The sequence below is a fragment of the Iamia sp. SCSIO 61187 genome (genome assembly GCF_019443745.1).
Classification (GTDB): Bacteria; Actinomycetota; Acidimicrobiia; order Acidimicrobiales; family Iamiaceae; genus Iamia.
On record NZ_CP050948.1, the window covers coordinates 1,699,325 to 1,756,995 of the forward strand.

47 protein-coding genes, 2 tRNA genes and 1 pseudogene (2 of these 50 running past the window's edge) are annotated in these 57,671 nt (G+C 74.4%); 30 read left to right on the top strand and 20 right to left on the bottom strand.

What is annotated here, in order from left to right:
* From ahcY to HC251_RS08255, 7 genes are all read left to right on the top strand, one after another.
* Nucleotides 1-971, top strand: the 3' portion of a protein-coding gene (gene ahcY, locus HC251_RS08225; protein WP_219944819.1) for an adenosylhomocysteinase. 475 nt of this gene lie to the left of the window's left edge; only the last 971 of its 1,446 coding nucleotides appear in the window; the start codon falls outside the window, past its left edge; the stop codon is at nt 969-971.
* A gap of 341 nt (nt 972-1,312) precedes the next feature.
* The gene (locus HC251_RS08230; RefSeq protein WP_219944820.1) at nt 1,313-2,314 is read left to right on the top strand and encodes an aldo/keto reductase family protein; all 1,002 of its coding nucleotides are present in this window, start codon (nt 1,313-1,315) and stop codon (nt 2,312-2,314) included.
* Nucleotides 2,315-2,417: 103 nt separating this feature from the next.
* Complete coding sequence (locus tag HC251_RS25960) at nt 2,418-3,014, top strand: ComF family protein (protein ID WP_219944821.1); 597 nt, start codon at nt 2,418-2,420, stop codon at nt 3,012-3,014.
* A gap of 86 nt (nt 3,015-3,100) precedes the next feature.
* Complete coding sequence (gene hpf / locus HC251_RS08240; RefSeq protein WP_219944822.1) at nt 3,101-3,700, top strand: ribosome hibernation-promoting factor, HPF/YfiA family; 600 nt, start codon at nt 3,101-3,103, stop codon at nt 3,698-3,700.
* 235 nt (nt 3,701-3,935) lie between these two features.
* A complete protein-coding gene (locus tag HC251_RS08245; protein ID WP_219944823.1) occupies nt 3,936-4,622 on the top strand; it encodes a response regulator transcription factor in 687 nt (228 codons plus the stop codon).
* A gap of 46 nt (nt 4,623-4,668) precedes the next feature.
* Entirely contained in the window at nt 4,669-7,404 is a 2,736-nt protein-coding gene (gene secA / locus HC251_RS08250) for a preprotein translocase subunit SecA (protein WP_219944824.1), read from the top strand.
* A gap of 39 nt (nt 7,405-7,443) precedes the next feature.
* Nucleotides 7,444-8,499, top strand: coding sequence for a DNA polymerase IV (locus HC251_RS08255; RefSeq protein ID WP_219944825.1), 1,056 nt, complete (start codon nt 7,444-7,446; stop codon nt 8,497-8,499).
* Between the two features lie 60 nt (nt 8,500-8,559).
* On the opposite strand, the gene HC251_RS08260 is transcribed toward HC251_RS08255, so the two are convergent.
* The 3 genes from HC251_RS08260 to HC251_RS08270 form a co-directional block, all read right to left on the bottom strand.
* A complete protein-coding gene (locus HC251_RS08260; RefSeq protein WP_219944826.1) occupies nt 8,560-10,350 on the bottom strand; it encodes an ABC transporter ATP-binding protein in 1,791 nt (596 codons plus the stop codon).
* A complete protein-coding gene (locus HC251_RS08265) occupies nt 10,347-12,197 on the bottom strand; it encodes an ABC transporter ATP-binding protein (RefSeq protein WP_219944827.1) in 1,851 nt (616 codons plus the stop codon). The genes HC251_RS08260 and HC251_RS08265 overlap by 4 nt, the downstream gene beginning before the upstream one ends.
* A 426-nt stretch (nt 12,198-12,623) precedes the next feature.
* Entirely contained in the window at nt 12,624-14,396 is a 1,773-nt protein-coding gene (locus HC251_RS08270; RefSeq protein WP_219944828.1) for an acetyl-CoA carboxylase biotin carboxylase subunit, read from the bottom strand.
* Between the two features lie 137 nt (nt 14,397-14,533).
* On the opposite strand from HC251_RS08270, the gene HC251_RS08275 reads away from it, so the two are divergent.
* Nucleotides 14,534-15,358, top strand: a complete 825-nt coding sequence (locus tag HC251_RS08275; RefSeq protein WP_219944829.1) for a biotin--[acetyl-CoA-carboxylase] ligase — start codon at nt 14,534-14,536, stop codon at nt 15,356-15,358.
* A 35-nt stretch (nt 15,359-15,393) separates the two neighbouring features.
* Here HC251_RS08275 and HC251_RS08280 read toward each other — a convergent pair whose 3' ends face one another.
* Nucleotides 15,394-16,131 (bottom strand): aminotransferase class IV, encoded by a 738-nt coding sequence (locus HC251_RS08280; RefSeq protein WP_219944830.1) that lies wholly within the window; start codon nt 16,129-16,131, stop codon nt 15,394-15,396.
* On the opposite strand from HC251_RS08280, the gene HC251_RS08285 reads away from it, so the two are divergent.
* Nucleotides 16,112-16,585: a hypothetical protein gene (locus HC251_RS08285; protein ID WP_219944831.1), complete on the top strand. Its 474-nt coding sequence runs from the start codon at nt 16,112-16,114 to the stop codon at nt 16,583-16,585. The genes HC251_RS08280 and HC251_RS08285 overlap by 20 nt on opposite strands.
* Here the strand turns inward: HC251_RS08285 and HC251_RS08290 are convergent.
* A complete protein-coding gene (locus HC251_RS08290; RefSeq protein ID WP_219944832.1) occupies nt 16,524-17,561 on the bottom strand; it encodes a chorismate-binding protein in 1,038 nt (345 codons plus the stop codon). The two genes, HC251_RS08285 and HC251_RS08290, sit on opposite strands and share 62 nt — an antisense overlap.
* Before the next feature lie 22 nt (nt 17,562-17,583).
* Between HC251_RS08290 and HC251_RS08295 the strand changes: the two genes are divergently transcribed.
* The 6 genes from HC251_RS08295 to HC251_RS08320 all read left to right on the top strand — a co-directional run bounded on the left by HC251_RS08295 (nt 17,584) and on the right by HC251_RS08320 (nt 25,404).
* Complete coding sequence (locus HC251_RS08295; RefSeq protein ID WP_219944833.1) at nt 17,584-18,753, top strand: acyl-CoA dehydrogenase family protein; 1,170 nt, start codon at nt 17,584-17,586, stop codon at nt 18,751-18,753.
* A gap of 66 nt (nt 18,754-18,819) precedes the next feature.
* Nucleotides 18,820-20,379 carry an LCP family protein gene (locus HC251_RS08300; RefSeq protein WP_219944834.1) on the top strand — a complete coding sequence of 520 codons (1,560 nt, stop codon included), beginning with the start codon at nt 18,820-18,822 and terminating at the stop codon, nt 20,377-20,379.
* Between the two features lie 38 nt (nt 20,380-20,417).
* A complete protein-coding gene (locus HC251_RS08305; RefSeq protein WP_219944835.1) occupies nt 20,418-21,989 on the top strand; it encodes an LCP family protein in 1,572 nt (523 codons plus the stop codon).
* Nucleotides 21,990-22,085: 96 nt separating this feature from the next.
* Nucleotides 22,086-23,372, top strand: coding sequence for a UDP-glucose/GDP-mannose dehydrogenase family protein (locus HC251_RS08310; protein WP_219944836.1), 1,287 nt, complete (start codon nt 22,086-22,088; stop codon nt 23,370-23,372).
* The gene (locus tag HC251_RS08315; RefSeq protein WP_255566639.1) at nt 23,373-24,314 is read left to right on the top strand and encodes a UDP-glucuronic acid decarboxylase family protein; all 942 of its coding nucleotides are present in this window, start codon (nt 23,373-23,375) and stop codon (nt 24,312-24,314) included.
* Between the two features lie 178 nt (nt 24,315-24,492).
* Nucleotides 24,493-25,404: a type IV toxin-antitoxin system AbiEi family antitoxin domain-containing protein gene (locus HC251_RS08320; protein ID WP_219944837.1), complete on the top strand. Its 912-nt coding sequence runs from the start codon at nt 24,493-24,495 to the stop codon at nt 25,402-25,404.
* 79 nt (nt 25,405-25,483) lie between these two features.
* Here the strand turns inward: HC251_RS08320 and acnA are convergent, their stop codons facing one another.
* Nucleotides 25,484-28,264, bottom strand: coding sequence for an aconitate hydratase AcnA (gene acnA, locus HC251_RS08325; RefSeq protein WP_304608307.1), 2,781 nt, complete (start codon nt 28,262-28,264; stop codon nt 25,484-25,486).
* Nucleotides 28,265-28,404: 140 nt separating this feature from the next.
* Nucleotides 28,405-29,037, bottom strand: coding sequence for a TetR family transcriptional regulator (locus HC251_RS08330; protein ID WP_219944838.1), 633 nt, complete (start codon nt 29,035-29,037; stop codon nt 28,405-28,407).
* A 97-nt stretch (nt 29,038-29,134) separates the two neighbouring features.
* Between HC251_RS08330 and HC251_RS08335 the strand changes: the two genes are divergently transcribed.
* The 3 genes from HC251_RS08335 to HC251_RS08345 all read left to right on the top strand — a co-directional run bounded on the left by HC251_RS08335 (nt 29,135) and on the right by HC251_RS08345 (nt 32,747).
* Nucleotides 29,135-30,226, top strand: coding sequence for a ferredoxin reductase (locus HC251_RS08335; RefSeq protein WP_219944839.1), 1,092 nt, complete (start codon nt 29,135-29,137; stop codon nt 30,224-30,226).
* A gap of 222 nt (nt 30,227-30,448) precedes the next feature.
* Complete coding sequence (locus HC251_RS08340; protein WP_219944840.1) at nt 30,449-31,447, top strand: acyl-CoA desaturase; 999 nt, start codon at nt 30,449-30,451, stop codon at nt 31,445-31,447.
* A 67-nt stretch (nt 31,448-31,514) separates the two neighbouring features.
* Complete coding sequence (locus tag HC251_RS08345; RefSeq protein ID WP_219944841.1) at nt 31,515-32,747, top strand: amidohydrolase family protein; 1,233 nt, start codon at nt 31,515-31,517, stop codon at nt 32,745-32,747.
* Nucleotides 32,748-32,791: 44 nt separating this feature from the next.
* On the opposite strand, the gene HC251_RS08350 is transcribed toward HC251_RS08345, so the two are convergent.
* Nucleotides 32,792-34,018 carry a glycosyltransferase family 4 protein gene (locus HC251_RS08350; RefSeq protein ID WP_219944842.1) on the bottom strand — a complete coding sequence of 409 codons (1,227 nt, stop codon included), beginning with the start codon at nt 34,016-34,018 and terminating at the stop codon, nt 32,792-32,794.
* Between the two features lie 9 nt (nt 34,019-34,027).
* On the opposite strand from HC251_RS08350, the gene HC251_RS08355 reads away from it, so the two are divergent.
* A complete protein-coding gene (locus tag HC251_RS08355; RefSeq protein ID WP_219944843.1) occupies nt 34,028-34,486 on the top strand; it encodes a hypothetical protein in 459 nt (152 codons plus the stop codon).
* On the opposite strand, the gene HC251_RS08360 is transcribed toward HC251_RS08355, so the two are convergent.
* A complete protein-coding gene (locus HC251_RS08360; RefSeq protein ID WP_219944844.1) occupies nt 34,402-35,454 on the bottom strand; it encodes an NAD-dependent epimerase/dehydratase family protein in 1,053 nt (350 codons plus the stop codon). The two genes, HC251_RS08355 and HC251_RS08360, sit on opposite strands and share 85 nt — an antisense overlap.
* Nucleotides 35,455-35,511: 57 nt before the next feature.
* Here HC251_RS08360 and HC251_RS08365 point away from each other — a divergent pair, with 57 nt between their 5' ends.
* The 5 genes from HC251_RS08365 to HC251_RS08385 all read left to right on the top strand — a co-directional run bounded on the left by HC251_RS08365 (nt 35,512) and on the right by HC251_RS08385 (nt 39,792).
* Entirely contained in the window at nt 35,512-36,630 is a 1,119-nt protein-coding gene (locus HC251_RS08365; protein WP_219944845.1) for a glycosyltransferase family 1 protein, read from the top strand.
* Nucleotides 36,627-37,796 (top strand): glycosyltransferase family 1 protein, encoded by a 1,170-nt coding sequence (locus HC251_RS25965; RefSeq protein ID WP_219944846.1) that lies wholly within the window; start codon nt 36,627-36,629, stop codon nt 37,794-37,796. Before HC251_RS08365 ends, HC251_RS25965 begins: the two co-directional genes overlap by 4 nt.
* Before the next feature lie 12 nt (nt 37,797-37,808).
* Nucleotides 37,809-38,672: a hypothetical protein gene (locus tag HC251_RS08375; protein WP_219944847.1), complete on the top strand. Its 864-nt coding sequence runs from the start codon at nt 37,809-37,811 to the stop codon at nt 38,670-38,672.
* Nucleotides 38,669-39,670 (top strand): sugar phosphate nucleotidyltransferase, encoded by a 1,002-nt coding sequence (locus HC251_RS08380; RefSeq protein WP_219944848.1) that lies wholly within the window; start codon nt 38,669-38,671, stop codon nt 39,668-39,670. The genes HC251_RS08375 and HC251_RS08380 overlap by 4 nt, the downstream gene beginning before the upstream one ends.
* Nucleotides 39,671-39,718: 48 nt before the next feature.
* Nucleotides 39,719-39,792: transfer RNA gene (locus tag HC251_RS08385), tRNA-Val, on the top strand.
* Between the two features lie 52 nt (nt 39,793-39,844).
* On the opposite strand, the pseudogene HC251_RS08390 reads toward HC251_RS08385, so the two are convergent.
* Nucleotides 39,845-41,040, bottom strand: a pseudogene (locus HC251_RS08390) (acyl-CoA dehydrogenase family protein).
* Nucleotides 41,041-41,105: 65 nt separating this feature from the next.
* On the opposite strand from HC251_RS08390, the gene corA reads away from it, so the two are divergent.
* Nucleotides 41,106-42,062, top strand: a complete 957-nt coding sequence (gene corA / locus HC251_RS08395) for a magnesium/cobalt transporter CorA (protein ID WP_219944849.1) — start codon at nt 41,106-41,108, stop codon at nt 42,060-42,062.
* Between the two features lie 102 nt (nt 42,063-42,164).
* A complete protein-coding gene (locus HC251_RS08400) occupies nt 42,165-43,136 on the top strand; it encodes a DUF5666 domain-containing protein (protein WP_219944850.1) in 972 nt (323 codons plus the stop codon).
* 166 nt (nt 43,137-43,302) lie between these two features.
* Here the strand turns inward: HC251_RS08400 and HC251_RS08405 are convergent, their stop codons facing one another.
* The 7 genes from HC251_RS08405 to HC251_RS08435 form a co-directional block, all read right to left on the bottom strand.
* Nucleotides 43,303-44,382 (bottom strand): ABC transporter ATP-binding protein, encoded by a 1,080-nt coding sequence (locus HC251_RS08405; RefSeq protein WP_219944851.1) that lies wholly within the window; start codon nt 44,380-44,382, stop codon nt 43,303-43,305.
* Nucleotides 44,379-45,185, bottom strand: a complete 807-nt coding sequence (locus HC251_RS08410; protein WP_219944852.1) for an ABC transporter permease — start codon at nt 45,183-45,185, stop codon at nt 44,379-44,381. The genes HC251_RS08405 and HC251_RS08410 overlap by 4 nt, the downstream gene beginning before the upstream one ends.
* Nucleotides 45,182-45,967: a molybdate ABC transporter substrate-binding protein gene (modA, locus tag HC251_RS08415; RefSeq protein ID WP_219944853.1), complete on the bottom strand. Its 786-nt coding sequence runs from the start codon at nt 45,965-45,967 to the stop codon at nt 45,182-45,184. The genes HC251_RS08410 and modA overlap by 4 nt, the downstream gene beginning before the upstream one ends.
* Nucleotides 45,964-46,353: a molybdopterin-binding protein gene (locus tag HC251_RS08420; protein WP_219944854.1), complete on the bottom strand. Its 390-nt coding sequence runs from the start codon at nt 46,351-46,353 to the stop codon at nt 45,964-45,966. Before HC251_RS08420 ends, modA begins: the two co-directional genes overlap by 4 nt.
* Before the next feature lie 36 nt (nt 46,354-46,389).
* Nucleotides 46,390-47,412, bottom strand: coding sequence for an LCP family protein (locus tag HC251_RS08425; protein ID WP_219944855.1), 1,023 nt, complete (start codon nt 47,410-47,412; stop codon nt 46,390-46,392).
* Nucleotides 47,409-48,071, bottom strand: coding sequence for an FHA domain-containing protein (locus HC251_RS08430; RefSeq protein WP_219944856.1), 663 nt, complete (start codon nt 48,069-48,071; stop codon nt 47,409-47,411). The genes HC251_RS08425 and HC251_RS08430 overlap by 4 nt, the downstream gene beginning before the upstream one ends.
* A 134-nt stretch (nt 48,072-48,205) precedes the next feature.
* Entirely contained in the window at nt 48,206-49,633 is a 1,428-nt protein-coding gene (locus HC251_RS08435) for an RNB domain-containing ribonuclease (protein ID WP_219944857.1), read from the bottom strand.
* Nucleotides 49,634-49,666: 33 nt separating this feature from the next.
* Here HC251_RS08435 and HC251_RS08440 point away from each other — a divergent pair, with 33 nt between their 5' ends.
* Entirely contained in the window at nt 49,667-52,366 is a 2,700-nt protein-coding gene (locus HC251_RS08440; protein ID WP_219944858.1) for a GNAT family N-acetyltransferase, read from the top strand.
* A gap of 152 nt (nt 52,367-52,518) precedes the next feature.
* Here HC251_RS08440 and HC251_RS08445 read toward each other — a convergent pair whose 3' ends face one another.
* The 3 genes from HC251_RS08445 to HC251_RS08455 form a co-directional block, all read right to left on the bottom strand.
* On the bottom strand, nt 52,519-53,832 hold the full coding sequence (locus HC251_RS08445) for a D-alanyl-D-alanine carboxypeptidase family protein (protein WP_219944859.1): 1,314 nt from the start codon (nt 53,830-53,832) through the stop codon (nt 52,519-52,521).
* A gap of 188 nt (nt 53,833-54,020) precedes the next feature.
* Nucleotides 54,021-54,827, bottom strand: a complete 807-nt coding sequence (locus HC251_RS08450; protein WP_219944860.1) for a class I SAM-dependent methyltransferase — start codon at nt 54,825-54,827, stop codon at nt 54,021-54,023.
* Nucleotides 54,824-55,630 (bottom strand): metal ABC transporter ATP-binding protein, encoded by an 807-nt coding sequence (locus HC251_RS08455; RefSeq protein ID WP_219944861.1) that lies wholly within the window; start codon nt 55,628-55,630, stop codon nt 54,824-54,826. Before HC251_RS08455 ends, HC251_RS08450 begins: the two co-directional genes overlap by 4 nt.
* A gap of 92 nt (nt 55,631-55,722) precedes the next feature.
* Here HC251_RS08455 and HC251_RS08460 point away from each other — a divergent pair, with 92 nt between their 5' ends.
* From HC251_RS08460 to HC251_RS08470, 3 genes are all read left to right on the top strand, one after another.
* Nucleotides 55,723-56,721: a metal ABC transporter substrate-binding protein gene (locus HC251_RS08460; RefSeq protein WP_219944862.1), complete on the top strand. Its 999-nt coding sequence runs from the start codon at nt 55,723-55,725 to the stop codon at nt 56,719-56,721.
* Nucleotides 56,718-57,581 (top strand): zinc ABC transporter permease AztB, encoded by an 864-nt coding sequence (aztB, locus tag HC251_RS08465; RefSeq protein WP_255566643.1) that lies wholly within the window; start codon nt 56,718-56,720, stop codon nt 57,579-57,581. The genes HC251_RS08460 and aztB overlap by 4 nt, the downstream gene beginning before the upstream one ends.
* Nucleotides 57,582-57,626: 45 nt before the next feature.
* Nucleotides 57,627-57,671: transfer RNA gene (locus HC251_RS08470), tRNA-Arg, on the top strand (it continues 32 nt past the right edge of the window).

Consider the following 57,671-nt stretch of genomic DNA (forward strand, 5'->3'; position numbering starts at 1 on the left):
CCGGCGAGGTGCCCGAGCCGACCGACGAGGACTCCGAGGAGTGGACGGTCGTGCTCGGCCTGCTCAAGGAGAGCGTGGCCAAGGAGCCCAACCGCTGGACCGAGGTCGCCGCCGGCATCAAGGGCGTCACCGAGGAGACCACGACCGGCGTCCACCGCCTCTACCAGATGTTCGAGAAGGGCGAGCTCGCCTTCCCGGCCATCAACGTCAACGACTCGGTCACCAAGTCGAAGTTCGACAACCTCTACGGCTGCCGCCACAGCCTCATCGACGGCCTCAACCGGGCCACCGACGTGATGATCGGCGGCAAGGTCGCCTTCGTCGCCGGCTACGGCGACGTCGGCAAGGGCTGCGCCCAGAGCCTCCGGGGCCAGGGCGCCCGCGTGATCGTGGCCGAGGTCGACCCGATCTGCGCCCTCCAGGCCGCCATGGAGGGCTTCCAGGTGGCGCGGCTCGAGGACGTCCTCGACACCGCCGACATCTTCATCACCACCACCGGCAACAAGGGCATCATCTCGGCCGAGCACATGGCCCGGATGAAGCACCAGGCCATCGTGGCCAACATCGGCCACTTCGACAACGAGATCGACATGGCCGGCCTGGCCCGCATGAGCGACGTCCAGCGCACGACGATCAAGCCCCAGGTCGACGAGTTCACGTTCCCCGACGGGCACTCGATCATCATGCTGGCCGAGGGTCGCCTCATGAACCTGGGCTGCGCCACCGGCCACCCCAGCTTCGTGATGAGCAACTCGTTCACCAACCAGACGATCGCCCAGATCGAGCTGTTCACCAAGAACGACGAGTACCCGATCGGCGTCTACACGCTGCCCAAGGTCCTCGACGAGAAGGTGGCCCGGCTGCACCTCGACGCCCTCGGCGTCCGGCTGACCGAGCTCACCCCCGAGCAGGCCGACTACATCGGCGTGCCGGTGGAGGGCCCGTTCAAGCCCGACCACTACCGCTACTGACCTGAACGGGCGGGCCTCGCGGCCCGCTGACGCCTCGCCCGGCCCCGCCGGGCACCGCACCGGACGACGGCCGGTCCCCTCGGGGACCGGCCGTCGCCGCGCCCGGCTACGGCCCACCCCCCGGGTACGGACCCCCGCCCGGGTACGGGCAGCCCGGGTACGGCCCGCCACCGGGCTACGGCCCGCCGCCCGGGTACGGCCCGCCGCCGGGTCCGCCCCCGGGGTTCGGCACCGGCCCCGGCTTCGGGGCGCCGCCGCCCCCGCCCGGCGACGGTCCGGACCTGGGCAAGCGCTGACGCTCCCGGGGGCGGTGCCGGCCCGGCACCGATAGGTTCGGCCGGATGCAGCATCGCTTCCTCGGCCGCAGCGGCCTCAAGGTCTCGGCCGTCAGCTACGGCAACTGGATCACCCACGGCTCCCAGGTGGAGGACGACGCCGCCACCGCCTGCGTCCACCGGGCCCTCGACCTCGGGGTCACGACCTTCGACACCGCCGACGTCTACGCCGGCACCAAGGCCGAGGTCGTGCTGGGCAAGGCCCTCGCCGGCCAGCGCCGCGAGGGCCTCGAGATCGCCACCAAGGTGTTCTGGCCGACCGGCCCGGGCGTCAACGACCGGGGCCTGTCGCGCAAGCACATCATGGAGTCGATCGACGGCTCGCTCCGCCGTCTCCAGACCGACCACGTCGACCTGTACCAGGCCCACCGCTTCGACCACCAGACCCCGCTGGAGGAGACGATGGTCGCCTTCGCCGACGTGGTCCGGGCGGGCAAGGCCCACTACATCGGGGTGTCGGAGTGGACCGCCGACCAGATCCGGCGGGGGGCGGCCCTCGCCCGCGAGCTCCGGGTCCCGTTCGTGTCCAACCAGCCCCAGTACTCGATGCTGTGGCGGGTCATCGAGCGCGACGTCGTCCCCGCCTGCGAGGACGAGGGCCTCTCGCAGATCGTGTGGTCGCCCATGGCCCAGGGGATCCTCACCGGCAAGTACCTGCCGGGCGAGCCGCCGCCCGAGGGCAGCCGGGCCACCGACGAGGCCAGCGGCAAGGGCTTCATCGAGGGCTTCCTGTCCGACGACGACCTGCTCCAGCGGGTCCAGGACCTCAAGCCGCTGGCCGAGGGGGCGGGGATCTCGATGCCGCAGATGGCCGTGGCCTGGGTCCTCCGCAACCCCAACGTGGCCTCGGCCATCGTCGGCGCCTCCCGCCCCGACCAGCTCGACGCCACCGTCGCCGCCGCCGACATCACCCTCGACGACGACCTGGTGGCCGCCATCGACGACGTCCTCGGCGACAAGGTCGAGCGCAGCGCCCGCCTGACCACCTCCCCCCGCACCCGCCCCTAGACCCCACCCCCCGAACTCGGTGGCAGATCTGAAACGTCCATCCCACCTCTGCCACCGAGTTCGGCGCCGTCGGACTGTCACACCCTTGGCGGATGATGGGGGCATGCTGCTCGCCGCCCGGTGCGCGTCGTGCGGCCGGTCCGGGGCCTCCCCGTGCCGGGCCTGCCACGCCGAGCTGCGCCCGCCCGCGCCCGAGCCCGCCCCGCCCGGCCTCGCGGGCCTCGTCACCCTCCTGCGCTACGAGGGCCCGGCCCGGCCGCTCGTGGCCCGGCTGAAGTACCGCAACCACCGCCAGGGGCTCGGCTGGCTGGCCGCCGGCCTGGCCCGCCGGGTGACCGAGGCGGGCGTCACCGTCGACCTGGTCACCTGGGCCCCGACCACCGCCCGGCACCGGCGCGAGCGCGGCTTCGACCACGCCGAGCTGCTGGCCCGGGCCGTCGCCCGCGAGCTGGGCGTCGGGTGCCGGCCCCTCCTGCACCGCCGACCGGGCCCGCCCCAGACGGGGCGGCCGGCCGCGGCCCGGAGGACGGTCGGGCCCCGCTTCGCCCTGCGGGAGGGCCTCGCCGCCGGGACCCGGGTGCTCGTCGTCGACGACGTGGTCACCACCGGTGCCACCCTGCGGGCCGCCGTCGCCGCCGTGGCCCGGGGCGGCGGGAGACCCACGCCGGCCGCCGTCGCCCGCACCCCGGCCCCCCACTGAGCCCCGCCCCGGGCCGGTGCCGCCACCTGCGGCCGGCGCGAGGATCACGTCTACAGTCGGAGGACCCCAGCACGAGGAGCACCTGGATGGAAGTGACCGTCAGCGCCCGGCACACGGAGATCCCCGAGCGGCTCCGGCTCTCGGCCGAGGAGAAGATCGGCAAGCTGGGCCGGTTCGTCGAGGGCATGGACCGGGCTGAGGTCCACTTCACCACCCACCGCAACCCGCGCATCTCCGAGCCGGAGCTGTGCGAGGTCACCCTCGAGGGCCACGGCCACTTCGTCCGGGCCAAGACGGCCGGCGCCGACGGCTACGTCGCCGTCGACAAGGCCGTGGCCAAGCTCGAGCAGCAGCTGCAGAAGCTCAAGACCAAGCTGCAGCGCCAGAAGCGGGGCGCGGGCCGCAGCGTGCGGACGGCGCCGGTCACCGAGGGCCTGCTCGGCGACTCGGCCGTGCTCGACGCCTCCGGCGATGCCCCGTCGGACGCACCGGCGCCACCGGCGCTCCCGAAGATCGTCAAGGTCAAGCGGTTCGCGCCGATGGGGATGACGGCCGACGAGGCCGCCCAGCGCATGGACCTCCTCGGCCACGGTTTCTTCTTCTTCACCAACCTCGACACCGGCCGGGCCGCGGTGGTCTACCGGCGAGAGGACGGCGACATCGGACTCATCGACGAGGATGGCTAGGGCCGGGGAGGCGCAGCGGAGTGGCCAGATGACAGGGCCGGCGAGGCGCAGCCGAGTGGCCAGATGACAGGGGCGGCGAGGGCAGCCGAGTGGCCAGATGACAGGGCCGGCGAGGCGCAGCCGAGTGGCCAGATGACAGGGGCGGCGAGGCGCAGCCGAGTGGCCAGATGACACGGCCGGCACAGGTCGGCACCGAGATCCGGGCGGGGGCCCGACACCGAATGGGAGTGCACGGGTGAGCCAACCACCAGGGGGGCACCAGATCAGGGTCCTGGTCTGCGACGACCACGCCGTCTTCCGGCGCGGCCTGTCACTGGTCCTCGAGCCCGAGGACGACATCGAGGTGGTCGCCGAGGCCAGCACCGGCGAGGAGGCCGTCGAGCTGGCCCGGGACACGGCGCCCGACGTGGTGCTGCTCGACGTGCGGATGCCCGGCGTCGGGGGGATCGAGGCGGCCCGCCGGCTGGCCCTCGAGGTGCCCGCCGCGCGGGTCGTGATGCTGACCGTGAGCGACACCGAGAGCGACCTCTACGACGCCATCAAGGCCGGGGCCGTGGGCTACCTCCTCAAGGAGGCCTCGATCGAGGAGGTCGCCGACGCCGTGCGGGCGGTGGCGGCCGGCCAGAGCCTGGTGACGCCGTCGATGGCCACCAAGCTGCTCAACGAGTTCACCGCCCTGGCCAACCGGGTCGACGGTGGCCGGGTCGCCCCCGCCGGGCCCCGGCTGACCGGCCGGGAGGTCGAGGTGCTGGGGTTCATCGCCCGGGGGCGGAGCAACCGGGAGATCGCCGAGGAGCTCTTCATCTCCGAGAACACGGTGAAGAACCACGTGCGCAACATCCTGGAGAAGCTCCAGCTCCACTCCCGGACCGAGGCCGCCCTCTACGCGGTCCGCGAGCACATCATCGACTTGGGTCCCTAGGGCCGCCGGGGGGCCGTCGGGGGTGGGTCGGTAGAGTGATCCCTCCATGGGTGTCCTCGACAAGATCCTGCGAGCCGGCGAGGGGCGCAAGCTCCGCGCCCTGGCCGGCCTCGCACCTGACATCGCCGCCTTCGAGCCCGAGCTGCAGAAGCTGAGCGACGAGGCCCTCCAGCACAAGACGGTCGAGTTCCGCGAGCAGCTCGACCGCGGCGCCGACCTCGACGACCTGCTGCTCGAGGCCTACGCCGTGGTCCGGGAGGCCGCCGTCCGGTCCCTGGGCCAGCGCCACTACGACGTCCAGATGATGGGCGGCGCCGCCCTCCACTTCGGGTGGGTCGCGGAGATGAAGACGGGCGAGGGCAAGACCCTCGTCTCGACCCTGCCGCTCTACCTCAACGCCCTGAGCGGCAAGGGCTGCCACCTGATCACGGTCAACGACTTCCTGGCCAGCTTCCACTCGGAGTGGATGGGCCGGCTCCACCGGTTCATGGGCCTCAGCGTCGGCCTGATCGTGCCCGGCCGGGTCGACTCGGCCCAGAAGCGGGCCCAGTACGCCTGCGACATCACCTACGGCACCAACAACGAGTTCGGCTTCGACTACCTCCGCGACAACATGGCCATGTCCCAGGCGGCCAAGACCCAGCGGGGCCAGCACTACGCCATCGTCGACGAGGTCGACTCGATCCTCATCGACGAGGCCCGCACCCCGCTGATCATCTCGGGCCGGCTGGCCGACGCGGCCAAGCTCTACCACCGCTTCGCCTCCATCGTCCGGGGCCTCCAGCGCGAGGAGGACTACGAGGTCGACGAGGAGAAGCGCATCGTCGCCCCCACCGAGTCGGGCGTGGAGAAGGTCGAGGCCGCCCTCGGCGTCGAGAACCTCTACGACGCCGTGTCGCAGAACCTGGTCCACCAGTTCCAGGCCGCCCTGAAGGCCAAGGAGCTGTTCAAGCGGGACAAGGACTACGTCATCCAGGGCGGCGAGGTGAAGATCGTCGACGAGTTCACCGGGCGCATCCTCGACGGCCGGCGCTGGTCCGAGGGCCTCCACCAGGCGGTCGAGGCCAAGGAGGGGGTGCGGATCAAGGAGGAGAACCAGACCCTGGCCACCATCACCCTCCAGAACTACTTCCGCCTCTACGACAAGCTGGCCGGGATGACCGGCACCGCGCTCACCGAGGCGGCCGAGCTGGGCAGCACCTACGACCTCCAGGTCGTGCCCATCCCGACGAACAAGCCCCTGGCCCGCCGGGACGAGGCGGACCTGATCTACAAGACCGAGGACGGCAAGTTCGGGGCCGTCGTCGAGGACCTCCTCGAGCGCTACGAGATCGGTCAGCCGGTCCTGGTCGGCACCATCTCGGTCGAGAAGTCTGAGAAGCTCTCCCGGCTGCTCGACAAGCGGGGCGTGCCCCACGAGGTGCTCAACGCCAAGCAGCACTTCCGCGAGGCCGACATCGTCGCCCAGGCCGGCCGGCTCCACTCGATCACCGTCGCCACCAACATGGCCGGCCGCGGCGTCGACATCCTGCTCGGCGGCCAGCCCGAGGGCCTGGCCCGCCAGGACGTCGTGGGCGAGGGCCTCGACCCCGAGGACGGGGCCGAGGGCCAGGCTCGCTTCGAGGAGCTGCTCGCCCGGTACAAGGACGAGTGCGCGGCCGAGGGCGACAAGGTCCGCGAGCTCGGCGGCCTCTACGTGCTCGGCACCGAGCGCCACGACTCGCGCCGCATCGACAACCAGCTCCGGGGCCGCTCCGGTCGCCAGGGCGATCCCGGCGAGAGCCGGTTCTACCTGTCGCTCGAGGACGACCTCATGCGCCTGTTCGCCACCGGCGCCATGAACTGGGTGATGTCGAAGGCCCTGCCCGACGACGTGCCCATCGAGGCCAAGATGGTCACCAAGGCCATCGAGCGGGCGCAGAACACCGTCGAGCAGCGCAACGCCGAGATCCGCAAGAACGTCCTCAAGTACGACGAGGTCATGAACCAGCAGCGCAAGGTGATCTACGCGCGCCGCGACGAGATCCTCGGCGAGTCCGACCTGCGCGACGAGATCCTCGAGAGCCTGGCCGAGGTCGTCGACGAGCTGATCAGCACCCACTGCAGCGACGACCACCCCGAGAGCTGGGACGTCGAGACCCTGCTGGTGGAGGCGGCCACCTACTGGCCCACCGAGCTCACCGAGGACCAGGTCGGCGAGGCCCTCACGACCGACGAGCTCTACGACCTGCTCATCGGTGAGGCCACGGCCTACTACGAGGACCGCGAGGCCGAGCTGGGCGACGCGTCGATGCGGGAGATGGAGCGCCAGGTCGCCCTGCGGCTCATCGACCAGCACTGGCGCGAGCACCTCCACGAGATGGACTACCTGCAGGAGGGCATCAACCTCCGGGCCCTGGGCCAGAAGGACCCGCTGGTGGAGTGGCAGCGCGAGGGCTTCGACATGTTCGGCACCATGATGCGCTCGATCGCCCGCGACCAGGTCAAGTACGTGATGCACGTGCAGGTCGTGAAGGAGGAGGAGAAGACGGCGGCGGCGGCGCCCGAGAAGCTGACCACCTCCGGTCCCGAGGACTCGGCCAGCTCGAGCGACGACCGCATGAAGGCGGCGGCGCGGGCGCAGGCCGCGGCGGTGGGCGTGGAGGACGCACCGGCCCCCGTGCAGGAGAAGAGCACGGCGCCGGTCGTGAAGTCCGAGTGGGACAAGACGCCCCGCAACGCCCCCTGCCCGTGCGGGTCGGGCAAGAAGTTCAAGCTCTGCCACGGCCGCAGCCAGATCTGAAGGGACCGTGCTGTCAATCCTGGTGGGCCGTGGAGGCGCATGGTGATTGACAGAACGGGGCGGGACTGGGTGCTGCACGTCGACCTGGACCAGTTCCTGGCCGCGGTCGAGGTGCGGCGGCGGCCCGAGCTGGCCGGTCGGCCCGTGGTGGTGGGCGGCGACGGTGACCCGCACCGGCCCCGGCAGGTCGTGGCCACCGCGTCCTACGAGGCCCGGGCCCACGGGGTGCGGTCGGGGATGCCGCTGCGCACCGCCCTGCGCCGCTGTCCCGACGCCGTCTTCCTGCCGTCGGACCGGGCGGCCTACGACGCCGCCTCCGAGGAGGTGATGGCGACGCTCCGGTCGTTCCCGGTCGTCGTCGAGGTGTGGGGGTGGGACGAGGCCTTCGTCGGCACCCGCACCGACGACCCCGAGGGCCTGGCCCGGCAGATCAGGGCCCGGGTGGCCGAACGCACCGGCCTGTCGTGCGCGGTGGGGATCGGCGAGAGCCGCCTCCTGGCCAAGACGGCGACGGGCACGGCCAAGCCCGGCGGCATCGCCACCCTCACCCGGCGGGAGTGGGCCCGGACGATGGCCGACGAGCCCGTCGCGGTGGTGTGGGGCATCGGGCCGCGCATCGCCGCCCGGCTGCGCGCCTGTGGGGTGCGCACCGTCGGCGACCTGGCCCGGGCCGACGAGGCCGTCCTGGCCGCCGAGTTCGGGCCCCGCATCGGTCCCGGACTCAAGGTGCTGGGGCTCGGGGGCGGGACCGACCCGATCGACGGTGCGCCCCGCGTGGCCAAGGGCCGGAGCCGGGAGGTGACCTTCACCGAGGACCTGACCGACCCGGCCCGCGTCGCCGAGGAGGTCGACGGCCTGGCCCGCGCCGTGACCGAGGAGGTCGTGGCCGACGGGCGCACCGTCACCCACGTGGCGGTCAAGGTCCGCACGGCCACGTTCTGGACCCGCACCAAGATCAGCAAGCTGCCCGAGGCGACGACGGACCCGGCGACGGCGGCGGCCCAGGCCGCCGTCGTCCTGGGCCGCTTCGGCGCCGAGCTCCACCGCCCCATCCGCCTCCTCGGCGTCCGCGTCGTCCTCGAGGATCCGACCTGATCGCAGCCGCCACCGCACCCGCGAACAGGGCGGGTCCGACCGGACCTGTGCAGGGCGACGTCAGACGCGCCGGCCGGCCTCCATCCGGACGACGTCGTCGGCCCGGGCCAGCACCGCCGGCCGGTGGGTGACCACGAGGACCGAGGTGCCGTCCTCGGCCGCGGCGGCCAGGAGGCCCTCCCACAGCTCGGCCTCGGTGGTGGCATCGAGGGCGCTGGAGAGGTCGTCGACGACGAGCAGGGCGGGCCGGCGGGCGAGGGCCCGGGCGGCGGCGACCCGTTGGACCTGACCGCCCGACAGGCGGACGCCCCGGGACCCGACGACGGTGGCCAGCCCCTCGGGCATGGCGGCCACGTCCCGCTCCAGGCGGGAGAGGCGCAGGGCGTGGGGGAGGCGGGCGCGGGGCAGGCCGAGCAGCACGGCGTCGGCCAGCGGCTCGCTGAAGAGCCGGGGCACCTGGGGCACGTAGGCGACGCGAGGTGGCACCAGGACCCGCGACGGCTCGGACACGTCCTGGCCGTCCCAGCGGAGCGTGCCCTCGAACGGGACCAGGCCGAGCACGGCCCGCAAGAGGCTGGACTTGCCCGCCCCGACCGGGCCGGTCACGGCCACCAGCTCGCCGGGGCGCACGGTGAGGTCGACGTCGTCCACGGCGAGGACCCCGTGGCGCCGCACGGTCAGGCGTCGGACCTCGAGCCCGCCGGCGGGGTGGTCCCCGGTGGACGGGTGGCGGGACCGGCGGTCGGCCTCGGTCCGGAACGGCAGGTCGGGGTCCTCGACGCCGGGCACGGGGCCGACGGCGGCGTCGGCCGGGCCGCGGCGGGGCGCGCGGAGGCGCAGCTCGTGGGTCCCGGCCACAGCGGCGAGGGACCGGCGCTCGGGGGGCAGGAGCCGGGCCAGGCGGTCGGCGGAGACGTCGGCCTGGCGGTGGTAGGCGCCGAGCCGGCCCACGAAGCGGGGGAGGCTGGCCACGACCGTCGAGAAGGCGGCGATGACGCCGAGGTCGCCGACCGTCAGGTCCCCGCGGGCGACCGCCGGCGCCGCCGCCACCAGGCTGGCGGCGAGGGCCAGGTCGGCGGTGGTGCCCGACAGGGTGTAGAGGAGCTGGGTCCCGACCTCGTCGCGGGCCGCGTGCCGGGCCCGGTCCTCGCCCAGGGCGGCGAAGCGCTGCACGGCGGCGCCCTCGGCGCCGGCCGCCTTGAGCGAGGCGATGGCGCCGAAGGTGTCGCCCACGAACCCGGTCACGCGCGCCGTGGCCTGGCGGGCGGCCCGGCGCCAGACGCGCAGCCGCGGACCGAAGCCGTGGGCCAGGACCATCACGACCACGGCGGGCAGGGCCACGGTGAGCGCCAGGCGCACGTCGATGGTGAGCAGGACGCCGACGGCCAGCACGGCGGCGAGCGACGTCCCCACCACGTCCAGCCAGACGTCGAGGACGAGGGCGGCGTCCTCGGTGTCGTCGCGGAAGCGGCTGACGGCCTCGCCCGACGAGCCCGGGAGGCGGTCGTCGACCGGGCCCGGGTCCGTCACCAGCGAGTCGAGCAGGGCCAGGCGGATGACGGTGTGCCAGCCGACCCAGGCGCCGTGCCACTGCACCACGGCCACCAGGAACAGCGACCAGCGGGACACCTCGATGCCGGCGAGCACGGCCAGCGCGGCCCACGGCACCGTGACCCGGCCGGCACCGGAGATGGCGTCGAGGACGGCGCCCAGGGCCAGGCCGGTGGCGACGGGGAGCGAGTGGAACAGCGTCCACCAGCCGCACGCCAGGCTCCACGCGACCGGGTCCCGGCGGAGGACCTGGGCGGCGAGGCGGGCGCCGGTGCGGACGTCGCCGGCGCGGGTGCTCACGGCGCCACCTCCCGGGCCGGCGCGTCGGCCTCGGCCGCGGCGCCGGGCGCCGGGGCACGGCCGGGTCCGCCGGCCGCGGTGGTGGCCTGGCGGGCCCGCAGCCCGGCGTAGCGGCTGCCGGGGTCGGCGGCCAGGGCGGCGCGGGGCCCGTGCTCGACGATGCGGCCGTCGTCGACGACGCACACCTCGTCGAGGTCGTCGAGGGTGGCCAGCCGGTGGGCGACGACCACCAGGGTCCGCCCGTGGCGGAGCCGGCGGGTGGCGGCCGCGACCCGGGCCTCGGTCTCGGGGTCGAGCCGGCTGGTGGCCTCGTCCAGCACCACCAGGCCGGGATCGGCGAGCAGCACCCGGGCGAAGGCGAGCAGCTGGGCCTCGCCGCCCGACAGGCGCGCCGTCCCGTCCAGCTCGGTGTCCAGGCCGTCGGCGAGCCCGGCGCACCAGCGGTCGAGGCCCACGTCGGCCAGGGCGGCGCCCAGCTCCTCGTCGGTGGCCTCGACGGTGCCGAACAGCGTGAGGTTGTCCCGCACCGACGCCCGCAGGACCTCGACCTCCTGGGTCACGACCGCGACCCGGCGCCGCAGCGAGCGCTCGTCGGCGGCGCGCAGGTCGACCCCGCCGACGCGGACGGCGCCGGCGGTCGGGTCCCAGAAGCGGGCGAGGACCCGTCCCAGCGTCGTCTTGCCGCTGCCGGTCCGCCCGACGACGCCGAGGCTGGTCCCGGGCTCGAGGTGGACGTCGACGTCGCGCAGGGCCAGGTGGCCGGTGACGTCGACGTCGCCGGAGGCCGAGGTGGCGTACCGGAGCTCGACCCCGTCGAGGTCGACGGCCAGCGGGCCCGGCGGGAGCGGCTCGGAGCCGGACACCAGGGTGATCGGCGTGGCGAGGAGGCGGGCGGCGCGCCGGAGGCCGGCCACGGCCTTCTGGAACTCGTTGAGCTGCTCGCCGATCCGCTCGAGGGGGGCCTGGACCATCTGCACGAACCGGAAGAGCACGAGCACGGCGCCGAGGGTCAGCCGGCCCTGCGAGGTGAGGTAGGCGGCCACCCCGAGGGTGACGGCCGTGCCGACGGCGAAGGTGATGCCGGTCGAGGCGTAGGCGCCCTCGGCCCGCAGCGAGGCCCGCCGGGCCGCCCGCCACCACCGGGCCGAGTGGCGGTGCATGCGGTCGACGGCCCAGCGACCGGCGCCGTTGGCCCGCAGGTCCTCCAGCCCGCCGAGGCGGTCCTCGAGGTCGCCGTAGAGCTGGGCCAGAACCTCCCGCTCGTGGTCGTGGTGGGGGACGGCGACGGCCCGCAGGCGGAGCAGGACGGCGACGGCGACGCCGACGGTCGCCAGCAGGACGAGACCGGCCCGCCACTCGACGACGAGCGCGGTGGCGGCGACGGCGACGAGCACGGCGGCGTTGCCCACCACCTGGAGGACGGCGGTGGAGGTGAACCGGGTGACGGCGTCGATGTCGCCGTCGACCCGCTCGATCACCTCCCCGGCCGAGTGGTCACCGTGCCAGGCCAGGTCGAGGGCGAGGGCGTGGCGGCACAGGTCGACCCGCAGCCGGTTGCCGATTCGCCAGGCCAGCCGGACCGCCAGCCAGGTGACGACCAGCTGCAGGACGTTGGCGACCAGGAGCATGGCGCCGAAGAGGAGGGCGATCCGGGTCAGGGCGGCGGCGTCGGCTCCGTCGGCGGCCCGGTCGACGAACCGGCCCAGCTGGAGCTGGGCCACCACCGGCAGCCCGACCGCCACGACGAGGAGCACGGTGAGCCCGGCCAGCCCCCGCCGCTCGGGCCGCAGCTCCCCCAGCAGCAACCGCCCCCCGGACCGGGGTACCTCAGCGCGATCACCCGTCACGCGAAGACGGTACGGCCGACGACACCACCCGCCCCAGCAGGTTTGTCGAGCACCGGGGTCAGATACCTTCCGACCCTGCGACGACGGCCGATCGTCGGACGAGGCGGTCGGAATGTGTCTGACCCCCCGCCCAGCGCGCGACCAGGCCCGGCGGCGGCCCGGCGCGGCGTGTGGACGAGGGATCCCCGCAGGCCGTCGTCCGGGTGTCAGGGGGTCAGACTCACTCCGACCGTCGGGGAGATCGTTCGCCTCGCGTCGCAGGGTCGGAGAGAATCTGACCCCGGCGCGTCGGCGACCGCCGGGCCGGGTTGGCTGCTCGGCACAGGGGGTCAGACTCACTCCGACCGTCGGGGAGATCGTTCGCCTCGCGTCGCAGGGTCGGAGAGAATCTGACCCCGGCGATGGCGACCGCCGACCGGGTTGGCCCTACTCGATGACGAGGACCACGTCGCCGGCGGAGACGGCCTGGCCGGCCTCGACGCGGATCTCGCCGACCGTGCCGTCCTTGTCGGCGGTGATGGCGTTCTCCATCTTCATGGCCTCCAGGAGGCACACGGTCTGGCCGGTGGTGACCTCGTCCCCGACGGCGACGGTGACCTTGACGATGGTGCCCTGCATGGGGACCACGACCGACCCCGACCCGGCGGCGACCGATGCGGCCGCGCCCTTGCGTCGGGGGCGGGGGGTGGCGGCGCCGCCGCCGGCGACGGCGACCGGGGCGGCGGCCGAGGCCGGGACCCACATGGCGACCGAGAAGCGCTTGCCGTTGACCTCGACGTCGACGTCGCGCCGCACCTTCTCCTCGGGCTCCTCGCCGTCGACGCTCGGGCCGGGGGCGGGGCCGCCACCGACGCCGGTGAGGTCGAGGACCTCCTCGACCCACTTGGTCGAGTGCTCGGCGTCGTGGAAGTCGGGGTGGGCGAGGATGGCCAGGTCGGCCGGCAGCGTGGTGCGGATGCCCTCGATGCGGAACTCGCGGATGGCCCGCTCCATGCGGGCGATGGCGGTCTCGCGGTCGGAGCCCCAGACGATCAGCTTGCCGACGAGGTTGTCGTAGAACTGGCTGACCTCGTCGCCGGCGGTGTAGCCGCCGTCCCAGCGGATGCCGAAGCCCTGGGGGACGAACAGCTCGGTGATCCGGCCGGGGGAGGGGAGGAACTTGCCCTCGGCGGGGTCCTCGGCGTTGACCCGCACCTCGATGGAGTGGCCCCGCAGCTCGATGTCGTCCTGGCTGAAGCTGAGCCGCTCGCCCGAGGCGACCCGGATCTGCTCGCGCACGAGGTCGAGACCCGAGACCAGCTCGGTGACGGGGTGCTCGACCTGGAGGCGGGTGTTCATCTCCAGGAACCAGAACTCGCCGTCCTGGTAGAGGAACTCGACGGTGCCGGCGTTGTAGTAGCCGCACGCCTTGGCGACCTTCACCGCGGCCTCGCCCATGGCCTGGCGGGTCTCGGCCGGGAACTTGGGGGCCGGGGATTCCTCGATGAGCTTCTGGTGGCGGCGCTGGGCCGAGCAGTCGCGCTCGGCGATCCAGACCACGTCGCCGAAGGTGTCACCGATGATCTGCATCTCGATGTGGCGGGGCTTGGTCAGGTAGCGCTCGACGTAGCACTCGTCGCGGCCGAAGCCCTTGAGGGCCTCGGACTGGGCCGACTCCAGGGCGGCGTGAGCCTCGTCCTTGCTGTTGACGACGCGCATGCCGCGCCCGCCGCCGCCGTAGGCGGCCTTGATGGCGACCGGCCAGCCGAACTCCTCGCCGAAGGCGACGACCTCGTCGCCGGACGACAGGAACTCGGTGGTGCCGGGGACGCCCGGCACGCCGGCCGACTGGGCGGCGATGCGGCTGGACACCTTGTCGCCCATGACCTCGATGGCCTCGGGCGGCGGGCCGATGAAGGCGACGCCGCGCTCGGTGATGGCCCGGGCGAAGTCGGTGTTCTCGGAGAAGAAGCCGTAGCCGGGGTGGACGCCGTCGGCCCCGGACTGCTCGATGACCTCGAGGATCTTCTCGGTGTTCAGGTAGCTGTCAGCCGCCGTCTCGCCGCCCAGGGCGTAGGCCTCGTCGGCGATGCGGACGTGCAGGGCCTCGCGGTCGAGCTCCGAGTACACGGCGACCGTCTGGATGCCCAGCTCCTGGCAGGCACGGATGACCCGGACGGCGATCTCGCCCCGGTTGGCGATGAGGATCTTCGACAGCACGGGTGCATTGCTATCCGCTGGGAGCAGGCCGAGGCCAGCACGCACGTGAGCCGAGCCGCCAGGCCAGGGGGACCAGCGCATGGCCACCGAGCTTCCAGGCGAGGCGACCAGACGGCGCGACGTGCCACTGTGACGGCGTGACGACGTTCGCTGTCCCGACCGTGCGCGAGGCGGTGGCGGGCACCCGCTTCACCGACGTCCGGTGGGTGGCGGAGACGGGGTCGACCAACGCCGACCTGCTGGCCCTGGCGGCCGATGGCGGGGGAGAGGGCGTCGTCCTCGGCGCCGACCACCAGACCGCCGGTCGGGGGCGTCGGGGGCGCACGTGGGAGGCGCCCCCCGACGCCGCCGTGCTCGTCTCGGTGCTGCTGCGCCCGCCGGCCCCCGCCGTCGACCTGGTCACGCCGGCGGTCGCGGTCGCGGCGGCGGCGGCGGTCGAGGCGGTCGTGGGCGTGGCCCCGGGCGTGAAGTGGCCGAACGACCTCGTCGTCGGGGGTCGCAAGCTGGCTGGGGTGCTGGCCGAGGCGTCCTGGCCGCCGGGCGCCGACATCGCCTCGGGGTGGGCGGCCTCCGGCGAGGGCACCCGGGTGCCGGTCGTCGTCGGCATGGGGCTCAACGTGCTCTCGTCGGGACGGGCTCCCGAGCTCGACGGCGTGGCGATCGCCTGCGACGAGCTGGGCGGCCGTCCGACCACCCGCGAGGACCTGGTGGCGGCCTGGCTCGTCGCGCTCGACCGGTGGTACGGCCGGGCCGTCGACCCCGCCGGCCGGGACGAGCTGTGGGCTGAGTGGCGGCGCCGCTCGGCCACCCTGGGCCAGCGGGTCCGGGTCGACCTGGGCGTCGACGACCTCGAGGGCGAGGCGGTCGACATCACCCCCGGCGGCCAGCTCGTGGTCCGCACCCTCGAGGGCGACCTGCGCACCCTCGCCGTCGGCGACGTGACCCACCTCCGCCCGGCCTGACGTCACGTGGCTCGGGGTCCGACCCCAAGCCTCGGTCAGGGGTCGAGGGTGCGGGCCTGGAGGGCGGCGAAGGCCTGGGCGGCGGAGGTCGTGACCGGGCCGGGGGCGACGGGGAGGGGGGCGCCGTCGACGGTGGCGATGGGCTGGACGTCGCGGGTCGAGCTGGTGAGGAAGGCCTCATCGGCCGCAGCGAGGTCGGCGAGGGTGAGGTCCTCGGTCTCGGTGGCGTCGCACACCTCGAGCACCAGCTCACGGGTGATCCCGGCGAGGCAGCCGGTGCCCAGGCCGGGCGTGAGCAGCCGGCCGTCGCGGACGACGAACACGTTGGACCCGGTGCCCTCGCTCAGCCGGCCGTGGACGTCGGCGAAGATCGCCTCGCTGGCCCCGGCGGCGTGGGCCCGGGCCAGGGCCACCACGTTCTCGGCGTAGGACGTCGACTTCACCCCGGCCAGGCCGCCGGTGGGGTTGCGGGTGAACGGGACCGACGCCACGGCGGTGGTCGGGGGCCACTCGGTCACCGGGCCGGTGACGAGGAGCACCGTGGCCCCCTCGACGCCTCGCTCGCTGCCGGCCGGCCCGGGACCGCCGGTCACGGTCAGCCGCAGCCGTCCGACCGCCGCCCCGGCGCCGCGCGCCGCGGCCACCACCGCACCGCACGCCCCCCGCAGCTCGGCATCGGACAGGCCGGGGTCGAGGTCGAGGGCGGCGGCCGACCGGCGCAGCCGGCGGAGGTGCCGGGTCAGGGCGAAGGGGGTGCCGTCGACGACCTTCATGGTCTCGAAGATCCCGTCCCCGACCGTCAGCCCGTGGTCGGTGACCGGCAGGCGGGCCTCGGCGGTGGGCCCGACGACGCCGTCGAGCCAGCACCACGACGTCGCCACCGCGGATCGGCCGCTGCTCGCGCTCGTGCTGTCGCTTCGCCGGCTCGTGCTGTCGGTTCGCTCGCTGCGCTCGCTCGTGCTGTCGGTTCGCTCGCTGCGCTCGCTCGTGCTGTCGGTTCGCTCGCTGCGCTCGCTCGTGCTGTCGGTTCGCTCGCTGCGCTCGCTCGTGCTGTCGGTTCGCTCGCTGCGCTCGCTCGTGCTGTCGGTTCGCTCGCTGCGCTCGCTCGTGCTGTCGGTTCGCTCGCTGCGCTCGCTCACGCTGTCGGTTCGCTCGCTGCGCTCGCTCACGGGCCGAGCCTGGCACGCGGGGCGGCGCTGGCCAGTCCCACGAGGCGCGCCGCCTTGAGCTCGGTCTCGGCCCACTCGCCGTCGGGGTCGGAGTCCCACGTGATCCCCCCGCCGGTGCCGAAGTGGATCCCGCCGTCGGCGAACCAGAACGTGCGGATGGCGACGTTGAGCGCCCCCCGCTGCCCGCCGCCGGCCACCCAGCCCACCGCCCCGCAGTAGGGGCCGCGGGGCACCGGCTCGAGGGCGTCGATCACGCCGAGGGCGGCGATCTTGGGCGCGCCGGTGACCGACCCGGGCGGGAACGTGGCCGCCACCGCCTCGGCCCACCCCACCCCCGGTCGCAGCCGGCCCTCCACGGTCGACACCAGGTGCACGAGGCCCGGGTGGTGCTCGACGGCGCACAGGGCGGGCACGGTGACCGACCCCCACTCCGAGACCCGCCCCAGGTCGTTGCGGACCAGGTCGACGATCATCACGTTCTCGGCCCGGTCCTTGGCGAGGAAGGCGTCCTCGGCGGCAGCGGTGCCCTTGATCGGCGACGACCACACCCGGTCGCCGTCGCGCTCGAGGAACCGCTCCGGGCTGGCCGAGGCCACGTGGACGCCGAGCGCCGGGAGCCGCACCACGGCGCTGAACGGCGCCGGGTTGCCCACGGCGAGGGCGGCGCCGAGGGCGGCCACGTCGGCGTCGGGCGGCAGGGGGGCCGACAGCCGTCGGGTCAGGTTCACCTGGTACACGTCGCCGGCGGCGATGGCCTCCCGGATGACGCCCACGCCGCGCCGGTAGGCGGGCCCGTCGAGCGACGACGTCCACGCCTCCGGGCCCCCCGCGACGCCGGGCCACGGCCGTCCCGGCCACAGGCGGGCGGGGCGGGAGCGGGCGAAGCGGGCGCACACCGGCTCGGTGTCGGTGGCCAGCACGACCGCCCACGTCCCCCGCCGGGGGGCGTCGAGGGCGGCCAGGTCGGAGGTGACCTCGACCAGGTCGAACAGCACCCGGTCGCCGACCACGGCGAGGGGAGCGACCGCGGCCATGCGTCGACAGTAGGTTTCCCCCGTGCACATCGAGTTCACCGACGAGCAGGAGCAGCTCCGCAAGGTCGTGCGGGACTTCGCCGAGCGGGCCATCGCCCCCCACGCCGAGGCGTGGGACCGGGACCACACCTTCCCGGTCGACGTCGTGCGGGAGATGGGCGAGATGGGCCTCTTCGGCATCCCGTTCCCCGAGGAGTACGGGGGCGGCGGCGCCGACCTCACCACGTTGTGCATCGCCATCGAGGAGCTGGGCCGGGTCGACCAGTCGGTGGCCATCACCCTCGAGGCCGGCGTCGGCCTGGGCGCCAACCCGATCTACCGGTTCGGCACCGAGGAGCAGAAGCAGCGCTGGCTGCCCGACCTGTGCGCCGGGCGGGCCCTCGGCGGCTTCGGGCTCACCGAGCCGGAGGCGGGCAGCGACGCCGGCGGCACCCGCACCCGGGCCGTCCTCGACGAGGCGACGGGCGAGTGGGTGATCAACGGCGAGAAGGCGTTCATCACCAACTCGGGCACGCCGATCACGTCGATCACCACGGTCACGGCCCGCACCGACCCGCCGGGGAGCACCGGAAAGCCCGAGATCAGCGCCATCGTCGTCCCCGCCGGCACCCCCGGGCTGACCGTCGCCCCGCCCTACCGGAAGATGGGCTGGCACGCCTCCGACACCCACGGCCTGGCCTTCCAGGACCTCCGCGTCCCCGAGGACCACCTGCTGGGCGAGCGGGGCCGGGGCTTCGCCAACTTCCTGTCGATCCTCGACGAGGGCCGCATCGCCATCGCCGCCCTGGCCGTCGGCGTCATCCAGGGCTGCCTCGACGAGTCGGTCGCCTACGCCCAGGAGCGCCAGGCCTTCGGCCGGCCCATCGGCTCCTACCAGGCCACCGCCTTCCGCTGCGCCGACCTGGCGGTGATGGCCGAGACGGCCCGGCTGCTGACCTACCAGGCCGCCTGGCTCCACGACACCGGCCGCCCCTACGGCCAGGCCGCGGCGATGGCCAAGCTCCACGCCACCGAGGCCGCCGTCACCGCCACCCGCCACGCCACCCAGGTCTTCGGTGGCTACGGGTTCATGGACGAGACGCTGGTCAGCCGGCACTACCGGGACAGCAAGATCCTGGAGATCGGCGAGGGCACCAGCGAGGTCCAGCGCCTGGTCATCAGCCGCGGCCTCGGCCTGCCCGTCGAGCGCTGACCGCAGGGCGGCGTCGGCCGGCGCCGGTGACACCGGGACCCCGGGGACGGGCGGTAGGTTCGAGCGGTGGGACGACGTCGGGGGGAGACCAAGCCGCGCCGGACGTGGCCCCAGCGGCTGGTCATCCTGGTCAACAGCCTGGCCCTGGTGGCGGCGACGGTGACCGCAGGGGCCATCGCCTACTCCAACGATCGCGTCGCCCAGATCCAGCGCAACGTCTTCGACCGGGGGGTCCTCGCCACCGACACCCTGGAGCCCGGCGACGCCCAGAACTACCTGCTCGTCGGGGTCGACGACGGGAGCGGCGCGGCGGGCACGGCGTCGGCGGCCCGGGACCTCGGCACCAAGCTGACGGACACGATCATGATCCTGCGGGTCGACCCCGCCGCCACCAGCGCCGCGGTCCTGTCGTTCCCCCGCGACCTGCTGGTCGACATCCCCGGCCACACCAGCCGGTCGCGCATCAACTCGGCGTTCGAGACCGGTGGGCCCGACCTTCTGGTGCAGACGATCGACGCCAACTTCGGCATCCCGGTCCACCACTACCTGGAGATCGACTTCGCCGGCTTCCAGGAGCTGGTCGACATCGTCGACGGGGTGCCCATCTGGTTCCCCCACCCGGTGCGCAGCGCCGGCGGCAGCGAGACCGGCGACGCCACCGTGGAGCTCGACATCCCGACCGCGGGCTGCTGGGTGCTCGGTCCCCGCCAGGCCCTCGGCTTCGCCCGGGTCCGCAAGGACTACCAGGTGCAAGACGCCGAGGGGGACTGGCACACCGACCTCGGCGGTGACTACTCACGGGTCGAGCGCCAGCAGCTGTTCATCCAACTGGCGCTGCAGCAGGCGATATCCAAGGGTGCCCGCAACGTCAACACGCTGCGCCGGCTGGTGAACCTGGGCATCGGCAGCGTCACCATCGACGACGGCCTCGAGCCCGACGCCCTGGTCGAGCTGAGCCGCAGCTTCCGGAGCTTCTCGCCGACCGACCTGGTGACCCACACCCTGCCCGTCGACGAGGCCCCGCCGGGCGGCCCCGCCTACCTGTACCTGCGGGAGGAGGAGGCGGAGCCGACCTTCGCCCTGTTCCGCGGGGGCGACCCCTCGATGGCGGTGCCCATCCCCGTGGGCGACGTCGCCGTGCAGGTCCGCAACGGGACGGGCACGCCCAACCAGGCCCGCGACGTCACCGCCGCCCTGAACGCCGTCGGCTTCACCACCCTCGTGCCCGGCGTCGACACCCCCGTCGGCTTCCCGACCGTGGTCCAGTACGGCCCGGGGTCCGAGACCCAGGCCCGGGTCGTGGCCTCCTGGGTCGAGGGCGGGGTCGTCTACCAGCCGACGGACCTGGGCGAGGGGGTCGACGTCGTCCTCATCACCGGCCAGGGCTGGGGCGGCGTGCGGTCCGCAGCCGTGCCGTTCGAGGAGGTGCCGGCGCCCGCCGGCGCGGCCGCGCCCGAGACGACCACCACGACGACCCCGGGGGACGAGGCGCCGGCGACGACCGCCCCGGCGACGACCGCCCCGGGCGACGACGTGGCCGGCGGGAACGTCGACGACCCCGACGACCCGGCCTTCTACCGGGCCACCGCCCCGCCCCCCGAGGCCGACTGCCAGCCCACCCCCTGACTCGGTCCCGAGGGGTCCGCCTCCTAGGCTCGTCACCCGTGCCGAGAGGAGACGAGACCCGCCCGCGCCGCAGCTGGGGCCAGCGCCTCTTGATCGTCGCCAACGCCGTCGCCCTCGTCGGCGCCGTCGTCACCGCCGGGTCCCTCGCCTACTCGAACAGCCGGCTGGAGGGCGTCGGCCGGGTGGCGCTCGGCGACGTGCTGGTGGAGGAGGACGTCGAGCCCGGCGACCCGATGAACGTCCTCATCGTCGGCATCGACGACGCCTCCCGCCTGGCCGACGACGACTCGGTCAAGGCCTTCCGCGACAGCCCCGACGTCGCCGGCCAGCACACCGACACGATCATGGTCCTGCGCCTCGACCCGCGGGCCGGCACGGCCCAGATCATCTCCCTGCCCCGCGACCTGTGGGTGCCCATCGCCGACACCGGGACCGAGCAGCGGATCAACACCGCCCTGGCGACCGGGGGGCCGGCCCGGCTGATCAAGACGATCGACGAGAACTTCGGGATCCCGATCAACCACTTCGTGCAGGTCGACTTCGCCGGGTTCCGGGAGCTGGTGGAGATCGTCGACGGGGTGCCGATCCACTTCCCCCGCCCGGCCCGCGACCGGGCCTCGGGGCTCGCCATCGAGGAGCCCGGCTGCTACACGCTGGGTCCGGTCCAGGCCCTCGGCTTCGCCCGGGCCCGCCACTACCAGGTCCAAGACGCCGACGGTGACTGGCACGAGGACCCCCGCTCCGACCTGTCCCGCGCCGCCCGCCAGCAGCTCTTCATCGAGCTGGCCCTCAGCCGGGCCATCGCCAAGGGCGCCCGCAACCCCAACACCCTCCGCCGCCTGGTCGACCTGGGGGCCTCGGCGGTCCGGTTCGACGACTCCTTCGAGGTGGGCCAGCTGGTCGACATCGGGATCCAGTACCGGAGCTTCCAGCCCACGGACCTGCAGACCTACGACCTGGTCGTCACCGACGACGTGCTGGGCGGGGCCGACATCCTCCGGTTCGAGGAGGAGGCGTCGAAGCCGATCCTCGCCGTGTTCCGCGGCGTCGACCCCGCCGAGGGCGCCACCGACGTCGAGCCCGAGGACGTGACCGTCCAGGTCCTCAACGGCACCGGCACCCAGGACAAGGGCGGTGCGGCGGCCGAGGGGCTCGCCGCGCTGGGCTTCGCCACGACCGGCGCCGGCGACGCCGAGACGGTCGGCGGGCCGACCACCGTCCGCTTCGCCCCCGGGGCCGAGGCCGCCGCCCACCTGGTCGCCCGGGGCATCGCCGGGCCCGTCGCCTACGAACCGGCCGAGGGCCCGATCGACGCCGACGTCGTCGTCGTCACCGGCACCGACTGGGAGGGTGTGGCGTCGTCGGTCCGCTCGCCCGAGGACGTCCCCGCACCCCCGGTCGCCGAGGGGGGCGCCACCACCAGCGCCCCGCCGACCAGCGGACCCGACGACAGTGCGTCGTCCACGACCGGACCCGGGACCGCGACCACCGCACCGGACGCCGGCACCGCCCCCAGCGACGCCGCCCCCGACTCCGACGATCCCTCCGACCCCGGCTTCTACCTGGCCCGCGAGGCCGACGCCGACGAGGAGTGCCCCGCCACCGACTGACCCACCGGCACCGGTGGCGGCAGCCGCTGCGAGTACGGTGGTCGGTCGGCCGGGGGCCCGGCCGCGTCACGTTGACGGACGGAGACCGGGAGAGACATGGGCCAGAAGATCGCGGTGATCGGCACCGGGTACGTGGGGCTCACCACCGGCGCGTGCCTGAGCCACCTGGGCCACGACGTGGTGTGCGCCGACGTCGTGCCCGAGAAGGTCGACGCCCTCAACCGGGGCGAGATCCCCATCCTCGAGGCCGGGCTCGACGAGCTGGTGCACGCCGGCGTGGCCGCCGGCCTGCTGTCGTTCGTGCTGGGCGCCGAGAACGCCGTCGGCGACGCCGAGTTCGTCTTCCTGTGCCTGCCCACCCCCCAGGGCGCCGACGGCGCCGCCGACCTCAGCTTCATCAAGTCCGCCGCCGCCCACGTCGGGCCGCTGCTCCGTCCCGGCAGCATCGTGATCAACAAGTCCACCGTGCCCGTCGGCTCGGCCGGCGAGGTGGCCAAGAAGCTCGAGCGCGACGACGTGTCGGTGGTCTCCAACCCGGAGTTCCTGCGCGAGGGCACGGCCGTCGACGACTTCCTCCACCCCGACCGGGTCGTCATCGGCAGCGACGACGAGGACGCCGCCCGCCGCGTCGCCGACCTCTACGCCAAGCTCCCCGGCGAGGTGCTGATCACCGACCCGGCCTCGGCCGAGACGATCAAGTACGCCTCGAACGCCTTCCTGGCCACCAAGATCAGCTTCGTCAACGCCATGGCCGCGGTGTGCGAGGAGGTCGGCGCCGACGTCTCCGACGTGGTCAAGGGCATGGGCCTCGACCAGCGCATCGGCAACAAGTTCCTGGTCCCCGGGCCCGGGTGGGGCGGCAGCTGCTTCCCCAAGGACTCCCACGCCCTGGTCCGCATCGCCGAGAACTCCGGCTACCAGTTCGGCCTGCTCCGCAGCGTCATCGCCGTGAACGAGGAGCAGTTCGGGCGGGTCGCCAACAAGATCACCCGCTTCGCCGGAGGCTCCGTCGAGGGCAAGACCGTCGCCGTGTGGGGCCTGACGTTCAAGGCCCGCACCGACGACATGCGCGACTCTCCGGCCATCAACATCATCAACCGCCTGCTCGAGGTGGGGGCCACCGTCCGGGCCTACGACCCGGCCGTGGACGACAGCGACGACCCCCGGCTGGCGGGCGTCGAGATCGTGGGCGACCCCTACGAGGCGGTGACCGGCGCCGACGTCCTCGCCGTGCTGACCGAGTGGCCCGAGTTCGCCGAGCTCGACTTCGCCAAGGTCGGCGACCTGATCGGCACCAAGGCCGTGGTCGACGGGCGCAACCTGCTCGACGGGGCCGCCCTGAAGGCGGCCGGGTTCGCCTACGACGGCATCGGACGGCGCTGAGTGGCCCGCATCGTCGTCACCGGCGGGGCCGGGTTCCTGGGCTCGCACCTGTGCGACGCCCTGCTGGCCCGGGGCGACGAGGTCGTGTGCCTCGACAACCTGGCCACCGGGTCCACCCACAACATCGAGCACCTCTTCGGCCGGTCGGACTTCACCTTCGTGGAGCACGACGTGAGCACCTACGTCTGGGTCCCGGGCCCGGTCGACACGGTCATGCACCTGGCCAGCCCGGCCAGCCCGATCGACTTCGAGCGGATCCCCATCCAGATCCTCAAGGTCGGCGGGCTCGGCACCCACAACACCCTCGGGCTGGCCAAGGCCAAGGGGGCCCGGTTCTTCCTGTCCTCGACCAGCGAGGTCTACGGCGACCCGCAGGTGCACCCGCAGCCGGAGACCTACTGGGGCAACGTCAACCCCATCGGCCCCCGCGGTGTCTACGACGAGGCCAAGCGCTTCGCCGAGGCCATGACGATGGCGTACCACCGCCACCACGGCCTCGACGTCCGCATCGTCCGCATCTTCAACACGTACGGTCCCCGTATGCGCCCCGACGACGGGCGGGCCGTGAGCAACTTCATCGTCGCCGCCCTGCGGGGCGAGCCGATCACGATCTACGGCGACGGCAGCCAGACCCGCAGCTTCACCTACGTCGACGACGAGATCCGGGGCTTCCTCGCCCTGCTGGACTCCGACGTCACCACGCCGACCAACATCGGCAACCCCGACGAGTACACGATCCGCGAGCTGGCCGAGATGGTCATCGAGGTCACCGGCTCGACCTCGGAGATCACGACCCACCCGCTGCCCGTCGACGACCCCATGCAGCGCAAGCCCGACATCACCAAGGCCCGCGAGCTGCTGGGGTGGGAGCCGACGGTCCACGTCCGCGACGGCATCGCCCGCACCGCCGAGCACTTCGCCAAGCTCCTCGCCGACCGCTGACCCCCCCCCAACTTTGTCCGGAACCCTGCCGAGGAGGGGGACTTCCGGACAACGTTCGGGGGCGGCCTTCCAACTTTGTCCGGAACCCTGCCGAGGAGGGGGACTTCCGGACAAAGGTGGGGGAGCGACCGGGCGGGGCGCCACGGTGACTGTCACACCCCGTCGGCATGATCGGGCCATGGAACGGTGGAAGGACCTCACCCAGGCGGCCGAGCGAGCGCACGGCATCGTCACCTACGACCAGCTGCGCGGCAGCGGCCTCTCCGAGCGGCAGGTGCGACGATGGGCCGGCGACGGGCGCCTCGTCGACCTCGGCTACGGGACGTACCGCCTCGGCGGGGTGCCGCCCGGCTTCGACGGGGAGGTCCTCGCCGCCATCAGCGCCTTCCCGGGGGAGACATGGGCGGGGTTCACCACCGCAGGGCGCCTCGACGACCTCCCCGTCTGGTCGCCGGACGGCCGCATCGAGCTGGTCCGGCCCACCGGCCTGAGCGCCGAGCGCTCCGTCGCCCGGGTCCACCGGAGCACCTACCTGCCCGTCCACCACCTCACCGTCGTGCGGGGCATCCCGTGCACGGCCACGCCCCGGACGGTGTTCGACCTCGCCCGCACGACCGGGCCGAACCGGCTGGTCCGCATCATCGATCGGGCCCTCGACCGGCGGCTGTGCACGATGGCGTCGCTCTACCGCGTCCTCTACGAGCTCGGCGGGCGAGGCCGCCCGGGCACCCGTCGGATGCGGACGGTGCTCGAGGTGCTCGGCCTCGACCACGTACCGCCGGAGAGCGAGCTCGAGGTGGTGGGGTTCGCCCTGCTCGACGGCCTCGGCTTCACCTGGCAGGTCGAGATGTCCGACGAGCGGGGCTACATCCGCCGGGTCGACGGCCTCCACCGGCCCGCCCGGCTCGTGGTCGAGCTCGACGGCGCCCAGCACGGCCGAGAGCCGCAGCGGTCGCTCGACCGCGACGGCGATCGCCGGCTCCACCGCCTGGGCTACGACGTCGAGCGTCTGACCTGGTCCGACGTCGCCCGCGACGGCGACGCCACGCGCCAGCGCATCGCCGCCCGCCTGGTCGCCGCCGCCGCCTGACCGCCATGGCGGCCGCCGCTGACGAACCTTGTCCGGAACCCTGCCGAGGAGGGGGACTTCCGGACAAGGTTCGTGGGGGTCAGCTGTCCTGGGTGCGCTGGTGGATGCTGCGGAGCACGTAGGGGAGGACGCCGCCGTGGCGGTAGTAGGCCTGCTCGGTCGGGGTGTCGATGCGGACCGTGGCGGTGAAGGTGACGTCGCCGGCCCGGACCTCGAGGGTCGGGGGCACGGGCTCGTCGTCGCCCAGCGTGGAGAGCCCGGTGATGGTGATCTCCTCCTCGCCGGTGAGACCGAGCGACTCGACCGAGTCGCCCTCGGCCAGCTGGAGGGGCAGGACGCCCATGCCGATCAGGTTCGAGCGGTGGATGCGCTCGTAGCTCTGGGCGATGACGGCCCGCACGCCCAGGAGGGCCGTGCCCTTGGCCGCCCAGTCCCGGGAGGAGCCCGACCCGTACTCGGCGCCGGCCAGGACGACGAGCGGGGTGCCGTCGGCGAGGTAGCGCTCGGACGCGTCGTAGATGTCCATGGCCTCGCCCGTGGGGACGTGCTTGGTGACGCCGCCCTCGGAGCCGGGCAGGAGCTGGTTGCGGAGCCGGATGTTGGCGAACGTGCCCCGGATCATCACCTCGTGGTTGCCCCGGCGGGAGCCGTAGGAGTTGAAGTCGGCCTTCTCGACGCCGTGGTCGTGGAGGTAGCGACCGGCCGGGCTCTCGGCCTTGATGTTGCCGGCGGGGGAGATGTGGTCGGTCGTGACCGAGTCGCCCAGCAGGGCGAGCACCCGGGCCCCCTCGATGTCGCGGCGGGGGGAGGGGGTGGGCGAGAGGCCCTCGAAGTACGGGGGCTGGCGGACGTAGGTCGACTCGCCGTCCCAGTCCATGCGGTCGCCGGTGGGGGCGTCGATGGCCCGCCAGCGGTCGTCGCCGTCGAAGAGGGTGTCGTAGATGGTGGTGAAGGAGTCGGCGCCGGTGGCCCGGGCCACGGCCTCGGCCACCTCGCCGGCGTCGGGCCAGATGTCGGCCAGCATCACCGGCTGGCCCTCGGTGTCGGTGCCGAGGGGCTCGTTGAGCGGGTCCCAGCTCATGGTGCCCGACAGGGCGTAGGCCACGACCAGCGGCGGTGACGCCAGGTAGTTGAGGCGCACGTCGGGGTTGATGCGGCCCTCGAAGTTGCGGTTGCCCGAGAGCACGGCGGCGACGGTGAGGTCGTTGTCCTGGACCGCCTGGCTGATCTCGGCCGGCAGCGGGCCGGAGTTGCCGATGCAGGTGGTGCAGCCGTAGCCGACCAGGTCGAACCCGATGGCGGCCAGCTCGTCGGTGAGGTCGAGGCGGTCGTAGTAGTCCATGACGACCTTGCTGCCGGGGGCGAGCGAGGTCTTGACCCACGGGCGGCGGGTCAGGCCCTTGGCCCGGGCGTTCCGGGCGAGGAGGCCGGCGGCGACCATGACGTCGGGGTTCGACGTGTTGGTGCAGCTGGTGATGGCGGCGATGACCACCCGACCGTGGTCGAGCGACGTCTCGGTGCCATCGGCCAGGGTCAGGTCGACCTTGTTCGACTTGGCCGGGGTGGTGTCGCAGGCGACGACGTGCGGCTTCGCGGCCTCATCGTCGGCGGGGGAGGAGACGGGGTCGCTGGCCGGGAAGGTGGCGGCGATGGCCCGGTCCTCGGCCGAGTAGGTGGTGGCGGTGGGATCGTTGAGGACGGCCGAGAGGGCGTCCTTGGCCCGGTCGAGCGGGATGCGGTCCTGGGGGCGCTTGGGGCCGGCCAGCGAGGGCACGACGGTGGACATGTCGAGCTCGACCACCGAGTCGTACTGCGGGTCGTTGCTGGGGTCGTGCCAGAGGCCCTGCTCCTTGGCGTAGGCCTCGACCAGGGCGACCAGGTCGTCGGGGCGGCCGGTGGCCCGCAGGTAGCGCAGGGTCTCGTCGTCGACGGGGGAGATGGTGATGGTCGACCCGTACTCGGGCGACATGTTGCCGATGGTCGCCCGGTGCTCGACACGGAGCTGCGAGAGCGCCGGCCCGTGGAGCTCGACGAACTTGCCGACCACGCCGTGCTGGCGGAGCAGCTCGGTGATGGTGAGGACCAGGTCGGTGGCGGTGGTGCCGGGGGGGAGCTCGCCGGTGAGGCGGAGGCCGGTCACCTTGGGCACCAGCAGCGGGACGGGCTGGCCGAGCATGGCCGCCTCGGCCTCGATGCCGCCGACGCCCCAGCCCACCACGCCCAGCCCGTTGACCATCGGGGTGTGGGAGTCGGTGCCGACGAGGGTGTCGGGGAAGGCGACGCCGTCGCGCAGCTGCACGACCTGGGAGAGGTTCTCGAGGTTGATCTGGTGGCAGATGCCCATGTTGGGCGGGACGACCCGCAGCGACTCGAAGGCCTGCTGGCCCCACTTGAGGAACTCGTAGCGCTCCTTGTTGCGCTGGAGCTCGAGGGTGGCGTTGAGGTCGAAGGAGTCGCGCTGGGCGAAGTGGTCGACCTGGATCGAGTGGTCGATGACGAGGTCGACGGGGACGAGGGGCTCGATGGTGGCCGGGTCGCCGCCGAGGTCGGCCATGGCGTCGCGCATGGCGGCCAGGTCGACGACGGCGGGCACGCCGGTGAAGTCCTGCATCAGCACCCGCGAGGGGGTGAAGGAGATCTCGGCGTCGCTGGTCTGGCCCGGCTGCCAGGCGGCCAGACCGGACACGTCGTCGGCGCTGACCTTCACCCCGTCCTCGGTGCGGAGGAGGTTCTCGAGCAGGACCTTGAGGCCGTAGGGCAGCCGCCCGACGTCGTCGGTGGCGGCGTCGAGGGCGTAGATGTCGACGCTCCGACCTCCGACATCGAGGGTCCGTCGTGCTCCGAAGCTGTCACTGGCCATGGGGTGGATCCCTTCCGGGGCTCGTGCGTCGTGGGGGTCCGAACCTACTCGCCGCCCGGCGGGTCCCGACCCACAATCGACCATACAAGTTGTAGACAAGCGGCGCAACCCGCCGCCCCCGTCGCACCGATCCCGGAGGGTCAGCGGCTCCGCCAGTGGGGGACGCCGAGGAAGATGAGCCGCAGCTGCCGCTCGGTGGTGCGCCGGATGGCGGCCTCGGCCTCGGGGCGGTCGCGGGGCAGGTCGGTCAGGGCGGCCGCGGTCCCCACCACGGTGCTCACCACCAGGCTGGCGATCATGGTGACGTCCTCGTCGCTCCAGCCGCCGATGTACGGGAACCCGCGCATGTCGATGGCGAGCTCCTCGGTGAAGAGGCGCAGCTGGTCCTCGATGGCGTGGCGGAGGACGGCGGAGCCCCCGTTGCGCTCCCGCACGATGAAGCGGAAGTGGGACTGGTGGGCGTGGACGTGGTCGACCAGCGTGGCCACCGACTGCTTGATGGCGTCGTCCCAGCGGGGCACGTCGGCGCGGGCGTCGCGGATCATCCCCCGCAGCGTCCCGAAGGACTCCTCGACCAGCGCCTGGCCCAGCTCGTCCATGTCCCGGAAGTGGCGGTAGAAGGCGCCGGGGACGATCCCGACCTCCTTGGTCACCTGGCGCAGGCTGAGGCGGTCGAAGCTGCGCTTCTCCAGCAGCCGGAGGGCGGCTCGCAGCAGCGCCTGGCGGGTGCGCTCCTTGCGCTCCTGGCGGGTCTCGGGGGTCGGGTCGGCCACGCCCCATCTCACCACGGATCGGCCGGTGCACACCTGTTCACCCACTTGTGACCCATCGCACGTCGACCGGCCCGGGTCCTCGGGGTACGGTGCACATATGTTCACTCAACTTCTGGAGCTGGCCACGGCCCCCCACGGGGTCGACCGGTTCCTCGAGCTGGTGCGCCCCACCTGGGCCGCCGACGACACCCGGGCCCGCGTCGTCGCCGCGACCCGCGAGACCCCCGACGTCGTCACCCTCACCCTGCGGCCGGGCCGGGGCTGGGCCCGCGGCCGGGCCGGCCAGCACGTCCGCCTCGGCGTCGAGATCGACGGCCGGCGCCACACCCGCTGCTTCTCGCTGGCGTCGTCCGAGCACCGCACCGATGGCCTCGTCGAGGTCACGGTCAAGGCCAACCCCGACGGCATCGTGAGCCGCCACCTGGTCGCCACCGCCGCCCCCGGCCTGGTGGTGGCCCTGGGTGCGCCCGAGGGCGACTTCACCCTCCCGGCCACCCGCCCCGACCGCCTCGTCCTGGTGAGCGGCGGCAGCGGCATCACCCCGGTGATGGCCCTGCTCCGCACCCTCGTCGACGAGGGCCACGACCGGCCGATCACCTTCCTCCACTACGCCCGCACCCCCGCCGACGTCATCTACGCCGACGAGCTGGCCGCCCTCGGCCGGACCCACCCCCAGCTCGACGTCCACGTCGTGACCACCCGGGGGGCCGGAACGGGCGCGCTGACCGGGCGGTTCTGCGCCGCCCACCTGGAGGCCGTCGTGCCCGACCTCGGCGGGGCCGAGGCCTACGCCTGCGGCCCCGTCGGCCTGGTCGATGCCGCCCTGGCGCACTGGGAGCAGGCCGGCGCCATCGACCGGCTCCACGTCGAGCGCTACTCCCTCGTCGCCGCCCCGTCGGACGGCGCCGGCGAGCGCGCGAGTGGCGAGGGCAGCACGGGCGCCCGCACCCACTTCGCCGGGAGCGACGTCACCGTCACCAGCGTCGGCACCACCCTCCTCGAGCAGGCCGAGGCCGCCGGGCTCACGCCCGCCTTCGGCTGCCGCGTGGGCATCTGCCGCACATGCACCCGCACCAAGGTCTCCGGCCGGGTGCGCGACGTGCGCAGCGGCACGGTGTCGGGCTCCGGCGAGGAGCCCATCCAGCTCTGCGTGTCGGCCCCGTGCCACGACGTCGTCGTCGACCTCTGATCTCGCCTCCTCCGCCTCCCCCAAGGAGACCCGCATGACCGCGACCCTCACCCCCGTGCCCGAGACCGCCGACACCGTCGACGTCGACGCGGTCGGCACCGAGGCCCGACCCGGGTCCTGACCGACGACGAGCTCGAGCGGCTCGGCGCCCAGCTCGACGCCGTCCGCGACGAGGTCCTGGCCGACCTGGGCCAGCGCGACGCCGACCACATCCGTGGCGTCGTGCGCCTCCAGCGCGGCCTCGAGGTGTCGGGCCGCGTGCTGCTGATGGCCGGGATCCTGCCCCCGGCGTGGCTCGGCGGCGTCGCCGCCCTGTCGCTGGCCAAGATCCTCGACAACATGGAGATCGGCCACAACGTCATGCACGGCCAGTACGACTGGATGCAGGACCCGGCGCTCGACTCGGCCACCTTCGAGTGGGACACGGCGTGCCCGGCCGACCAGTGGCGCCACTCGCACAACTACGTCCACCACACCTTCACCAACGTGCTCGGCCAGGACCGCGACGTCGGCTACGGCCTCCTGCGCATGACCGACGAGCAGCGCTGGCACCCTCGCGACCTGGGCAACCCGGTCTACGCCCTCGCCCTGGCCGCCCTGTTCCAGTGGGGCGTCGCCCTCCACGACGTCGAGCTCGACCGGGTGGTGGCCGGCACCAAGACGCCGGCCGAGGCCCGCGAGAAGGTCGAGGGCGTGTGGCGCAAGGCCCGCACCCAGGTCCTGAAGGACTACGCCCTGTACCCGGCGCTGGCCGGCCCCGCCGCCCCCGTCGTGCTGTCGGGCAACCTGACCGCCAACCTCGTCCGCAACCTGTGGACCTTCGCCGTCATCTTCTGCGGCCACTTCCCCGACGGGGTGGAGACCTTCACCCCGGAGGAGGCCGAGGGCGAGGGTCGGGGCGGGTGGTACCGGCGCCAGCTGCTCGGCTCGGCCAACTTCCGCGGCGGCCCGCTGCTGCACCTGCTCACCGGGAACCTCAGCCACCAGATCGAGCACCACATGTTCCCGGACCTGCCCGCCCACCGGTACGCCGAGATCGCCGAGCAGGTCCGGGCCGTCTGCGCCGAGCACGGCCTGCCGTACAACACCGGCACCTTCCCGGGGCAGCTGGGCACCGTCGCCCGGCGCATCGCCTCGCTGGCGCTGCCCGGACGGGAGGACGAGCCAGTGGCGTCCCGGCTCGGCCAGCTCGTCGGCCGTCTCAACCCGCTGGGCCGCTGAGGACGCCGCGTCCCGTCGTGGTCCGGTGGCCTGGTCGGCTGGACACGTGTCCGGCAGACTGGGCCCCGTGACGACGCTCGAGGATCCGACCGCGCTGACCGGGACCGACGGGGCCGAGGTGGCCGACGCTCTCGGCTACCAGCCCTTCGACGCCGACAACCACTACTACGAGGCCCTCGACGCCTTCAGCCGCCACCTCGACCCGGCCCTCGCCGCCCGGGTGTTCCAGTGGGCCCAGATCGACGGCCGCACCTACCCGGTGCTCGGCGGCCGGGTGTTCCGGGGCGTCCGCAACGCCACCTTCGACCCGGTGGCCAAGCCCGGCGTCCTGGCCGACTACTTCCGGGGGAACCCGCACGGCGACGACCCCCTCACCCTGCTGCGCGACCACGAGCCCATCCGCCCGACCTACCGCGACCGCGACGCCCGCATCGCCCAGCTCGACGCCCACGGCCTGCAGGCGGCGTGGCTGTTCCCGACCCTCGGGATGATCTACGAGGAGCCGCTGAAGGGCGACGTCGACGCCGTGTGCGCCCTGTTCACGGCGTTCAACCGCTGGGTCGACGAGGACTGGGGCTTCGCCTACCGCGACCGGCTCTTCGCCGCCCCCTACATCACCCTCGCCGACGTCGACTGGGCCTGCGCCGAGCTGGAGCGGGCCCTCGACCGGGGCGCCCGCACGGTCGTGATGCGACCGGCGGCGCCGACCACCCGGCTCGGCCCCCGCTCGCCCGCCGACCGGTGCTTCGATCCCTTCTGGGCACGGGTCGACGAGGCCGGCATCACCGTCGTCGTCCACGCCGGCGACTCGGGCTACACCTCTCACGGCTACGCCGGCGACGGCTTCAGCACCGACTTCGGGGCCATGTCCACGCCGATCCGCATGCTCCAGCTCGAGCGGCCCATCGAGGACTTCCTGGCCGCCCTGATCTGCGAGAACCTCTTCCACCGGTTCCCGAACGTGCGGGTCGCCTCGGTCGAGAACGGGTCCGGTTTCCTGCCCGGGCTCTTCCACCGCCTGGAGGTCACCGGGCGCAAGATCGCGGGGTGGTGGCCCGAGGACCCGGTCGAGACCTTCCGCCGCCACATCTGGATCAACCCGTTCTGGGAGGACCAGGTCGACGACGTCATCGAGCTCATGGGCGCCGACCGGGTGCTGTTCGGGAGCGACTGGCCCCACATCGAGGCCCTGCCCCGCCCCCTCGACTACGTGCGCGACGTGGCCCACCTCGACGAGGCCACCCAGCGTCGGATCCTGGCCACCAACGTGGCCGAGCTGAACCAGCTCCGCCCGGCGTAACCCCTGCGGCCACGGATGGTGCCAGGCACCTTCCGTGGCGTCGGTCAGGTGCCGAGGACGGCGTCCCACTGGGGGAGGGTGGCCCGGTCGCAGTAGGCGTCCTCGAAGGCCCGGCGGGCGGCGGCCGAGAGCCGGGCCCGCCAGGCGTGGTCGTCGCGGAGGCGGCAGACGGCGGCGGCCAGGCCCTCGGCATCGCCGTGGCGGATGCTCACCCCGCACCCGTAGCGGGCGATGGCGGTGTCGACGTTCGACCCCTCGGGCCCCACGTACAGGATCGGGAGCCCGGCGGCCAGGTTGGCGTGGAGCTTCGACGGGCTCATCAGCCCGAGGGCCTCGTCGCCCAGGATGATCAGGGCCGCGCCGGCGCGGGCCATGATCCGAGGGGCCTGGGCCCGGGGGACGTAGTCCCGCTGGAGGATGCGGTCGGCGGCGCCCTCGGTGGCGGCCAGCCCGGCGAGCTGCTCCCACCGCGCCCCGCCGCCGACGTAGAGCCACCGGACGTCCTCGTCCGCAGGGATGAGCCCGGCGGCGGTGACGGGCGTGCTCACCCGGTGCCCGAAGCCGAGGTTGCCCAGGTACACGACGACGAAGCGGCCGGACAGCTCGGGGTCGTCGGGGTCGGTCGGCCACCGTCCGTCGGCCGGTCGGTCCGGCGCCGTGGGGTGGTCCCCCAGCGGCTCCCAGTTGGGGATCACCGTCGCCGGCGGACGCCGATCGCCGTCGGGCCCCGAGCCGTACCCGTCGAGCAGCAGCTCGCGCATGGGCTCGTCCAGGGCCACGACGTGGTCGAGGCGGCGGAACACCCACCGGTTGACCGCCCGGAGCACGACCGACATCGGCCCGCCCCGGCGGAGCGAGGCGATGGGGCGGAGCACGTCGCGCCCCTTGGCCACCACCAGGTCCCGGCGCGTCGGCCGGTCGACGTGGATCACGGGGCCGCCGCCGGTGCGCGACCCCAGCCGCTCGATCACGTCGGGGTAGCAGTCCATCGACCAGAGCACGACCCGGGTCCGCCGGTGGAGCAGCTTGTGGGCCATGGCGCTGACGACGACGTAGGGAGGGGTCGTCAGGGACACGACGACGTCCTGGCGGCGCATCAGGGCGAGGCGCACGGTGGCCCCGACGAGGAACGAGGCGTAGTCCGACAGGCGCTTGAGCACCGACCCCTTGCCCAGCGCCGGCGTCCACAGGTGGACGACCCGCACCGCACCCGTCGCCGTCCCGGTCGACGACGTGCGGGGGCCCACGTAGCCCTCGCCGCCGGTGATCACCGTGACGCGGTGGCCCCGTTCGGCCAGGTGGGTGGCCAGCGACGAGGTGAGGTGGGCCGTGGGGGAGAGGTCCGGCGGGAAGAACTGGTTGACGAGCGTGATGCGCAGCCGTCGCGGCGACCTGGTTGGCGCGCTGCGCTCGCGCGCTTCCCCGGTTCGCTCGCTGCGCTCGCGCGCTTCCCCGGTTCGCTCGCTGCGCTCGCGCGCTTCCCCGGTTCGCTCGCTGCGCTCGCGCGGTTCCCCGGTTCGCTCGCTGCGCTCGCGCGGTTCCCCGGTTCGCTCGCTGCGCTCGCGCGGTTCCCCGGTTCGCTCGCTGCGCTCGCGCGGTTCCCCGGTTCGCTCGCTGCGCTCGCGCGGTTCCCCGGTTCGCTCGCTGCGCTCGCTCACTGGCGGTCGGCGGCCGTGACCGCGCCGACCATCTCGTCGACGATGGCGTCGAGCGTCCACTCCTGGCGCCAGCCCGGGTAGTGGCCCCGGAACTTGGCCATGTCGGTGTAGTAGCAGATGTGGTCGCCGACCCGGTTCTGGTCGTCGTAGGTGAGCGTGGGGCGGGTGCCGCTGTGCTCGGCGATCATGTCGACGCACTCGAGCAGCGAGGCGGCGTTGGCCTTGCCCCCGCCGAGGTTGTAGGCCTCGCCCGGCCGGGGGTCCTGGGCGTAGGCCCAGAAGGCGGAGATGACGTCGGCCGAGTGGATCTGGTCGCGGACCTGCTTCCCCTTGTAGCCGAAGATCGTGTACGGCCCCTCCCGCACGGCCTGGGTGACCAGGTACGACAGGAACCCGTGGAGCTCGACGCCGGAGTGGTGCGGGCCGGTGAGGCAGCCACCCCGGAACGCGGCGGTCGGCATCCCGAAGTACCGGCCGTACTCCTGGGTGAGCACGTCGGCGGCGACCTTGGACGCCCCGAACAGGGAGTGGGTGGTGTGGTCGAGCGACATCGTCTCGTCGATGCCCTCGGACTGGGCCGGCTCGGCGTAGTCGTAGCGGGTCTCGAGCTCGACGAGGGGCAGCCGGTTCGGCGTGTCGCCGTAGACCTTGTTGGTGCTGACGGTGATGAACACGGCCTCGGGGGTGTGGCGGCGGCACGCCTCGAGCAGGTTCAGGGTGCCGACGGCGTTGGTGTCGAAGTCGTCGAAGGGCCGGCTGGCGGCCAGGTCGTGGCTGGGCTGGGCGGCGGCGTGGATCACCAGGTCGTAGCGACCCCGGGCCAGCACACCGTCGATGCCCTCGCGGTCGCGGATGTCGATGTCGATGTGGGTGTAGCGGGCGCAGCGGGCCTCGAGCCGCTGGCGGTTCCAGGTGGTGTCGCCGCCGGGCCCGAAGAAGTCGGCGCGCGTGTTGTTGTCGATCCCGTCGACGGCGAAGCCCAGGGCGTCGAAGAACTCGACGGCCTCGGACCCGATGAGCCCGGCCGACCCGGTGACGAGGACCTTCACGTGACGAGGATCGGGGCGCGGCGGGGCATCGGCACGGTCTGCGATGCTACCGGGCACATGAGCGCCGCCCCGTCCCCCCCGCCCCGGGTGGCGCTGACCCTCGAGCAGTGCTGGCACCGGGTCCCGGGTGGGTCGGCGACGTCCATCCTGGCCCTCGCCGGCGCCCTGGCCGACCGCGACGACGTCGACGTGGTCGGGGTGGCGGCCCGCCACCCCGAGCCCCCGCCGGCCCCGTGGGAGCCCCCGATCCCGGTGCACCACCTGCCGCTGCCCCGCCTCGCCCTCTACGAGACGTGGCACGCGGTCCGTCGGCCGCGGGTCGAGCGGGCGACCGGGCCCGTGGACCTGGTGCACGCCACGGCCGTCGCCGTGCCCGGCTCGCGCGCTCCGCTCGTCGTCACCGTCCACGACCTGGCGTTCCTGGCCGAGCCCGACCACGCCACCCGCCACGGGCTGCGGTTCTTCCGGCGCGGGACCGAGCTCGCCCGCCGGCACGCCCGGCTCGTCCTGGTCCCGTCGGAGGCCACGGCCGAGGAGTGCCGCCGGGCCGGGTTCGACCCGGGGCGGATCCGGATCGTGCCGTGGGGGGTCGACGCCACGCCGGCGGGGGCCGAGGACGTGACCCGCGTGCGGGCCGCCTACGGCCTGGACCGGCCCTACGTCCTCTTCGTCGGGACCGTCGAGCCCCGCAAGAACCTGCCCCGCCTGGTCGAGGCCATGGCGGCGCTCGGGCGCGACGACGTCGAGCTCGTGCTCGTCGGCGCCGAGGGGTGGAACGAGGACCTGGCCGCCCTGCTCGACGCCCTGCCGGGCCGGTCCCGCACGCTCGGCTTCCTCCCGACCGGCTCGCTCGGTCCGCTCTACGCCGGGGCCGCGGCCGTCGCCTACCCGAGCATCCGCGAGGGGTTCGGCCTCCCGGTCCTCGAGGCCATGGCGCAGGGCGCGGCGGTGGTGACCTCGTCCGGCACCGCCACCGAGGAGGTCGCCGGGGACGCCGCCGTGCTGGTCGATCCCCGGTCGGTCGACGCCATCGCCGCCGGCCTCGACCGGGTGCTGTCGGACCCCGAGGGGGCCCGGACCCTGGGCGCCCGGGCCCGCGACCGGGCCGCGACCTACACCTGGGACCGCACGGCCGACCTCACCGTGGCCGCCTACCGCGAGGCCCTCGCCCGGTGACCACCCGCACCCGCGTCGGGGTGAACCTGCTGTGGCTCGTGCCGGGCGTCGTCGGGGGGAGCGAGGAGTACGTCACCCGCCTCCTGCGGGCCCTGTCCGACCTCGACCCGCCCGACCTCGACGTCCGGCTCTTCGGACTCGAGGAGCTGCAGGCCGAGCACCCCGACCTGGGCGAGCGGTTCCCGCTCCGCACCGTCCCCCTGCGGGGCCGGCTCAAGCCGCTGCGGGTGGTGGGCGAGACGACGTGGCTCGCCGCCCAGGTGCGGCGGGCCCACCTCGAGGTCGTCTGGCACCCCGGGGGGGTGGTCCCGCTGCTGACCGGCGGGGCGGCGACGGTGCTGACCGTCCACGACCTGCGGCCCCTCGACCGGCCCGAGGGCTTCTCCCGCACCAAGGTGGCCTACCTCCGGGCCGTGCTGCCCCGCTCGGTCCGGCGGGCGGCGGTGGTCACGGCGCCGTCGCAGCACGTCGTCGACGAGATCGGCCGGCGCTTCTCGGTCGGGGCCGACCGCCTGCAGGTGGTGCCCCACGGCATCGGGGCCGGTCTGTTCGACGAGGTGGCCCCGAGCGAGGTCGACCGGGTCCGGGCCACCTACGGCCTCGCCGGCCGGTGGCTGCTGTACCCGGTCATCACCTATCCCCACAAGGACCACGCCACCCTGGTCCGGGCCTTCGCCCGCCTGGCGGCCACCCACCCCGACGTCGACCTGGTCCTGACCGGCGGCGCTGGGCCGGCCGAGGACGAGGTGGCGGCGGCGATCGCCGCCAGCGGGGTGGCCGAGCGGGTGCGCCGGACCGGCCGGGTGCCCCGGGCCGATGTCGACGCCCTGCTCGACGGGGCGACCGCCGTGGCGTTCCCCTCCCGGTACGAGGGGTTCGGCAACGGTGCCCTGGAGGGGCTGGCCAAGGGCACGCCGGTCGTGGCCTCCGACGTCACCTCGCTCCCCGAGGTGGTGGGGGACGGCGGGCTCCTCGTCGCTCCCGGCGACGTCGCCGGGTGGACCGACGCCCTGGGGCAGGTGCTGGACGACCCCGCCCTGGCCGCCCGGCTCGGCGCCGCCGGGCGATCCCACGCCCGGCGCTTCACCGACCGGGCCGCGGCCGAGGCCCTGGCCTCGGCCCTGCGCGCCGCGGCCGACTCCGGGCCGCGGGGCAGCGGCGGGTAGGGTCATCGGCCCATGGGAAAGGCATCCTCAGCCAAGAAGGTGGCCCGCGCGGCCCGCGCCGGTGGCAAGACCCCCGGCCAGCGCCGCAACCTCGGGTTCCCCGCGGCCATCGTCGCCATCGTCATCCTCGGCCTGGGGTTGATCGCCTTCGCCCGCCAGAACGCCCCGGGTGGGGGCAGCCCCGCCCTCGGCGAGCACTGGCACGCCGCCTACGGCATCTACGTCTGCGACCGCTGGGTCGAGAACCTCCCCGACGGCGTCGAGGACCCGCTGGGCATCCACACCCACGTCGACGGGCTGATCCACATCCACCCCTTCGCCGCCGGCGCCGCCGGCGAGTCCGCCACCCTGGGCCGCTTCTTCGACCAGGTCGGCGTGCGGGTGACGGACTCGGCCATCACCCTGCCCCCCGACGAGCCCTACGAGGAGCGAACCTACAAGAACGGCGAGACCACCTGCGGCGGCGAGGACGCCCGCGTGGTCATGGCCTACTGGGAGGACGCCCAGGACACCGACGGCCGCCCCGACGACGTCCGCACGTCCAACATCGGCGGCGAGCACTTCGAGAACGACCTGGGCGCCTTCACCATCGCCTTCCTGCCCGAGGGGGAGGAGATCCCGCCTCCGCCCAGCGCGGCGACGATCCTGGAGGAGGCGGTGAAGGACGGCCCGATCAACACCGAGGCCGACCCCGACGCCACCACCGACGAGCTGCAGGACCAGTTCCCCGAGGGGGCCGGCACCGGCGAGCTGCCCACCGAGGAGCTGCCCACGGAGTCGACCCCGCCCGCTGAGTCGACCGAGCCCACGGAGTCGACCGAGCCGCCCGCGTCGACCGAGGCCCCGGCGTCGACCGAGGCGCCCGCAGGCGGATGAGGGCTGTCGTCCTCGTCGGGGGCTTCGGCACCCGGCTCCGGCCCCTCACCCTGGACCGCCCCAAGCAGATGCTGCCCATCATCGGGCGGCCCATGATCGAGCCGGTCATCGAGCACCTGGCCGGCCACGGCATCGACGACGTGGTGCTGTCGATGGGCTACAAGCCCGACGCCTTCACCGCCCAGTACCCCACCGGTGAGGTCGCCGGCGTCCGGCTCCACTTCGCCGTGGAGCCCGAGCCCCTCGACACCGCCGGGGCGATCCGCTTCGCCGCCCTCGATGCCGGCATCGACGAGCGCTTCGTGGTCATGAACGCCGACTGCCTCACCGACATCGACGTGAGCGCCCTGGTGGCGTTCCACGATGCCCGGGGCGCCGAGGGCACCATCGCCCTGCACAAGGTCACCGACCCGTCGGCCTTCGGCGTCGTGCCGACCGACGCCGACGGCAAGGTCGAGGCCTTCGTCGAGAAGCCGCCGGCCGACGAGGCCCCCACGGACCTCATCAACGCCGGCATCTACGTGCTCGAGCCGTCGGTGCTCGACCGCATCGCCCCCGATCGTCGGGTGTCGATCGAGCGCGAGGTGTTCCCGGCCATGGTCGAGGCGGGCACGCTCTACGCCGCCGCCGACGACGCCTACTGGATCGACGCCGGCACGCCCGCCCTCTACATCCGGGCCCAGCTCGACATGGTCGACGGGCACCGGGGCGCCCCGGTCGAGGGCGTCGACCCGCAGGCCTCGATCGACCCCGCCGCCGAGGTCGCCCACTCCGTGGTGGGCGCCGGGTGCGTCGTCGGCGCCGGCGCCGTCGTGCGGGACTCGGTCCTGCTGCCGGGCAGCACGGTCGCCGACGGGTCCGTGGTCGAGCGGACCGTCCTGGCCTTCCGGGCGCAGGTGGGCGCCGGCGCCGCCCTCACCGACTGCGTGATCGGCGACGACGAGGTCGTGCCCGACGGCACCCGCCTCGACGACGTCCGCCAGCCCGCCCCCGACTGATCCGGCTGGCAGCCGGGTGGGGGCGCGCTGCTATGGTCACCTGCTCCGGGGCCGTTAGCTCAGTTGGCTAGAGCACCTGCATGACGCGCAGGGGGTCGGGGGTTCGAATCCCTCACGGCCCACTCCGGACCACCCCCCAGACGTCGCTGCGGGGGTGGCCCGATGGCGGGGGGCTCAGCTCCTCGGGACGTCCTTCCAGGCGACGTACTTGTCGGTGCGGGGCTCGCCGGGGAGGCCGAGGACCCGCTCGCCGATGATGTTGCGCTGGATCTCCGACGTGCCGCCCTCGATCGAGTTGGCCCGGGCCCGGAGGAACATCTTGCGGCTGGAGCCGGGGGGACCGGTGAGGCCCAGGTTCTCCGAGCGGCGCATCGTGTAGTCGTAGTCGACGAGGCCCGAGGCGCCCAGGAGGTCGACGCACAGCTCGTAGACGTCCATGTTGACCTGGGCGAACATCAGCTTGGCGATCGAACCCTCGGGTCCGGGGTTGCCCAGCTTGCGGTTCTGGGCGGCGCGGATGTTGGTCAGCCGCAGGGCCTCGGCCCGGACCCACAGCTTCATCAGCTCGTCGCGGGCGGCGGGGGAGCGGTCGGCCGCCTCCTCCTGCCAGATGCGCACGGCCTCGGCGATGGCGCCCGAGCCCCGGGGCGGGGTGCCGCCGCCCCCACCGCCGATGGTGGTGCGCTCGTTGGAGAGGGTGGTCATGGCGACCCGCCACCCCTCGCCCACGTCGCCGATGCGATCGGTGTCGGGGACGCGCACCTCGGTCATGTAGACCTCGTTGAACTCGGCCTCGCCGGTGATCTGGCGGAGGGGCCGGACCTCGACGCCGGGGGCGTGCATGTCGAGGGCGAAGTAGGTCATCCCCTTGTGCTTGGGGGCGTCGGGGTCGGTGCGGGCGACGAGCATGCCCCGATCGGCCAGGTGGGCGAGGGTGTTCCACACCTTCTGGCCGGTGATGACCCACTCGTCGCCGTCGCGCACGGCCTTGCAGGCGAGCCCGGCCAGGTCGGACCCGGCGCCGGGCTCGCTGAAGAGCTGGCACCAGGCGTCCTCGCCGGTGAACATGGGCCGGAGCAGGCGTCGACGCAGCTCGTCGGAGCCGTGGGTCACGACGGTGGGGCCGGCCATGGTCAGGCCGAAGAAGTGCTCGGTGCTGGGGCCGGGGGCCTTGGCGTCGCGGAGGGCGGCGTCGACGGCGCGCTGGTAGGGCGGGCCAGCCCCAGCCCGCCCCACCCCTCGGGGAAGTGGATCCAGGCCAGGCCGAGGTCGTACTGGAGGCCGCGGAAGGCGACCGCATCGGTGAGGTCGCCCTCGTCGAGGAGCTGCTCGGTGCGCTCCTTCACCAGCTGGGTGGGATCGTCGCTCATGGCGCCCGAACCTAGGCCACGCCGGTGTCCGCCGGCACCCGGGCCCGGACCGGCAGACTGGCGGCGTGATCGTCGACCAGGCCGTCTACCGCGACGGGTGCCGCACCGCCATCGACGTCGACGTGAGCGGGATCCCCCCGGACGGCTTCAGCTGGATCGGGCTGCGCGAGCCCACGCCCGAGGAGATCGACGAGGTCGGCGTCGAGTGCGGTCTCCACGAGCTGCTGATGGAGGACGTCCACAAGGCGCACCAGCGGGCCAAGTGGGACACCTTCGACGAGGCCTCGCTGTTCGTGCTCAAGACGGCGGTGTACGAGCCGCCCGACGAGGTGCGCATCGGCGAGATCCAGGTCGTCGTCGGCCCCCGGTTCGTGGTGACCGTCCGCCACGGCCCGACGCCGGACCTGGGCGTCGTGCGCAGGCGGCTCGAGGCCAACCCGGACCTGCTCCGCCACGGCCCCATGGCGGTGCTGTACGCCCTGGCCGACCTGGTGGTCGACGCCTACGCACCGGTCCTGTCGGAGCTGGAGACCGACATCGACGAGGCCGAGGAGGCCGTGTTCAGCGACGAGCTCCGGTCGAACCAGGCGCCCCGGGTGTACCACCTGAAGCGCCAGGTGCTGGAGCTGCGGCGCAACATCGTCCCCGTCGGTGACCTGCTGGCCGACCTGTGCGAGACCGACTCCCACATGGTGCCCGAGGACCTCGAGGAGTACTTCCGCGACGTGGTCGACCACGCCCAGCGCATCTCGGGGCGGGTCGAGCTGGCCCGGGAGCTGCTCACCGACGCCCTGAACGCCAACCTGGCCCAGCAGGGCGTGCAGCAGAACGAGGACATGCGCAAGATCTCGGCCTGGGCCGCCGTCATCGCCACCCCGACCCTGCTGGCCGGGGTGTGGGGCATGAACTTCGACCACATGCCCGAGCTCGACTGGCAGGTCGGGTACCCGTTGGCCGTGGCGTCGATGGCGATCGTCGCCGGATCGCTCATCCTCTACTTCCGGCGCGCCGGCTGGTTGTGACGGGGGCTGTCGCATCTGCGGTGCTGGTGGGGCCGGCTCTCAGGTCGCTCTGAGGTTCGCCGGCGATCCTGTCGCTGGACCCCGACGACGAGGACAGAGCCGATGATCGACGACCCGACACCACCACCCGCCCCTGCGACCGCTCCCTCCACCCGGCGCCCCCTCGTGTGGGCCGCCCTCGGCGCCCTGGCCCTGGGCGTCGCCGGGGGAGGGGTGGCCGCCACCGCCCTGGCCGGGGCGACCGGACCGGACCGCCTGACCGCCGCCGACACCGCCGAGGAGAGCCCCGCCCCCGAGCAGGCCGAGGCCGACGAGGAGGACGGCGAGGGGACCGACGGCGAGGACCCCGCCGAGTGCCACGGGATGGGTGACCACGCCGGTCACGGTGCCCACGGCACGGTGACCGGGGTCGACGGCACCACCGTGACCCTCGAGGACGCCGAGGGCACGGCCACCACCGTCACGACCGACGCCGAGACCACGGTCCGCGACGTCGCCGCTGGCGAGGTCGCCGACGTGGCCGAGGGCGACACCGTCGTCGTCATGGGCGAGACCGCCGACGACGGCACCGTGACCGCCGGCCACGTGCTCGACCTGGGCAGCCTCGACCCCGACGACCTGCTCCCCGGCCGGCCCGGTCGCCCCGGCCCCTGGGGTGACGACGGCGACGCCCCCGACGGCGACGAGGGGAGCGAGGAGGCACCCGACGACGAGGCCGGCCCCGGCGGTGAGCGGTGGGGGGCCCGGTTCCGGCCCACGGTGGGGACCGTCGCCTCCGTCGACGGCGCGACCATCACGGTCACGACCGACGACGGCGACGTCGCCGTCACCACCACCGACGACACCGCGGTGACGGTGGTGACCGAGATCGCCGTGGCCGACCTGGCCGAGGGCGACACCGTCGTCGTCCGGGGCGAGGCCGCCGACGACGGCACCGTGGCCGCCGACGCCATCATCCGTGGCGACCTTGGCGAGGGCGGCCTCGGGTTCGGCCCCGGCTTCGGCCGGGGCGGCCCCGGCGGCCCCGGCGGCCCGGGCGGCCCCGGCTTCGGCGGCCACCGCCACGGCGGCTGACCCCCTCCCGCCCGGCCGGTGGGGCGGTTCTTGGTACCGATCGTGGGTCTGCGGGGCGTGATCGGTACCAGGAACGGTGGTGGCGGCCGGTGGGGCGGTTCTTGGTACCGATCGTGGGTCTGCGGGGCGTGATCGGTACCAGGAACGGTGCCTGGCCCGGCGGCCCTCAGCGGGGGTAGACGTCGAGCTCGGTGGCCTTGACGCTCACCCAGACGTCGTCGCCGGGGACGAGGGCCAGGTCGGCCAGGGCGGCGTGGGTGATGTCGGCGGTGAGGTCGACGGGCCCGGCGACCTGGACCCGGACCCGGTCGGCGGCCGCCTCAAGCCCGCTGACGACGGCCGGCCACACGTTGCGGGGGCTGCCCTCGGGCCGGGCCCGGAACAGGGCCACGGCGCCGGGGCGGATGGCGACGTGGACGCCGTCGCCGGGCCGGGCGGCGTCGGCCCCGACCGTCGCCAGGACGTGGCCGCCGCCGACCTCGACCCCGCCGTCAGCCCCGAGCACGCCGGGCACCAGCGTCAGACCGACGAGGTCGGCGACCCACCGGGAGAGCGGCCGGCGGGCGACCTCGGCGGGCGCCCCGACCTGGACCACCCGGCCGTGGTCGAGCACGACCAGCCGGTCGGTGAGGGTCAGGGCGTCGACGGCGTCGTGGGTGACGACGACCGCCGGACCGGCGAAGGCGGCCAGGTGGGCCCGCAGGACCCGGCGGACCTCGGCCTTGGTCCCGGCGTCGAGGGCGGAGAGGGGCTCGTCGAGGAGCAGCAGCGCCGGGTCGGGGGCGAGGGCCCGGGCCAGGGCGACCCGCTGCGCCTGCCCGCCCGACAGCGTCGTCGTCCGGTCGCCGGCCCGATCGGCCAGCCCGACCCGCTCGAGCCAGTCGGCCGCCACGGCGTGGGCGGTGGCCCGGGGGACGCGCCGGGCCCGCAGCCCGAAGGCCACGTCGTCGCGGGCGGTGAGGTGCGGGAAGAGGCGCAGGTCCTGGAAGACCATCCCCACGGGGCGCTGCTCGGCGGGGACGAACCGGCCGGCGCCCGGCTCGTCGAGCGCCACCCCGTCGAGGACGATCCGACCGGACGTCGCCCGCCGCAGCCCGGCCAGCGTGCGCAGCAGCGTCGTCTTGCCCGCCCCGTTGGGCCCGATCAGCCCGACGACCTCGCCGGGGGCGACGTCGAGGGCGACGACGAGGTCGAGCGCCCCGAGGGCGACCGAGACGTCGACCGAGAGGCCGGGCCCGGCCCTCACCGGGCGGAGGTCCACCGGCCCCGGAGGGCCACCAGCACCACGAGCGAGACGGCGACGAGCACCAGGCTGAGGACGACGGCGGCGCCAGGGTCGCGGTTGAGCGCCTGGTAGACCGCCAGGGGCATCGTCTGGGTGCGGCCCTGGAGGCTGCCGTTGAAGGTGATGGTGGCGCCGAACTCGCCGAGGGCCCGGGCCCAGGCCAGCACGGCGCCGGCCGCGACCGACGGGGCGATGCGCGGCAGGGTGACCCGGCGGAGCACCGTCCACCGCCCGGCCCCCAGTGTGGTGGCCGCCTCCTCCAGGCCCCGGTCGCCGGCCTCCAGGGCGCCCTGGACGGTGATCACGAGGAAGGGGAGGGCGACGAAGCTCTGGGCCAGCACCACACCGGGCGTGGAGAAGGCGAGGCGGACGCCGAGGGCGTCTTCGAGCCACGAGCCGACGGGGCTGTTGCGCCCCAGCGAGTAGAGCAGGGCGGCGCCGCCGACGACGGGCGGCAGGACCATGGGCAGCGTCACGAGGGCCCGCACCACGGACCGGCCGGGGAACGGCGAGCGGGCGAGCAGCCAGGCCAGCGGGACGCCGAGGAGGAGGCAGAGCCCGGTGCTCAGGGTCGAGGTGACGAGCGACAGCCGGAGGGCGTCGCCGACGGCGGGGGCACGCAGGACCGGGCCCAGGTCCGACCACGGCGCCCGCTGGACGAGCCCGATGACGGGCAGCACCAGGAAGGCGACGGCGGCCAGCGCCAGCGGCACCAGCGCCCGGGGGACCCGGCCGGCGGCGGGGAGCTCGGGACCGCGGCTCACGACGGTGGCGGGGGCCCGAAGCCGGCGTCGGCCAGGGCCGCCTGGCCGGCGGCGGAGAGCACGAACTCGATGAACGCGCGCGCCCCGTCGGGGTCGCCCGCGTCGGCGACGGTCGCGATCGGGTAGGTGGCGACGAGGTCGTCCCCGGTCGCGACCTCGATGCCCTCGACGGCGGCGCCGGCGGCGACGACGTCGGTGCGGTAGACGAGGCCGACGTCGACCTCGCCCGCCGCGACCTTGGTCAGCAGGGCCCGGACGTCGGGCTCGTCGGTGTCGACCGACGGCTCGACGCCGGCGGCGGCGAGCGCCTCGCGGGCCAGGCTGCCGCACGGGACCTCCTCGGCGCAGAGCCCGACGACGAGGTCCTCGGCGGCCAGGTCGTCGAGCCCGTCGACGGCGCCCGGGTTGCCGGCGGGGACGGCCAGCTCGAGGGCGTTGGTGGCGAAGGGGCGGGGCTCACCGGCGACGGCGTCGGCGGCCACCAGGTCCGCCATGGTCTCGGTGGCGGCGGTGGCCACGACGTCGGCGGGAGCCCCCTCGGCGATCTGGGTGACCAACCCGGAGCTGGGCCCGAAGGAGAGCTCGACGGTCGTCCCGGGGTGGGCGTCCTCGAAGGCGGCGCCCAGGTCGGTGAAGACATCGGTGAGCGAGGCGGCGGCGAACACGGTGACGGTGCCCCCGACGTCGCCCGACGCCGGGGCGTCGTCATCGCCGCACCCGGCCAGCACCGCCCCGAGGAGGGCGAGGGCGGCGAGCCCCGCAGCCGCCCGCCGGCCGGTCATCGAGCCAGGTCGACGAGGACGTCTGTGGCCTTGACGGCGGCGTCGGCCAGGACACCGGGGGCGAGCCCCAGCTCGTCGACGGCCTCGGCGGTGATGAGGGCCACGATGCGGTGCGGCCCGGCCTGGATCTCGACGGTGGCGGCCACCTCGTCGCGCACGACGCGGGTGACGATGCCGCGGAAGCGGTTGCGGGCCGAGAGGCCCGGTGTGCCCCGCTGCTCGCCGGCCAGCTCCACGAGGAAGGCGGCCAGGTCGGCCCCGTCGATGGTGCGGTGGCCGCGGGCGTCGCGGGTGGTCGCCAGCCGGCCGGCGTCGGTCCAGCGGCGGACGGTGTCGGCGCTGACGCCGGCCAGCTCCGCGACCTGGGTTGGCGTGAGCGAGGGCATCGGCGCATCCTACCTCGCATCTGCGAGGCGATCGCGCTAGGTGGCGAAGTCGGCGATGACGCCCTCGGCCTCGGGGGCGAGCACCACGGTGGCGCCGTCGCCGGCGTCGGAGACCGGGAGCTCGGTCTGGACGGGGTCGAGCTGGCCCATGTTCCAGGCGAAGACGAGGGCGTCGAACAGCTCCATGTGGTTGTCGATCTTGAGCCCGCCGACGAGGGCGTTGCCGATGCGGGCCAGGTGCAGCGGGTTGCGGCTGGACCCGGCCTTGCCCAGCACCTCGCGGAGGAAGACCTGCTGGCGCACGATGCGGTCGAGGTCCGACCCCGACGTCGGCTGGGGCACGCCGTCGATGACCTCCTGGTACTTGCGGCTGCGCACGTAGGCCAGGGCCTGCTCGCCGTCGAGCTCGACGTCGCCGGCCTCCTGGACGTTGAGGCCCGAGCCCTCGTCGATGGCCGGGGTGGGGAAGTTGATCGTGACCCCGCCGAGGGCGTCGACGAGGTCGGCGAAGCTGACGAAGTTGATCTCGATGTAGCGGTCGATGGGGATCCCCACGCTCTCCTGCACCGTGCGGATCAGGTTCACCGGCCCCGAGTTGTAGGCGGCGTTGATCCGGGCCCGCTCGCCGCCGAGGTCGGGCCGGGGCACCACCAGGTCGCGGGGGATCGACATCAGCCGGGCCGGGCCGTCGCCGGTGCGGAGGATGAGGATCGAGTCGGCCCGGTTGCCGTCGACGCCCTCGCGGTTGTCGGTCCCGATGAGCAGGTAGTTCGTGCCCCCGTCCGACCCGGCCAGGACGCTGTCGCCGTCCACGTCGACGTCGACGCGGTCGATCTCGTCGAACTTGGCGTTGGCGTAGAACCACCCGCCCTCCACCGCCAGCAGCAGGGCGACCACGGCGAGGCCGATCAGTCCCAGCACGATGCGGCCCGGGCCTCGGCGGCGCCCGGGTCGGCCGTCGGCGCCGATGACCCGCCGACCGGCGAACAGCGACAGGGTGACGGCCACGGCCACACCGGTCAGCACCCCCAGCACGAAGAGGATCACCAGTACCGTCACGGGGCGATCCTGGTGGCCTCGGGGTCGGACGAGGAGCCGGGCGGGGGTGGCGCCCCGCCCCCCTCGGAGTACACGACGACGGTGCCGCCGATGCCGATGCGGTCGCCGTCGCGCAGGGGCGCGACCCGGCCGTCGGGGATCCGGTGGCCGTTGAGCTCGGTGCCGTTGGCCGACCCCTGGTCCTCCACCTCCCAGCCCTCGCGGCCCTTCGACCGGCGCCGCACGACGGCGTGGGCCCGGCTGGCCCGGGTGTCCTTGATGCGGAGCCGCTGGTCGGCGCCCCGCCCGAGGGTGATGGTCTGGTCCACCAGGTCGACGCCGTCGCTGCCGTCCTCCAGCTCGAGGCGGGGCCGGCCGGCCCCCCGGGACGGCCGCTTGCCCAGCGACGGCCCGGCAGCCACGGCGGTGGCGCCGGCGGCCGGCGGGGGGGCCGCTCGCGGCGGCGCCGGCCGAGCGGCGGGCTGGCTGACCCGTATCCCGTGGGCGGCGGGGGAGGAGGGACCGGGGGCCGGGGGCCGGGGCTGCGGGCCCGGGTGCGACCGGGCCGCAGGGGCGCCGACCACCGGCACGGGCCGGGACCCCCGCCGGGCGCCGTTGATGCCCACGATCGCCAGGGCTCCGACGGCGAAGCCGGCGACGAGGACGAGGAGGTCGAGCACGGCGCGAGGCTACTGACGCGACCCCCGGCGATCGGTCACCCGGGAGGGGGCGCCCACCCCTCCGGCCCCCGGCCTGGTGCGCCGACGGTCAGGGGCAGGCACGCACCGTCGGGTGGGTCGGCGCACCCCGGTCCTCAGGCGGGGGCGAAGCGGACGGTGCGGGTCGCCAGGTCGGCCTCGACCAGGCGGACGGTGGTGCGCTCACCCAGCGGCGGCCGGCCGTCGCAGCGGGCCCGGACGGCCGGGTCGTCGAGCACCACCGTGCAGCGGTCCCGCTCGCCATCGTGCTCGACCACGGCGGCGTCGAAGGTCTCGCCCACGCGGTCGGCCAGGAGCCAGGCCTCGACGTGGTCGACGGCGGCCCGCTCGACGGACCGGGACCGCCGGCCGCTGTCGGCCAGCAGGTCGGGGAGCAGGGGCAGGGCGTCGCGCACCCAGCCGGGCACCTCGCGCCCGGCGCTCACGGCCAGGCACACCTCGGTGGCGAAGCGGTCGCCCAGCCGCCGGATCGGGGCGGTGACGTGGGCGTAGGGCGCACCGACGCCGGCGTGGCCGGGGGCCGCGGGGACGGCCCCGTCGAACGGCTTGTAGCCGGCGCCCCGGAGGAGCTCGGCGGCCAGGTCGAGGAACGCTGCGGCCCGGGGCTGGCGGGCGTCGAGGGCGGCCAGGACCTCGCCCGGCCGCGCCCCGCCGGGCCAGTCGACGCCCAGCGCCGGCGCCCCGGCGCGCAGCCTCCGGACCGTGCGCTCGTCGGGCTCGGGCAGGGTGCGGAGCAGGCCGACGCCGGCGTCGAGCATCAGCCCGGCGGCGGCCATCCCCGTCAGCAGCGACACCTGGGCGTTCCACGTCTCGACCGGCAACGGGGCCCGGAGCTCGATCGTCCACGACCCGTCCTCCCGCTGCACCACCTCCTGGCTGGGCAGGCCCAGCTCGATGGCGCCCTCCCGCCGGGCCCGGGCCACCCGGGCGGCGCCCAGGTCGGGCAGGGCCCGGGCCGCCTCGGGGGCGTCGCCGGCGTCGAGGGCGGCCTGGAGGTCGACGTAGGCGTGGCGGCTCCGGGTCCGCACGGTGGCCCGCTCGACGGAGACGTCGACCTGCTCGCCGTCACCGTCGACCTCGATCCGCCACAGCACGGCGGGCCGGTCGACCCCGGGCAGCAGGCTGGCAGTGCCCTCGCTCAGCACCGGCGGGTGCAGGGGGACGCGCCCGTCGGGCAGGTACAGCGTCTCGCCCCGTCGTCGGGCCTCGACGTCGACGGGGTCGCCGGCGGCGACGAAGGCGGCCAGGTCGGCGATGGCGTAGTGGACGATCCAGCCACCCGCCCGCTCGCCGGCGTCTCCCCCCGGTCGGGGCGCGAGGTGGAGGGCCTGGTCGAGGTCCATGGCGCCCGGCGGGTCGACGGTCACGAACGGGATGTCGGTGGCGTCGCGCCGCTCGGACCCGAGGGTGTCGGCGGCCCGGGCGGCGGCCGCCTCGACCTCGGGCGGGAAGCCGGTGGGCAGCTCGAGGTCCCGCCACACGGGGGCGAGGTCGAGGTCGGTGTGGAGGGGCCGGCGACGCACGACGACTGTCTACCGGTCGGTACCCTCTCCGGTGTGGTCGACGACGTCGCAGAGTGGGAGGCCGACGTCGTCCTCTCCGACGGCGGCACCATGCACGTGCGGCCCATCCGGCCCGACGACGGCGAGCGGCTCCTGCGCTTCCACGAGCGGCAGTCGCCCGAGAGCATCTACTTCCGGTACTTCAGCCCCCGCCCCCGGCTGAGCACCACCGACGTCGAGCGGCTCACGAGCGTCGACGGCGTCGACCGCATGGCCTTCGTCGGCCTGATCAACGACGAGATGGTCGGGGTGGCCCGCTACGACCGCTACCCGGCCCAGACCGTGGCCGAGGTCGCCTTCTTCACCGACGACCTCCACGCCGGCCGGGGCATGGCCACGGTGCTGCTCGAGTACCTCGCCGCCGCCGCCCGCGAGGCCGGCATCACCGGCTTCACCGCCCAGGTCCTGCCCACCAACCGGCGGATGCTCGGTGTGTTCAAGCAGGTCGGCTTCGGGGTCACCACCCGGTTCAGCGACGGCGTGATCGAGGTCGAGTTCCCCATCGAGCCGACCGACGAGGCGCTGGCCAAGATGGCCGAGCGGGCCCGGCGGGCCGAGGCCCAGTCCGTCGCCCGCATCCTGGCGCCCCGGTCGGTGGCCGTGATCGGCGCCTCCCGGCGGCCCGACAGCCTGGGCCAGGCCGTGTTCCGCCGCCTCCTGGCCGGGGAGCTCGACGGCCCGGTGTACCCGGTGAACCCCGAGGCCGACGTGGTCGCCAGCGTCCGGGCCCACCCGTCGATCCTCGACGTGCCCGACGAGATCGACCTCGCCATCGTCGTCGTCCCCGCCGACCAGGTCCCCGAGGTGGTCGAGCAGTGCGGGCGCAAGCGGGTCCAGGGCCTGGTGGTCATCTCCGCCGGGTTCGCCGAGACCGGGGCCGAGGGCGCCGAGCGGGAGCGCCGCCTGCTCGAGCAGGCCCGGCGCCTGGGGATCCGCCTCATCGGCCCCAACACCATGGGGGTGGTCAACACCGCTCCGGACGTCCGGCTGCTGGCCACCTTCGCCGACGTGGCGCCGATGCCGGGCCGGGTGGCGGTGTCGTCGCAGTCGGGGACGATCGGGGCCGCCCTGCTCCGGCGCCTCGGCCAGCTCGGCCTCGGGGTGTCGTCGTTCGTGGCCACCGGCAACAAGGCCGACGTCTCCGGCAACGACCTGCTCCAGTACTGGGAGACCGACGACGCCACCGACGTGGTGATCCTCTACCTGGAGTCGTTCGGCAACCCGCGGAACTTCGCCCGGATCGCCCGGCGGGTCGGGCAGGCCAAGCCCATCGTGGCGGTGAAGGCCGGCAGCGCCCTGGCCGCCCGGGGCGCCGACCGGGGGATCGACGGTCGGGGCGACGGCTTCGCCGGGCCGACCCGGGCCGGCAGCCGGGCCGGACTGGAGAGCGAGGAGGTGTCCGACGCCCTGCTGGCCCAGACCGGCGTGATCCGCGTCGACACCCTCGACCAGCTCTTCGACGTCACCCGGGTGCTGGTCGACCAGCCCCTGCCGGCCGGCCGCCGGGTCGCGGTGCTGTCGAACTTCTGGGGGCCGGCGGTGCTGGCCGCCGACGCTTGCGTGGCCGCCGGGCTCGAGCTGGCCGACGTCGACGGCCGCCTGGAGCCCAAGCTCGGCGACGACCTGCTGCCCGGCACCCGGGTCGGCAACCCCTTCGAGCTGACGTCCGACGCCGGCCCCCGCCAGCTCACCGTCGCCGCCCGGGCCCTCCTCGACGACCCCGCCGTCGACGCCCTCCTCGTCCTCCACGCCCCGTCGCTCGACGGCGAGGTCGAGCCCATGGCCCAGGCCCTCGGCGCCGTCGCCGCCGAGAGCGCCAAGCCCGTGGTCGCCTCGTTCCTCGGGTCGGTCCTGCCCGGCGAGCGACCGGCCGGCGCGGTCCCCGTCTTCGTGTTCCCCGAGGGAGCGGCCCACGCCCTCGGCCGGGTGGCCCGCTACGCCGAGTGGCGGGCCCGCCAGACCGGCACCGTCCCGACGGTCGAGGGGGTCGACGGCGACGGCGCCCGCGAGCAGGCCACCGCCCTCGTCGCCGGCCTCGGCGCGGACCCCGACACCCCCGTCGTCGTGACCCTGGACTCGGCGGTGGCCCTGCTCGGCTCGGTCGGCGTCACGCCGGTGCGCCAGGAGGTCGTCTCCTCGGCCGACGACGCCGTCGACGCGGCGACGTCGATCGGCTGGCCCGTCGCCCTCAAGGCCGTCGCCATCGAGCGGCCGTCACGGACCGAGGAGGGCGGCGTCGCCGTCGACCTCTTCGACGAGGACGACCTGCGGCGCTCCTACGGCCGGATGGCCGCCGTGCACGGCGACGCCATGGTCGTCCAGGAGATGGCCCCCAGCGGGGTCGACTGCCGCATCGCCATCGACCAGCACCCCGTCCTCGGGTCGGTCCTCGGCTTCGGCCCCGCCCTCGCCGGCCCCCTGGCCCGCCGCATCCTGCCGCTGACCGACGACGACGCCCTGGACCTGGTGGACCACGGGCCCCTCGCCGACGAGCTGGCCGAGGTCGCCCCCGCCGGCCGAGCCGCCCTCGTCGACGTGCTGCTGCGCCTCTCGGCCCTGGCCGACGCCGTCCCCGAGCTGGCCCGGGTCCGGGTCGGCCCCGTCATCGTCAGCGACGCCCGGGCCGCCGTCACCGACATCCGCGTGACGCTCACGGCCCTGCCCACCGAGCCCCCGGTCCGCCGTCTCGCCTGACGCGCCGGTCAGGGCCACGGATGGTGCCAGGCACCATCCGTGGCCGGGTCGCGCTCATCGGAACGACCTCCGTCGCCCTCCTCGGTCCTGTTCGCGCCAGGCGACATCGGTGTCCGGCAGCGGTGTCAGAACGGCGATGCTGGCCCGGGTCGCTAGTTGCCGTTGACGGACCAGTGCCAGGACTCCGACGGCAGGTTGTACATGCCGTAGGAGGAGGCGTTGCCGCTGAGCCAGCGGAAGCAGGCCGAGCTGCGGCTGCAGTTCGAGAAGTCGATGGCCAGGCCCAGCTCGTGCTGCGAGGAGCCCGGCTTCGCCGTGGGCGGGCTGCACTGCGAGGAGGGCATCTCCCAGATGGCGTAGTAGCTCGAGCCGCAGTTCTGGCGGCGGAGCTCGATCTGGCGGGAGGGGTCGCGGTAGCCGCCACCCGAGAGCGAGACGCCGGAGGCGGCGGCGGCGTTGACCATGGCCGTGACCTGGCTGGCGATCTGGCAGTTCACGGTGATGCCGGCGGCGTTGCAGAGCGACACGCCGTTGCCGCTGCCGACGGGGCCGCCGCTGGGCGGCGCGCTGGCCGGCGGGGGGTTGGCGGCGGGGGGATCGGCGACGGGACCGTCGCTCTCGCGGCCGTCGTCGCTGTAGGCGGGACCGGACGGCTGGGCGGCGGCGGCCGCGGCTGCGGCGGCGGCGTCCTCGCGGCGCTGGGCCTCCTGCTGCTGCCAGAGGAGGATGGCCCGGGCCTCGGCCTGCTCGCGGAGGATCTCGGCCGACAGATCGGCCTCCTGCTGGCCGAGCTCGAGGGCCCGCGCCGTCTCGTTGTCGATGCGCTCCTCGACCTGGGCGGCGAAGGCGGCCTGCTGGTCGCGGGCGGTCTCGACGCTGGCGAGGCGCTCCTCGACCTCGGCCCGGCGGGCGGCGGCCCGCTCCTCGGCGGCCTCGGCCTCGCGGCGCTGCACCCGCAGGTCGGCCTGGGCGGCGCGGACCTGGTCGACGAGGTCGTCGTCCTCGGCCGAGCGCACGTCGAGGATGGCCCGGCGCTTCACCATGTCGGTGGCGTTGTCGGCGTCGAGCACGGCGACCGAGCCGGCCCCGCCGTCGGACGCGGTGTAGGACTCGACCATCTGCTCGCGGAGGCGCTCCTCCAGCTCGGCCAGGTGGGCCTCGGCGTCCTCGATGCCCTCCTGGGCCCGGGCCTGGGCGGCCTCGGCCTCGGCGACCTCGCGCTCGGCGCTGGCCAGGGCGGCCTCCTCGGCCGCGACCTGCTCCTCGAGGTCGGCGATGGCCGCCATGACCTCGGACTGCTCGGCCTCGAGGGCGTCCACGTTGGCGGCGGCGGCGGCCTGCTCCTGGCGGACCCGCTCGCGCTCGCGCTCGGCGTCGGTTTCGGCGCCGACGCTGGTGGGGAGCAGCAGCGCGGCGATGATCGCGACCGAGATCGTGAGGACGATCGGCAGGCGGCGCGTGGGCACAGGCGGTGTCTCCGGGTCGATGGGGGTGGGATGGGGGAAGTGGTGCAGGCCGGGCCCAGGGGGCGTAGCGGTCATCAGACTGTAACAAACTTCATCGTCGCCACAAGTTCCCCTGCCGCAAAGGCTGCCACCGGGTGGCACCCGCCACGCGGATGGGCACGGCCCCGCGAAACCACCCGTCTGGGGGATCAGGGCTCGGCGAAGGTCGCGACGGTGTAGGCCAGCGGCAGCTCGATCCCGTCGGGCCCCTCGGTGCCGAGCTCGGCGAAGAGGGCGACGACCTCGGCCCGGGCCGGGGCCCACCCGTCGCCGAGGGCCTGGCGCAGCACGATGACCGGCGCCGCGTTCTCCTCGCAGACGGCCATGGCCGCGTCGGCGGACGGGACCCGCCAGGTGATGGTGCGCTCGGCGAAGGCCAGGGCGTCGGGGTCGATGGCGAAGATGCCGGGCAGCAGCTCGGCCCGGCCCCAGTCCCGGGGGGACGGGCCAGCCGGGGGGAGGTCGGGCACGTGGCTGCGCAGGGTCTCGGTCATCAGGTCGAAGAGGCCCCCGATGGCCCAGGCGGTCACGCCGACGGTGCCGCCCGGCCGGCAGGCCCGGCGCAGCTCGCCGGCCACCCGCTGCTGGTCGGTGGCGAAGATGGCGCCGAAGCTGGACAGGACGCGGTCGAAGCCGTCGTCGTCCACGGGCAGGTCGGCCATGTCCGCCTCGTGCCAGGTCACCCGGTCGGCGAGGCCCGAGGCCTCGGCCCGGCGGGCGGCCTCCTCCAGGAGGGGCGGCGTCAGGTCGACACCGGTGACGTGGCGGGCCCCCGCTCGGGCGGCGGCGAGGGTGGTGTTGCCGGTGCCGCAGGCGACGTCGAGGACGTCGAGGCCCTCGACGCCGACGGTGGCCACCAGGTCCTGCCCGGCGGCGGCGAAGACGTCGCCCATGGTGGCGTAGCTGCCGCGCGACCACATCTGGCGGGTGGCGTCGAGGGGGTCGGTGTCGGTCATGGCTCTCCTCGGCCCGGGCCGCTCCGGGGGCCCGGGCGGTCGTCGTGGTCGTGGTGGTGGTGGTGGGGGTCGTCGAGCAGGAGCACGTTGTCGCCCATGGTGACGAGGCGCCCGCCGTAGGCGTCGCCCAGCCCGCTCTCGGTCAGGACCTCGTCGGGCGGGCCCACGCCGACGACCCGCCCGGCCAGCAGGACGACGAGGTCGGCCCGCCGGGCGTCGGCCAGGTCGTGGGTCGAGGTGACGACGGTGCGCCCGGCGTCGCGCTCGGCCTCGACGGCGGCGTCGATGAGCGTGTGGGAGACGGCGTCGAGGGCCGTCACCGGCTCGTCGAGCAGGACGAGGTCGGCCTCCTGGGCCAGCCCCTGGGCGACGAGCACGCGCTGGCGCTGTCCCCCCGAGAGCTCGGACAGCTGGCGCCGCCGGAGGTCGCCCACGGCCAGCCGGTCGAGGGCGGTGTCGATGGCGGCGCGGTCGACCCGGGTCAGCCGGCCCAGGACGCCCCCGTGGGGGTAGCGGGCCATGGCCACCGCCTCGCCCACGGTGAGGGGGAGGGACCGGTCGACGTCGGTGGTCTGCAGCACCAGGCTCACACCCCCACGTCGTCTGGCCGCCGCCACCTCCAGCGTGCCGGACCGCGGGGCGAGCAGCCCGGCCATGGCGCGCAGCAGCGACGACTTGCCCGACCCGTTGGGCCCGATCAGGGCGACGGTGCGGCCCTCGGGGATCGAGAAGGTGGCGTCGGCCAGGGCGACGCGGGTGCCGTAGGCGAGGGTGAGGTCGGTGGCGGTGACGGCGGCGGGCATGGCCGGCCGACCCTACCCCGCCCGCCGCTTGCGGAATGAGAACCGTTCTCGGTAGCGTCGGTCGCTCCAGCGCCCACCTCCCCCTCGGATCCATGCGCTCCCGCCCGACCCTCGCCCTGATCGCCCTCGCCCTCCTCGTCGCCGCCGCGTGCGGCTCCGAGGACGCCACGGCCGACGACGGGCGACCCACGGTGGTCGCCACCACGAGCATCCTGGGCGATGTGGTGTCGGAGGTCGTGGGGGACGCCGCCCGGGTCGTCGTGGTGATGCCCGCCGGCGCGGACCCGCACGACTTCCAGCCCTCGGCCCAGCAGGTGAACCAGATCCGCTCGGCCGACGCCCTGGTGACCAACGGGGGCGGCTTCGAGGTCGGCCTCCTCGCCACCCTCGAGTCCGCCGAGGGCGACGTGCCCACCATCCACGCCCTCGACACCGTCGACGCCCTGACCTTCGGCGCGACCGCCCCCGAGGAGGTGCACGCCGACGACGCCGAGGGCCACGAGGACGAGGAGGAGGCCGAGGAGGGCGCACCGGACCCCCATGCCCACGACGGCGACGACGACCCCCACTTCTTCACCGACCCCGACCGGGTGGCCGACGCGGCCGAGGGCATCGCCGCCTTCCTGGCCGACGAGGTCCCCGCCCTGGCGACCGACGAGGTCGCCGACCACGCCGCGGCCTACGTCGACGAGCTGCGCGCCCTGGCCGCCGAGGTGGAGGAGACCCTGGCGCCCATCCCGCCCGAGCGGCGGGTGATCATCACCAACCACGAGGTGTTCGGCTACTTCGCCGACCGCTACGACTTCGAGGTGGTCGGGGCCGTCGTCCCCGGCGGCGGGACCGGGGCCGAGCCCAGCGCGGCCGAGCTCGACGATCTGGCCCACCTGATCGAGGAGGAGGGGGTGCCGGCCATCTTCGCCGACGCCTCCTCGCCGGCCCGGCTGGCCGACGCCCTGGCTGCCGAGGTCGGCGGTGACGTCGAGGTCGTCAGCCTCTTCACCGAGTCGCTCGGCGAGGAGGGCTCGGGGGCCGAGACCTACGCCGGCCTCGTGCGGACCAACGCCGAGCGGATCGCCGAGGCCCTGGGGTGACGCCCGTCGAGTGGCTCACCACGGCCTTCGAGCCCGAGTTCATGCAGCGCGCCCTGATCTCGGGCCTCGTCGCCAGCGTCGCCACCGCGGTGATCGGCACGTGGATCGTCCTCCGCGGCCTGACCTTCCTCGGCGACGCCCTGGCCCACGGCATCATCCCGGGCCTGGCCCTCGCCGTCCTCTGGGGCACCAGCCCGACGGTCGGGGCCCTGGCGTCGGCCCTCCTCATGGGGGGCGCCGTCACGCTCGTCGGCCGCCGGACCCAGGTCCGGGAGGACGTCGGGATCGGCCTCCTGTTCGTCGGGATGCTGGCCCTGGGCATCGTCATCGTGTCGCGCTCGGCGACGTTCACCTCCGACGTCACCTCGCTGCTCTTCGGCGACATCCTCGGCGTCACCACCGGCGACATCCGCGGCCAGCTCGTCGGCGCCGCCCTCGTCGTGGCCGCGTCGGTCGCCCTCCACCGCCCGTTCCTCGCCCTGGCCTTCAACGAGGACAAGGCCCGCACCCTCGGGATGCACCCCGCCCTCGCCCACACCGCCCTGCTCGCCCTGCTGGCCGTGTCGATCGTGGCCAGCTTCGACGCCATCGGCACCCTGCTGGTGTTCGGCCTCCTGATCGGCCCGCCGGCCACCGCCGGGCTCCTCGTCCGGCGGGTGCCGCTGATGATGGTGGTGGCCGTCGCCCTCGGCGCGTCGAGCGTGGTGCTCGGCCTCGCCACCTCGTTCCACGAGGGCACCGCCGGCGGCGCCACCATCGCCGGGATCGCCGTCGCCCAGTTCTTCGTGGTCCTCATCGGCCAGGAGCTCGTCGGCCTGGTGCGACGGCGGGGGACCGTCACCGCCGAGCCCGGGCTCTGAGCTCGCTGCGTCCGTCCTCGCCAGGCCCGTACGATCGGCCGGCAGGCCTCCGTAGCTCAGCTGGATAGAGCACCGGACTTCTAATCCGAC

Excerpts from the sequence above, each read along its gene's own strand:
- HC251_RS08230 (WP_219944820.1), top strand. The coding sequence starts at position 1,313 with ATGCAGCATCGCTTCCTCGGCCGCAGCGGCCTCAAGGTCTCGGCCGTC.
- HC251_RS25960 (WP_219944821.1), top strand. The coding sequence starts at position 2,418 with ATGCTGCTCGCCGCCCGGTGCGCGTCGTGCGGCCGGTCCGGGGCCTCC.
- hpf (WP_219944822.1), top strand. The coding sequence starts at position 3,101 with ATGGAAGTGACCGTCAGCGCCCGGCACACGGAGATCCCCGAGCGGCTC.
- secA (WP_219944824.1), top strand. The coding sequence starts at position 4,669 with ATGGGTGTCCTCGACAAGATCCTGCGAGCCGGCGAGGGGCGCAAGCTC.
- HC251_RS08255 (WP_219944825.1), top strand. The coding sequence starts at position 7,444 with ATGGTGATTGACAGAACGGGGCGGGACTGGGTGCTGCACGTCGACCTG.
- HC251_RS08280 (WP_219944830.1), bottom strand. The coding sequence starts at position 16,131 with ATGAAGGTCGTCGACGGCACCCCCTTCGCCCTGACCCGGCACCTCCGC.
- HC251_RS08290 (WP_219944832.1), bottom strand. The coding sequence starts at position 17,561 with ATGGCCGCGGTCGCTCCCCTCGCCGTGGTCGGCGACCGGGTGCTGTTC.
- HC251_RS08310 (WP_219944836.1), top strand. The coding sequence starts at position 22,086 with ATGGGCCAGAAGATCGCGGTGATCGGCACCGGGTACGTGGGGCTCACC.
- HC251_RS08320 (WP_219944837.1), top strand. The coding sequence starts at position 24,493 with ATGGAACGGTGGAAGGACCTCACCCAGGCGGCCGAGCGAGCGCACGGC.
- acnA (WP_304608307.1), bottom strand. The coding sequence starts at position 28,264 with ATGGCCAGTGACAGCTTCGGAGCACGACGGACCCTCGATGTCGGAGGT.
- HC251_RS08335 (WP_219944839.1), top strand. The coding sequence starts at position 29,135 with ATGTTCACTCAACTTCTGGAGCTGGCCACGGCCCCCCACGGGGTCGAC.
- HC251_RS08365 (WP_219944845.1), top strand. The coding sequence starts at position 35,512 with ATGAGCGCCGCCCCGTCCCCCCCGCCCCGGGTGGCGCTGACCCTCGAG.
- HC251_RS08375 (WP_219944847.1), top strand. The coding sequence starts at position 37,809 with ATGGGAAAGGCATCCTCAGCCAAGAAGGTGGCCCGCGCGGCCCGCGCC.
- HC251_RS08380 (WP_219944848.1), top strand. The coding sequence starts at position 38,669 with ATGAGGGCTGTCGTCCTCGTCGGGGGCTTCGGCACCCGGCTCCGGCCC.
- HC251_RS08400 (WP_219944850.1), top strand. The coding sequence starts at position 42,165 with ATGATCGACGACCCGACACCACCACCCGCCCCTGCGACCGCTCCCTCC.
- modA (WP_219944853.1), bottom strand. The coding sequence starts at position 45,967 with ATGACCGGCCGGCGGGCGGCTGCGGGGCTCGCCGCCCTCGCCCTCCTC.
- HC251_RS08420 (WP_219944854.1), bottom strand. The coding sequence starts at position 46,353 with ATGCCCTCGCTCACGCCAACCCAGGTCGCGGAGCTGGCCGGCGTCAGC.
- HC251_RS08450 (WP_219944860.1), bottom strand. The coding sequence starts at position 54,827 with ATGACCGACACCGACCCCCTCGACGCCACCCGCCAGATGTGGTCGCGC.
- HC251_RS08455 (WP_219944861.1), bottom strand. The coding sequence starts at position 55,630 with ATGCCCGCCGCCGTCACCGCCACCGACCTCACCCTCGCCTACGGCACC.
- HC251_RS08460 (WP_219944862.1), top strand. The coding sequence starts at position 55,723 with ATGCGCTCCCGCCCGACCCTCGCCCTGATCGCCCTCGCCCTCCTCGTC.